Source organism: Actinomycetota bacterium, from assembly GCA_009923495.1.
Classification (GTDB): domain Bacteria; phylum Actinomycetota; class Actinomycetes; order S36-B12; family UBA5976; genus UBA5976.
In genome coordinates, this window is the sequence record RFTJ01000009.1 from 1 (window position 1) to 43,840 (window position 43,840).

At 48.6% G+C, this 43,840-nt stretch carries 41 protein-coding genes; 14 read left to right on the forward strand and 27 right to left on the reverse strand.

The window, feature by feature from the left end:
- The 4 genes from EBS36_04440 to EBS36_04455 form a co-directional block, all read right to left on the reverse strand.
- Positions 1-160: cysteine--tRNA ligase (locus EBS36_04440; GenBank protein ID NBU32400.1), on the reverse strand; the 160-nt coding region annotated here is incomplete at its 3' end.
- Entirely contained in the window at positions 157-633 is a 477-nt protein-coding gene (locus EBS36_04445) for a 2-C-methyl-D-erythritol 2,4-cyclodiphosphate synthase (GenBank protein ID NBU32401.1), read from the reverse strand. The genes EBS36_04440 and EBS36_04445, both read right to left, overlap by 4 nt.
- A gap of 8 nt (positions 634-641) precedes the next feature.
- Positions 642-1,325 (reverse strand): 2-C-methyl-D-erythritol 4-phosphate cytidylyltransferase, encoded by a 684-nt coding sequence (ispD, locus tag EBS36_04450; GenBank protein NBU32402.1) that lies wholly within the window; start codon positions 1,323-1,325, stop codon positions 642-644.
- The gene (locus tag EBS36_04455) at positions 1,325-1,807 is read right to left on the reverse strand and encodes a CarD family transcriptional regulator (GenBank protein ID NBU32403.1); all 483 of its coding nucleotides are present in this window, start codon (positions 1,805-1,807) and stop codon (positions 1,325-1,327) included. The genes ispD and EBS36_04455 overlap by 1 nt, the downstream gene beginning before the upstream one ends.
- A 160-nt stretch (positions 1,808-1,967) precedes the next feature.
- Between EBS36_04455 and EBS36_04460 the strand changes: the two genes are divergently transcribed.
- On the forward strand, positions 1,968-2,480 hold the full coding sequence (locus EBS36_04460) for a hypothetical protein (protein ID NBU32404.1): 513 nt from the start codon (positions 1,968-1,970) through the stop codon (positions 2,478-2,480).
- A gap of 22 nt (positions 2,481-2,502) precedes the next feature.
- Here the strand turns inward: EBS36_04460 and EBS36_04465 are convergent, their stop codons facing one another.
- Positions 2,503-3,186: a DNA-binding response regulator gene (locus tag EBS36_04465; protein NBU32405.1), complete on the reverse strand. Its 684-nt coding sequence runs from the start codon at positions 3,184-3,186 to the stop codon at positions 2,503-2,505.
- Positions 3,183-4,331, reverse strand: a complete 1,149-nt coding sequence (locus EBS36_04470; GenBank protein NBU32406.1) for a two-component sensor histidine kinase — start codon at positions 4,329-4,331, stop codon at positions 3,183-3,185. The genes EBS36_04465 and EBS36_04470 overlap by 4 nt, the downstream gene beginning before the upstream one ends.
- Positions 4,332-4,489: 158 nt before the next feature.
- Here EBS36_04470 and phoU point away from each other — a divergent pair, with 158 nt between their 5' ends.
- The gene (gene phoU / locus EBS36_04475) at positions 4,490-5,137 is read left to right on the forward strand and encodes a phosphate transport system regulatory protein PhoU (protein NBU32407.1); all 648 of its coding nucleotides are present in this window, start codon (positions 4,490-4,492) and stop codon (positions 5,135-5,137) included.
- Between the two features lie 76 nt (positions 5,138-5,213).
- The gene (mshA, locus tag EBS36_04480; GenBank protein ID NBU32408.1) at positions 5,214-6,461 is read left to right on the forward strand and encodes a D-inositol-3-phosphate glycosyltransferase; all 1,248 of its coding nucleotides are present in this window, start codon (positions 5,214-5,216) and stop codon (positions 6,459-6,461) included.
- Between the two features lie 100 nt (positions 6,462-6,561).
- On the opposite strand, the gene EBS36_04485 is transcribed toward mshA, so the two are convergent.
- The 3 genes from EBS36_04485 to EBS36_04495 all read right to left on the reverse strand — a co-directional run bounded on the left by EBS36_04485 (position 6,562) and on the right by EBS36_04495 (position 12,215).
- Entirely contained in the window at positions 6,562-9,120 is a 2,559-nt protein-coding gene (locus EBS36_04485; GenBank protein NBU32409.1) for a hypothetical protein, read from the reverse strand.
- A gap of 148 nt (positions 9,121-9,268) precedes the next feature.
- Positions 9,269-10,102 carry a class E sortase gene (locus EBS36_04490; GenBank protein ID NBU32410.1) on the reverse strand — a complete coding sequence of 278 codons (834 nt, stop codon included), beginning with the start codon at positions 10,100-10,102 and terminating at the stop codon, positions 9,269-9,271.
- A gap of 1 nt (position 10,103) precedes the next feature.
- A complete protein-coding gene (locus EBS36_04495) occupies positions 10,104-12,215 on the reverse strand; it encodes a hypothetical protein (GenBank protein ID NBU32411.1) in 2,112 nt (703 codons plus the stop codon).
- A 229-nt stretch (positions 12,216-12,444) separates the two neighbouring features.
- Here EBS36_04495 and pstC point away from each other — a divergent pair, with 229 nt between their 5' ends.
- Genes pstC through EBS36_04515 form a run of 4 tightly spaced genes read left to right on the forward strand, consistent with a single transcriptional unit; the run spans position 12,445 to position 16,900 of the window.
- On the forward strand, positions 12,445-13,479 hold the full coding sequence (pstC, locus tag EBS36_04500) for a phosphate ABC transporter permease subunit PstC (GenBank protein ID NBU32412.1): 1,035 nt from the start codon (positions 12,445-12,447) through the stop codon (positions 13,477-13,479).
- Positions 13,479-14,552 carry a phosphate ABC transporter permease PstA gene (pstA, locus tag EBS36_04505; protein NBU32413.1) on the forward strand — a complete coding sequence of 358 codons (1,074 nt, stop codon included), beginning with the start codon at positions 13,479-13,481 and terminating at the stop codon, positions 14,550-14,552. Before pstC ends, pstA begins: the two co-directional genes overlap by 1 nt.
- A 2-nt stretch (positions 14,553-14,554) precedes the next feature.
- Positions 14,555-15,376, forward strand: a complete 822-nt coding sequence (gene pstB, locus EBS36_04510; GenBank protein ID NBU32414.1) for a phosphate ABC transporter ATP-binding protein — start codon at positions 14,555-14,557, stop codon at positions 15,374-15,376.
- Between the two features lie 3 nt (positions 15,377-15,379).
- Positions 15,380-16,900 (forward strand): phosphate ABC transporter substrate-binding protein PstS, encoded by a 1,521-nt coding sequence (locus EBS36_04515; GenBank protein NBU32415.1) that lies wholly within the window; start codon positions 15,380-15,382, stop codon positions 16,898-16,900.
- A 52-nt stretch (positions 16,901-16,952) separates the two neighbouring features.
- On the opposite strand, the gene EBS36_04520 is transcribed toward EBS36_04515, so the two are convergent.
- The 6 genes from EBS36_04520 to EBS36_04545 all read right to left on the reverse strand — a co-directional run bounded on the left by EBS36_04520 (position 16,953) and on the right by EBS36_04545 (position 23,536).
- The gene (locus EBS36_04520) at positions 16,953-17,702 is read right to left on the reverse strand and encodes a phosphoglyceromutase (protein NBU32416.1); all 750 of its coding nucleotides are present in this window, start codon (positions 17,700-17,702) and stop codon (positions 16,953-16,955) included.
- 119 nt (positions 17,703-17,821) lie between these two features.
- Positions 17,822-20,326 (reverse strand): ATP-dependent Clp protease ATP-binding subunit, encoded by a 2,505-nt coding sequence (locus tag EBS36_04525; protein ID NBU32417.1) that lies wholly within the window; start codon positions 20,324-20,326, stop codon positions 17,822-17,824.
- Positions 20,327-20,535: 209 nt separating this feature from the next.
- Complete coding sequence (locus tag EBS36_04530; GenBank protein ID NBU32418.1) at positions 20,536-21,822, reverse strand: adenylosuccinate synthase; 1,287 nt, start codon at positions 21,820-21,822, stop codon at positions 20,536-20,538.
- A 116-nt stretch (positions 21,823-21,938) separates the two neighbouring features.
- Positions 21,939-22,238 (reverse strand): DUF1416 domain-containing protein, encoded by a 300-nt coding sequence (locus EBS36_04535; GenBank protein NBU32419.1) that lies wholly within the window; start codon positions 22,236-22,238, stop codon positions 21,939-21,941.
- Entirely contained in the window at positions 22,235-23,083 is an 849-nt protein-coding gene (locus EBS36_04540) for a sulfurtransferase (protein NBU32420.1), read from the reverse strand. The genes EBS36_04535 and EBS36_04540 overlap by 4 nt, the downstream gene beginning before the upstream one ends.
- A 24-nt stretch (positions 23,084-23,107) precedes the next feature.
- Positions 23,108-23,536 (reverse strand): DUF4395 domain-containing protein, encoded by a 429-nt coding sequence (locus tag EBS36_04545; protein ID NBU32421.1) that lies wholly within the window; start codon positions 23,534-23,536, stop codon positions 23,108-23,110.
- 262 nt (positions 23,537-23,798) lie between these two features.
- On the opposite strand from EBS36_04545, the gene EBS36_04550 reads away from it, so the two are divergent.
- From EBS36_04550 to mshD, 3 genes are all read left to right on the forward strand, one after another.
- A complete protein-coding gene (locus tag EBS36_04550; protein NBU32422.1) occupies positions 23,799-24,215 on the forward strand; it encodes a thioredoxin in 417 nt (138 codons plus the stop codon).
- Positions 24,216-24,288: 73 nt separating this feature from the next.
- Positions 24,289-24,990 (forward strand): DNA-binding response regulator, encoded by a 702-nt coding sequence (locus EBS36_04555; GenBank protein NBU32423.1) that lies wholly within the window; start codon positions 24,289-24,291, stop codon positions 24,988-24,990.
- A gap of 14 nt (positions 24,991-25,004) precedes the next feature.
- Complete coding sequence (gene mshD, locus EBS36_04560; GenBank protein NBU32424.1) at positions 25,005-25,928, forward strand: mycothiol synthase; 924 nt, start codon at positions 25,005-25,007, stop codon at positions 25,926-25,928.
- 8 nt (positions 25,929-25,936) lie between these two features.
- Here mshD and EBS36_04565 read toward each other — a convergent pair whose 3' ends face one another.
- Positions 25,937-26,635, reverse strand: a complete 699-nt coding sequence (locus tag EBS36_04565) for a peptidase (protein ID NBU32425.1) — start codon at positions 26,633-26,635, stop codon at positions 25,937-25,939.
- Entirely contained in the window at positions 26,635-27,774 is a 1,140-nt protein-coding gene (locus EBS36_04570; GenBank protein ID NBU32426.1) for a hypothetical protein, read from the reverse strand. Before EBS36_04570 ends, EBS36_04565 begins: the two co-directional genes overlap by 1 nt.
- 111 nt (positions 27,775-27,885) lie before the next feature.
- Here EBS36_04570 and EBS36_04575 point away from each other — a divergent pair, with 111 nt between their 5' ends.
- Both EBS36_04575 and EBS36_04580 read left to right on the forward strand, forming a co-directional pair.
- On the forward strand, positions 27,886-30,063 hold the full coding sequence (locus EBS36_04575; protein NBU32427.1) for an RNA degradosome polyphosphate kinase: 2,178 nt from the start codon (positions 27,886-27,888) through the stop codon (positions 30,061-30,063).
- Complete coding sequence (locus EBS36_04580; protein NBU32428.1) at positions 30,041-30,976, forward strand: NUDIX hydrolase; 936 nt, start codon at positions 30,041-30,043, stop codon at positions 30,974-30,976. Before EBS36_04575 ends, EBS36_04580 begins: the two co-directional genes overlap by 23 nt.
- A gap of 1 nt (position 30,977) precedes the next feature.
- Here EBS36_04580 and glgC read toward each other — a convergent pair whose 3' ends face one another.
- Positions 30,978-32,198: a glucose-1-phosphate adenylyltransferase gene (glgC, locus tag EBS36_04585; protein ID NBU32429.1), complete on the reverse strand. Its 1,221-nt coding sequence runs from the start codon at positions 32,196-32,198 to the stop codon at positions 30,978-30,980.
- Between the two features lie 34 nt (positions 32,199-32,232).
- On the opposite strand from glgC, the gene glgA reads away from it, so the two are divergent.
- Positions 32,233-33,387: a glycogen synthase gene (gene glgA, locus EBS36_04590; protein NBU32430.1), complete on the forward strand. Its 1,155-nt coding sequence runs from the start codon at positions 32,233-32,235 to the stop codon at positions 33,385-33,387.
- Positions 33,388-33,434: 47 nt separating this feature from the next.
- Here glgA and EBS36_04595 read toward each other — a convergent pair whose 3' ends face one another.
- The 8 genes from EBS36_04595 to EBS36_04630 form a co-directional block, all read right to left on the reverse strand.
- Positions 33,435-34,331 carry a phosphoribosylaminoimidazolesuccinocarboxamide synthase gene (locus EBS36_04595; protein NBU32431.1) on the reverse strand — a complete coding sequence of 299 codons (897 nt, stop codon included), beginning with the start codon at positions 34,329-34,331 and terminating at the stop codon, positions 33,435-33,437.
- Positions 34,328-35,761, reverse strand: coding sequence for an adenylosuccinate lyase (locus EBS36_04600; GenBank protein NBU32432.1), 1,434 nt, complete (start codon positions 35,759-35,761; stop codon positions 34,328-34,330). The genes EBS36_04595 and EBS36_04600 overlap by 4 nt, the downstream gene beginning before the upstream one ends.
- Positions 35,758-37,029, reverse strand: coding sequence for a phosphoribosylamine--glycine ligase (purD, locus tag EBS36_04605; protein ID NBU32433.1), 1,272 nt, complete (start codon positions 37,027-37,029; stop codon positions 35,758-35,760). Before purD ends, EBS36_04600 begins: the two co-directional genes overlap by 4 nt.
- Before the next feature lie 41 nt (positions 37,030-37,070).
- Complete coding sequence (locus tag EBS36_04610) at positions 37,071-37,568, reverse strand: amino-acid N-acetyltransferase (protein ID NBU32434.1); 498 nt, start codon at positions 37,566-37,568, stop codon at positions 37,071-37,073.
- Between the two features lie 2 nt (positions 37,569-37,570).
- The gene (gene lysS, locus EBS36_04615) at positions 37,571-39,070 is read right to left on the reverse strand and encodes a lysine--tRNA ligase (GenBank protein NBU32435.1); all 1,500 of its coding nucleotides are present in this window, start codon (positions 39,068-39,070) and stop codon (positions 37,571-37,573) included.
- 74 nt (positions 39,071-39,144) lie between these two features.
- Positions 39,145-39,900, reverse strand: a complete 756-nt coding sequence (locus EBS36_04620) for a type III pantothenate kinase (protein ID NBU32436.1) — start codon at positions 39,898-39,900, stop codon at positions 39,145-39,147.
- On the reverse strand, positions 39,884-40,774 hold the full coding sequence (panC, locus tag EBS36_04625; GenBank protein ID NBU32437.1) for a pantoate--beta-alanine ligase: 891 nt from the start codon (positions 40,772-40,774) through the stop codon (positions 39,884-39,886). Before panC ends, EBS36_04620 begins: the two co-directional genes overlap by 17 nt.
- Positions 40,767-41,678, reverse strand: a complete 912-nt coding sequence (locus EBS36_04630) for a DUF2520 domain-containing protein (GenBank protein ID NBU32438.1) — start codon at positions 41,676-41,678, stop codon at positions 40,767-40,769. Before EBS36_04630 ends, panC begins: the two co-directional genes overlap by 8 nt.
- 51 nt (positions 41,679-41,729) lie before the next feature.
- Between EBS36_04630 and EBS36_04635 the strand changes: the two genes are divergently transcribed.
- Positions 41,730-42,860 carry an NADH-quinone oxidoreductase subunit D gene (locus tag EBS36_04635; protein ID NBU32439.1) on the forward strand — a complete coding sequence of 377 codons (1,131 nt, stop codon included), beginning with the start codon at positions 41,730-41,732 and terminating at the stop codon, positions 42,858-42,860.
- A 3-nt stretch (positions 42,861-42,863) separates the two neighbouring features.
- Here the strand turns inward: EBS36_04635 and EBS36_04640 are convergent, their stop codons facing one another.
- Positions 42,864-43,715 (reverse strand): hypothetical protein, encoded by an 852-nt coding sequence (locus EBS36_04640; GenBank protein ID NBU32440.1) that lies wholly within the window; start codon positions 43,713-43,715, stop codon positions 42,864-42,866.
- Positions 43,716-43,840 lie beyond the last annotated feature (125 nt).

A 43,840-nucleotide genomic window follows, 5' to 3' on the forward strand; every position in this document is an offset into this window, starting at 1 on the left:
CGTCGAAGGCGACCCCTGATCTAATATGTCCAACATGTGGAGCGGCTTGAACTGTCGCACCACAGACATACATCGAAACCTGACCAGGATTCAGCGGTACGAATTCTCTTAGGGACCGGCTAGCGGTGTCATATAAGCGCACAGGTTCAAGATTACTCAAGAATTTGTTCGTTCTAATAATGCTGTGGCCAGCGCAGCAATACCTTCGCCTCGCCCAGTTAGTCCAAGTCCGTCAGTTGTTGTACCCGAGGCGGATACCGCGGCACCACCAAGTGCTGCTGATAGCGCATGCTCTATCTCAGCTCGGCGAGAGCCAATTTTTGGGGAGTTTGCTATCGCCTGCACACTTACGTTCACCACTACCCAACCCGAGTCAGTCACTAAGCGAAAAACCTCCTGCAGTAACGCAGTTCCCGAGGCGTTGCTCCAGGTCGGATCTGCCGTGCCAAATACTGAACCAAGATCACCGAGACCGGCCGCTGATAAGAGTGCGTCACAAATTGCGTGGGCCAGCACGTCGCCATCTGAATGCCCCGCACATCCACTGGTTTCATTTGGCCAATGCAGGCCGCCCAGAAACATAGGACGGCCAAGTTCTAGTGGGTGTACATCAACCCCAGAGCCAACACGCAACTGTGTCATCATGCCTCCTGTAGCAAGAATAGTCCGTAGGAAACATCTTCAGGAGTGGTGATTTTGAATGCGAGCTCACTTCCAGCAACAGTGTGCACACTAACGCCAAAGTGTTCTACTAACCCGGCTTCGTCCGTTGCAACATGTATTGCCTCAGAAAGTGCATCCACTAAGACTGAGCGGACAAATCCTTGTGGTGTTTGCACTCTACGTAGCGAGTCTCGATCTACGGTTTCTAAAACGATGCCATTGTTAGCTACCCGTTTAATGGTGTCAGAAACTGGCAAAACGGGAATAACAGCTTGAGCGCCTGACCGAAGTTCCGTCAAGACGTTGCCGATTACTGACTGTGGAACTAGCGGTCGAGCCGCATCGTGAATTAATACCAGATCAATGTCAGTTGGCAATATGCGCAAAGCTGCGGCAACAGAATCTTGTCTGGTTGCTCCACCAACTACGATGTGGACTTCAGCATCTACGCTTTCCAATTCACGCGCAGCAGCAGCTACGAAATTTTCTGGAACTGCTGCGACTATGATTTCAGCAAATGTTGATAGCGCGAGTGCACTTCGAGCAAGCAGTGACAAACCAGCGAATTCAAAAAAGGCTTTTGGTAATTCCCCGCCAAATCGCACGCCTTGTCCGGCAGCGGGGATAAGGGCCGCTACTCGGCTGGCAGCGACGCTGGTCATCAGGAGGCCAAAACCTCGTCAAGTGTTACTTCAGCCGCGGTTTCATCTGTGCGCTGTGCCAGGGCAATCTCGCTGATTAGCTGCGAACGAGCACGGGCAAGCATACTTTTTTCACCGGTCGAAAGCGGTTTTTTCTGAGACCGACGCCACAGATCACGAACCACTTCGGCGACTTTGATGACATCGCCGGACGAGAGCTTCTCAGTGTTCGCCTTGAACCGACGAGACCAGTTTGACTGATCTTCAACATAAGGTTGACGCAATACCCCAAATACTCTTTCTAAACCTTCGGGACTTGTTACATCACGGACTCCAACTAAATCAAGATTGTCCGAAGGCACTCGCACAGTCAGTTCACTCTGATGTACTTGGAGAACTAAATATTCGCGCTCCTCGCCTTGAATGATGCGCTTTTCTTTTGCGATGATGTCTGCAGCGCCGTGGTGCGGATACACTACGGTTTCACCAACTTTGTATGGCATGAATGTCCTTTTGTATACGAATTAGTTAAATTCTACCACGAATGAGTGGCAATCAGATGAGCCTGAAAGGCTTTGAGAATAAGGGCATATCCCTTGGCAAAGACGAACTGGTTGGTTAAGTAGACTTATTAATAAATCACCGCAGTGGAAGAGGATTAACGTGTCTGGTAAGGGTTTCAAATTGGCAGCACTTTTAATCGTCATTGGACTTCTAACCTCAGCTTGTGCAGCTGGATTCAATGCGGCCACCAATAAACAAAGAGTTTCTGGAAATGGCCGGTCTGCTGATGTAGATGCTATTCAGGTGCGAAATGCAATCATCGTTAAGGACGCCAAGACTTCTGGAAAGGCAGTATTAGTGGCCACAATTATTAATACCGCTGAAGATGCGGATAGCTTGACTGGCCTGGAAATTGAAACCGATGCCGGCAAGTCGGTTCCTTACGAGATAGCGCTAGGCCCACAAGAGCCCGTGCAGTTTGGGCTACCCAAGCAAAACATCTTGCCCATCGAACTTAACGATGAAGTCGCTGCTGGAACATTTGTCCGAGTGCAACTAGATTTCCAAAACAATGCGCCAGTGCCCATGAGTTTGCTAGTTGAGAACAATGACGGAATGTATTCAGACATTATTTTCAGTGATCTTGGCGGGGAGCACATCCCGTTCCGTTAGGGTTTGCGCAGAGGTGCTTGAACTAAGATTCGAAGCGATAGCCTAAGCCACGAACTGTAGTCAGATAAACCGGATTAGCTGGATCTGGTTCTATCTTTGATCGGATCCGCTTGATGTGAACATCCAAAGTTTTGCCATCACCGTAGTAATCAGAACCCCAGACCCGATCCATTAATTGTCCCCGAGTTAACACTCGGCCAGAATTACGCATGAGATATTCGAGTAACTCAAATTCCTTGAGCGGCATCGAGACTTTCTCGCCATTTACTGAGATTGTGTGTCGGTCGACATCGATACGAATCGGGCCACTTTCCAGAATGGATGAGTTAGGCACATCAACTTCACCACCGCGACGCAATACAGCACGGATTCGAGCAAGAAGCTCAGGCGTTGAGAATGGCTTAGTCACATAGTCATCTGCGCCTAATTCAAGTCCTACAACTTTATCTACTTCGGTATCTTTCGCCGTCAACATAATCACTGGAACGCTAAGTGACTTCGAACGAATGTATTTACAAACTTCAATTCCTGATGCGCCTGGCAACATCCAGTCCAGTAGAACTAAATCTGGATTAGATTTGTCGAATTCGGCGATACCTGCTGTGCCATCGCTAGCGATGGCAACGTCAAATCCCTCACGCGTAAGCATGAACTCTAAACCCTCGCGGAAGGACTCTTCATCTTCAACGATTAACACCAGGGTCATGATGCCTTCACTTCTGGGCTTTGTGAGCCCCCGTTTAGGTATGCCGGAAATCGAAGGGTAAATGTGGATCCTTCGCCCTCGCGGGACCAGACGAAGCAATCGCCACCATGATTTGCGCAAACATGCTTCACAATCGCTAAACCTAAGCCAGTTCCACCTGTTTCGCGACTACGAGCTGGATCAACTCGGTAAAACCGTTCAAAAATCCGCAGCTGATTTTCTTCGGAAATTCCGGGACCTTGATCGGTAACTGAGATCTCAATCGAGTCATTCGTGCGACGCGCACCAATACCAACTCGAGTGCCGGTAGGTGAATATTTGATTGCATTCGAAATCAGATTACGCAAGGCGGCGACCAATTGGGACTCATCGCCAAGAATTTTTCCGACCGCAACATCTTCGGAAACAACAACCTGGATCTTTCGTTGATCTGCCGTTATCTTCATGCCATCAACCGCTTCGTTAATAATGGTTTCTACCAAGACAGGATTTGAGTGCTGCAGTGGAGCATCATCTTGTACCCGAGAAAGTTCGACCAAGTCTGAGAGCATCGCAGTTAGGCGCCGCACTTCAATTTGCATACGGGCCGCGAAATTTCGTGCCCGCTCAGTATCGCCGTCAGCAGCCTGAACCGCTTCGGCAAGTAAAGATAATGCGCCAACTGGAGTCTTCAGTTCGTGACTTACGTTGGCAACAAAATCTCTGCGTACTTCGTTCAGCCGACGCTCTTCGCTGAGATCCTGAGCGATAACCAATGCTTTACTGAAGTCGAGAGGGCTAACTTGAAGACGAGCTTCCCATTCCCCAAGGCCAGTCAGATTGCGCTTGATAACTACATCTCTACCCATTGTTTTTTGCAGCCGATGCGCTTCTTGATTCAACGCACGAAGTTCTATTGGTGCTAGCCGGTCGCTGACAATCAACCCCATGGCTACGCAATTGGTACTCGCTGCCAATACATTTCCGTCGCGATCGACTACCGCGGCAGCATCTGGAATAACATCTAAAATGTTTCCGAGAGCGGAAACTTGGTCGACTGATTCAACTGGCTGTACCTCAGCCGACTTTGGTCGAAAGAACTGACCAAGTCCAAGTCCGATGGCCAAAGAAGCGATTACCGCTAATGACCACAATGTTGTTGACACACTCTAAGGATAGATTGATTTTCCCGTTACTTGAAATTCTCAACACCACAGTTTTCTATCTATTAACCCAAAAGGTTGAGAAAATTTCCCTTTAGTTTTATTCGTGTTCACGAGTGTAAATCGGCGGGTGACCCAATAAGTCTGGCTACACTGTCACTATGTCGGAAATGAGTGCAGTTGACCTAGTTGATGTAAATGCAGATTTGGTAAAAATGACCGAACTGGTTGGCCGAGCCATCTCTGATGCCACTTCCGCGCTACTAAATGGCGACCTCGCATTAGCTCAACAGGTAATTAGTGGTGATGAGCCACTTAATGAGCTAAATGCCGGCATTGAAGACAAATGCTTCCTCATAACTTCCACCCAAGCTCCTGTGGCTCGTAAATTGCGTACTGTCATGAGTGCCGTTCGAATGGCCACTTCCCTTGAGCGCATGGGCGATCTTGCGGTACACATTGCCAAGCAGGTGAGGCTTCGATACCCGAATCCAGCTATTCCAGCTGAACTGGTTGCCACATTTAGCAAAATGGGCACATCTGCTTTGAAGATTGTGCAGGAAACGGGCAAGGTTATTCAAGACAACGACGCAAGTATGGCCGAGCAAATCGCAATCTACGATGACGAATTGGACAAACTACATCGTGAACTATTCATGACAGTACTATCCGATAGTTGGGAACATGGTGTTGAAGCCGCCATTGATGTGACCCTGCTGTCTCGCTTTTACGAAAGATTTGGCGATCACGCCGTGACAGTTGCTCGTCGATTAGTACATATTGTTACGGGCGAACCTTACGGCCACTAAGTGCTTCTAGATCCTGCGCTTTCTAGGTTTAACTGACACCATCAAGCGATTTTGGTTAGATTTGACCTGATACTTCATGAGCAAAAAACTTGACCGAATTGCAATTTTGTCAATTCATACCTCACCGCTACATCAGCCTGGGTTTGGCGATGCCGGTGGCATGAATGTTTATGTAGCCGAAACGGCCAAGCGAATTGCGGGCCGAGGGGTTGAAGTTGAGATTTTTACTCGAGCAACCACCGCCGCGGACCCCGAAGTTGTTCAGTTGGCGCCAGGAGTTCAGGTAAGGCACATTCCCGCTGGCCCATTTGAAGGGCTCAGTAAAGAGGATCTGCCCGCGCAATTGTGCGCAATCACGGCAGGGTTGCTCAGGGCCGAAGCTAGTAAGGATTTGGGATTTTACGATTTGATTCACAGCCATTACTGGTTATCTGGACAGGTCGGATGGCTGGCCAAGGAGCGCTGGAATGTGCCTCTAGTCCACACGATGCACACTATGGCTCGAGTTAAGAATTCTTCACTAGCTGGCGGCGATTCCCCTGAACCTGCCGTCCGAGAAATTGGCGAAGAGCAAGTTGTCGCAATCGCAGATTATTTAGTTGCCAATACAGACCAAGAGGCTAAGGAACTCATTGACCTCTACCATGCCGATCCAAAGCGGGTCGCAGTAATAAATCCTGGAGTTGACTTAACTGAATTTGTCCCAGGCGATAAATCATTGGCTCGAACTAAGTTGGGGATTGCCCAATCTGCGAAGCTCATACTGTTCGTTGGTCGTATTCAACCTCTTAAGGGTCCGGATGTGCTGTTGCGCTCAATTGCAGAATTAGTGCAACATAACTCCGATTTCGCATCAGATTTGGTAGTGGCTATTTGTGGTGGGCCATCAGGCACTGGCTTGGATCAACCAAATTCATTACGGGAGCTCGCCGACGAGTTGAACATTGCGAGCTTAGTTAAGTTTGTGCCACCGCTTAATCGCCAAGAATTGGTGACTTGGTTCCAAGCCTGCGACATATGTGCCGTGCCCTCCTACAGCGAATCTTTTGGACTAGTAGCTCTCGAGGCACAAGCCTGTGGAGCTCCAGTTATTGCTACCAAAGTTGGCGGTTTACTCACAACGGTTGCTGACGAGGTGAGCGGCATCTTGGTTTCCGGTCACGCGCCCAGTGATTGGGCAAGTGCAATCTTGCGAATTTTGTCGAACCCCTATTTAGCTGCGAATTTAAGCCAGGGGGCGATTGGCCATGCAGCCAAATTTGACTGGGATCAAACTACGGACAACTTGCTAAACGTTTATCACCGCGCAGTTGCTGGCTACTGACCCTAGGTTTTTTGACCAAGAATTCCGAACTTGAACCTGAGCCCAATACAAAATGAAGAGGGGGCCCTGGTTGCCCAGGACCCCCTCAACTTTATGGCTATTAGCTAATTGACTTTACAGTCACCTTGGTGAAGGTGTTCTGTTCTGAAGTTGTGCCAGTAGCAGTTGGTGACTTACCAAGGTTCTTGACAACAACAGTGTGGTAACCATTCGCTAGGCCAGTTACTGCAACAGTTGCAGTTCCTGATCCATTTAGGTCCCAACTAATCTTGTTCCCTGTTACCAAGGTTGGATCTACGGCATACTGAACGCCATCGATTAGCACGCTAACCTTTCCGCCCTTGACATCCTTGCCCAGAACAACGGTCACCGAGGTGCCGAAGATGTACTGGGTACGTGACGCATTGGCTGATGTTGATACGAAGTCACTACCACTTGCGGTCCAAGTGCCTGAAGCAGCTGAATCCGTAGCATTAATGTTCTTCTTGATGATGCGTGCAGCACTTGCATTGCCTGCGGCATCTTTAAATGCACCTGCATCAATTGCTAATGATGCATTGGTTATTGCAGAGGCCTTGACCCGAACAGTCATTGCAGTTACTGCGAATAATCCATTCGGATTGTCTACCTGATTGTTCGCCCAGAAGTTACATGGACCCCATACAGTTGGCTCTTTGACCGTGGTGCATGAGTAATTCGTCCATGAAGTGACAGCTAATGGAGCTTGGTTCAGGATTTCAACCGGTGCCACGTTTGCTACGTTCTTAATGACATGGAACTTGCTCAAGTCAACTTCGCGAACTGGTTCGCTGAAGTTGAGGATGAAAGATCCGATGCCAGTGGCAAGAGTGGTTGCATATTTCGATGCGGCATCTACGGTGATAACCGGAGCAGTTGTGTCAGCAGCTGGGGTGTTGCTTAGCACGCTCGCTGAGAAGGCAGCAGTTGAATTACCTGCACGGTCAGCAGCTGCACCAGCAGCAAGCGACAGGCTTACTGGCTTGCTTCCGTCGCCATCGTAAGCGATTCCAGTTACCTTAACAGCGATGTTTGAAACAACCTTATTTGCATAAGGATCCAAATCATTGGTGTTACCGGCATCAAATGCACTTACTGCCACACCCTTGCTATTTGTAGCAGTGGTAGATACAACTAGAGAACTATTGCCAGTCTGAGTAACAGTCAACTTGCTTGCGTCAGTCATGCGAACTGGCTCGCTGAAGTTGATTGTGAAGGTGGCCTCACCGGCAGTGTTAGCGCTCGGCGATGGTGAAGCCAAGGTTACTGTAGGTGCAGTTGCATCATTTGGCGTGACTGCTGTGTTCGGGTTACGCACGCGGCAGTATGAGCCAGCGGATACTGGCAGTGGTGCGAAGCCTTCAGACTTAATTGCACTTTCAATCAGTGACCGGTACCCAACCTGCTTGATGCGGTCCTTTGTGGTGTCAGTGATTGTGCACAGGAATCCACTTGGACCAACATATGCATTGGTTGCAGCAGAGGCGTAACGGGTGACGTTGTAAACATCGCGTGAGAATGGGAAGTAACCACTGGTCTTGTCCGCACCCTTTGCAATGTTTGCAATGGTAGGAGCAATTCCGTTGATCTTGCCAAGCGCATCTTCATAGCCACCAGCATTCTTGCTGCCAGTTGCAGTACGTGAAGAGTAAGCATTTTCCTGGTCCGTGATACCAGCAGTCTGCTTGTAACGACCAACTGACATGAAGTAAATCGCGTTGTTGGTGTTGCCATCGTACTTGATCGCTGCAGGGAAGTTTTCCTGAACGGTTGAGTAGATAGCTGGGGCAGTCTGGGAAGGAACTGGAGATGCAGCAGGCGCACTCATCTTTGTTGCTGAGTTAGTGCGGGCTGAGTTGGTCCAGTAGCTGTAAGTACCCGAGTTTGACTGGGTTGTGTACAGAACGATACCGGTAGCTGGCAACGGATTAGCCTCATTTGAAGCTGCTGGTGAAGCAGTGGCGAAAGGCTTTCCATCAACATCAAGCACGCCAGCATTTCCGTTTAGCTGTGACCAGAGGGTTACTTCGCCACGGAAGATTGCCTTCAAGGTGTCGGTGTCGATTGAGTCAATGCGACTCGAGGCAGTGTCTGAACCATCTGGGTTCTTGGTGAAGTGGTACCAAGTTACCGCATCTTCTGCATAAGCAATGTACTTAAGATCAGAACATTTTTCTGCAGTTGTGCTTGTGGCTGGACCACTTGATGAACGTGCGAAGTCAACTTGACGAGTGTTCGTCTCAGCTTGCTTACACAATTCAGTCTGACCTGCGCCAGAACCAACTGGGTACAACTCTTTGATTACAGCGTGGCTGTCATTGACCCAAGGGAAGCTTGATTTGTCAGAGCCATTGCCTGAAGCCTGGTCGGAAGTATCGCACTGACCATTGCGAGGCTGGCTTGAAGATGATGCCCAAATGGTGGCGCAACCGTTGGCTGCGTTGTACACCTTGTCCAGGGCCATCATTAAGTCATAGGTGGTATCTGAACCGGAACCAACGATGGTCTTATCCATTGTTGATAGGTCAGGGGCGGTGGTAATCGCACTAGCAGGAATTGCTGTTGCAAGAAGACCACCAACGAGACTAATTCCAGCAATAGCAACTTTGATGCTCTTGCTGAACCTTTCGATTGATCGCATGTGTTTCCTCTTTCAGAGAATGCCAGGAACCTCTCCTAGCACTCCTTATCTAAGTGAGGCTAGGCAACCATTTGGTAATTGTTATCTAGCAAGTTGCTGAAATGTAGGTAAACAAATGGAAACAGGAAAAACCCTTGAAAATTAAGGATTATATGCCGGCTGGCAGCAGGGTGTCTAGTGCCAAAGTCAGGGCAACCAAGGATCCTGCGACCAACGGGGCAATCAGAATCCAGCCGACCATGGCGCCGAATCTTTGGTAAATCCCGCGACTGGCAATCAGTGCTAAAACTAGCACTTGGAGCAGGAGCAACATCAGGGCGAATTGATTGGTGTTGGGTGCCGTTCTGGCATTTTTTGGTGTATCCGGGTATGGCTTAGCCTGCAATACAGCCGTCACTGTTTCAGATTTAAAAGCTAAAATCGGTGGGCTTGAAGTTACTAATTTCAAGATATTTGAACCGGAGCCAGCCTCTGCCTCTTTCGGGCCTATCACCTTATAAAGGGACGGACCTTCGACGGTCGTTACTCGAATCTCAGTACCTGGCTTAAGTCCAGGCACCTTAAAGAAAGGAGCGCCAAACGTGGTTCGTCGGCCGACAATAACCGCTTCTCCAGCCTGACCCGGCAAAACTGTTCCCGGCACATGACCAGGACCCAATTGAGTGAAATTACTTGTTACACCTTCAACAACAACTTGGGTAAGGCCGATTGCCGGAATTTGTAACAGCGCCACAGGCGATCCGTATGCTGGCGCGGTATCTGGAAGCGGACTGACATCCGATTGCCCGATTGCAGAAGCAGCTGTAGCAACAACCGATTTGAACTCAGAGGTTAATTGTTGTTGAGATCTTTGTTGCAAAAGTACAGCTAACAGAAATTCAACAACTAACACTCCGACGGTCACGAGGGTTATGTACGAGAGTAATTGAGATGAGCCACGTCGTCGCTTACTAGTGGCTACTTCACCTTCAACTAAATCCATTTTATCCAGAACTCTCACTCGGCTTGCGAACCAAACTCGTTACAGAAGCTGCCGCCCCAATCAAGACTAGTGCCGGAATAACTCCTGCGGCTAAACCATTGTGCGGAACAAATGGAGCAGCAAAAATTGAGGGCAACTTTTTGAGTACAGTAGCGCCTCCGCCGACATTTGTTATCCCGCTGTCTATCGAAATGATTCCAGTTCCGTCTCCGCCATCAGTATCCACCGGGTCAATGACTGGAATCTCTGAATTATTTGGTTCTGGCGTGGCCGAACTGCTCGGGGTAGCAGATGGGGATGGCTCAGGGCCCGCGATCTTCGCGATTGCACCAGATATTTGCTGCTTTTGCGCATCAGTTAATGCGACAAATCCACTTGGCACATCACTGCTTTTACTGTTGTCGCGGATGTGGGCCAACATCGCCTTTAGCGCATCTGCGGCTTTTTGTGTTTCAGTTTCCGTTGGAACCATTGCATAAACGGTAAATACTAAGGGGTAGGCATTTGGATTCACAGGGTTAAGGTTTGCTGACGCTACACCAGTTTTTTCATCGGTAATCATTTCTGAAATACCCAGTCCAATAGATTCCGTCGTGGGAGCGATGAATTTACTACCGTCACTATTTGCAATTGATACTGAAGGAAAGCCGCTAAATTTTGCGATTGCCGCATCCATTGGCGCGATGAATCCCACACCGCCAGTTGGATCATCAGATCCTCGCATTGCAGCAACAACTGCATCCGAATTTGACCTGAATGCACCGGGGTCTAAAGAGTTTGCAAGTGGCATGTAGAGGGACGGAGCAGGAAAACCTTCTTCACTGAATTGACCCCCCGGGGCATGGAATGCCTCAGCTGCCTTCTCTAGAAAATACCTCGTCATCAAAAAGTTCAAGCCAGACGCATCCGCTCGACCATAAACCGAAATACTGCCTGGCAACTGGTTAGTTGGATTTACCAAGCCGCCACTGACATACGCACGTTTGTAACTGCCATCAACGGTAAATGAAGTTTGACCTTTTGTCGGATCCGAATCGTCGGCATTTGTGACACTGGTGATTTCATATTCGCTGTTATACCCAGATGGATTTACATCCTCGACTATCACTGAATCGCCGACATTGAATATTCCATTTGCTGCAAAGGTGATTTTAGTACCATCCCCGCTAGCGTTAGTTACCCGTGGTGACCGAGAGTTGTTCAATGCATAAATCGCAACATTTTTAGTCGAAGTGGCTGCATGGCTACCCCAACTAAGCGCCTGACCGGTCATAGTGTGAGCGAGCATGTCTGCTGTCAAATTGATTTCGGGAAGTCGTTGTTGATCTAGTCGATTACGCATTGAGTAGGCAAAAACCAATGCCGAATTTGCAATTGGGACATAAACCGCCGAACGCACCTTGTCGGTCATTAGACATTTACCGCCGTGCTCGTCCGCGACCTCAGTAACGGCAAAATCAATCAGCCCACAATTGAAGTCCTGCATACCGCCTTCATCACCACGGGTAGCAAGGTAATCTACGGTCACGCGATTTGAGCTTTTACAGAGAGCTATCTGCCAATTGGGCATAATCGCGCTAAGCGCCCCGCTACCGCCGCCTGTGATGTTATTCATATTCTCGGTTGGGCAGCTGGTTGCCTCGGGCTTAAATGTAATCGGGAAAACGAACCCTAGATTTGGTTTACCTAGATCCTCGAGATTGGTTAGGACCACATCACACGGTGAGCTTGGACCACATGAAGTTCCATTGGCGCCAGGCAAACTCGTATTAATCGTTCCTTCGGTAGACACCACTTGAAAATAAGCCAATCCTGAGCCGCTGGCGCTGCTCATCTCTTGGACTAAACCACCGGCACCACTTGAGCATTGGCTTGACTCCGTTGCGTTATTTACGCACTGTCGGATGGCAATCAATTGGTAGGGGGCAAACCCTGACCAGGTAACAGTGACCACCTGACCCTCACGGAGGCCGGTTTGTGGACTGAGGTTTACTTGCGGCGATTCAGCAGATGCAGATGGAACGACTGCCAAGGAGGCAGAGAAAAAAGCAAATACCACCGAGCAGAAAGTGGCAATAAATTTCCGCTGAGTAAAACGCCTAAAATCAGGCATTTTTATCTCACTTTCCACTCGTAGCTGCGCATTTGTGTCTAAGCAGAATGCAGTAATTAAAATCTAGCATCACGCATATTCCGGGGTTAAATCAAGTCAAAAAGGCCTTGTACACCAAGAGTTCACCTAGGGTCAAGGCAGCCTTAACTTTGTCGGGATAAAACTACTAATAGCTAACCTGTAAGGTGAGATTCAGACAATAAATCAACTAAGAAAACGAGAGTAGAAAATGAGCGATGGCCCTAACCAGCCGGGTCCGCATAAAGGTCCAGCTCTTGTTGATTGGGATCAACCTACGGACGTAACCGCACCGCAAGAACCCCGCACTGTAGCTGCCTCGCGCACTCGAGCTGATCGGATTTACCGAGGAGTAGCAAAAAGTGCTGGTGCATTAACTCTCGTTCTACTGGTTCTTATCGGTGCATTTCTCCTAATCAGGTCCAGCGATGCTCTGCGCTATATGGGCTCTGGCTTTTTCACAAAAACTTTATGGCAACCTCAAGGTAGCCCAGCATCTTTTGGTATCGCTGCAGTTATTTATTGGACTGTGGTTATTGCAGTAATCGCTCTGATAATTGCCATTCCCCTGGCCATTGCAATTGGCCTATTTTTGACCGACTTTGCTCCGCGAAAGTTGCGTAAGCCACTAACTGCACTCGTAGACTTGCTCGCTGCAATTCCAAGTTTGATTTATGGACTGTGGGGCCTATTCGTTTTACAACCTGTTCTGGTTCCCTTTGCCGAATTCCTGAGCACAAACTTGAGTTGGATTCCCATCTTTAAAGTTGATTCGCCGACTTTTACCAGCTCTGCCTTTGTGGCTGGATTCGTGGTCTCATTGATGGTATTACCGATCACGGCTTCGGTGGTTCGTGAAGTTTTTAGCCAAGCACCGCCCGGTGAGCGTGAGGCTGCCCTAGCACTTGGGTCAACGCGCTGGGACATGATAAGAACAGTTGTCTTGCCGTTTGGTCGTGGCGGCATAATCGGTGGATCAATGCTCGGCCTGGGCCGCGCTCTAGGCGAAACAATCGCTGTGGCCTTAATTATCAGCCCCTCATTTACTATTTCTTCTGAAATCTTAAAGACCGGAACCAACTCAGTAGCTGCCCTTATCGCCCTAAAGTTCGGGGAAGCATCGGGCATTTCACTATCCGCGCTCATGGCTGCCGGTCTTGCCTTATTCGTAGTCACCTTGATTGTGAATTTCTTGGCATCAATAGTTGTCGCCAAATCTCGTTCTGGTGCGGGAGTTGAAATCTAATGACTGTAGTAACTGGCGAACGCCCTGAGGTCGGCTTTGAACCGCGGCGAACTGGACGCGGTTGGCACCGTGATGACATAACACTCATGGTAGGTGCCATTATCTCCTCTGGCGTCCTGACTTGGCTGGCGATTTACCAACTCACCCCGGTTAGAAATAAACCCGCTTTGGGCTTTATTTGGTACGTACTTTTTCTAGTCATTTACCGAATTGTGGTCGGACAGAACGAAGGCAAACTAGCGGCCAAAGACAAGATGTTCACCGTAATTGTTGCCACCGGAGCAGCAATCGTACTCGCCCCACTGCTGTTTATCGTTACTTACATTGTGGCAAAAGGCCTGCCAGGACTGAATCGGGATTTCTTTGTTAAAGACCTTTCGGCCACCGGCACGCTAGATCTCGGTGGTGGCGCAGCGCATGCGATTGTCGGAACTATCCAGCAAGTAGGGATCGCGATTCTCATTTCAGTTCCACTTGGTGTACTTACTGCTGTATTTCTGAATGAAGTTCGTGGACCGATGCGCAGGCCCGTTCGAACCTTTGTCGATGCAATGTCTGGTGTCCCCTCAATTGTGGCAGGACTATTCATTTACTCAGTGTGGATCATTCAGTTTGGCAACGACTTCTCCGGTTTTGCCGCATCACTCTCGCTGTCAGTTTTGATGTTGCCATCAATCACTCGAACTTCCGAGGAAGTACTGCGCTTAGTTCCCGACGGTTTACGTGAGGCTTCGCTAGCTCTGGGCTCCACCGAATGGCGCACTACCTGGTCGGTAGTTTTACCTACTGCTCGCGCTGGGCTAGTGACTTCGGTAGTCCTCGGTGTTGCCCGAGCAGTAGGGGAAACGGCGCCGCTAATTATGACCTCGTTCGGCAATTCGGCAATGAACGCAAATCCTCTGGCTGGTCCGCAGTCTTCGTTGCCTCTTTTTGTTTACACGCTGATTCGAAATCCATTTGCCGAACAACAAACCCGCGCCTGGGCTGGCGCACTTGTCCTAATTGTTTTAGTCCTAGTGCTCTTTACTGCAGCACGCATTATCGGTTCCCGACAACTTAAGTCTCGGAGGTAGACATGTCGACAACATCCACTAATTCACAAGAAGCCCTCAGCTTTGATGATTCAATTCGTGGCGGTTTGGTCGCTCAAGACGTAAGTTGCTGGTTTGGTGAACGCAAAGTGCTCGACCGAGTTTCACTAGTTATGCGGCCAAAGGAAGTAACCGCATTAATTGGGCCTTCTGGCTGTGGCAAGTCAACCTTTTTGCGCACACTAAACCGCATGCACGAGCTAGTGCCAGGTGCCTCACTAGCTGGCCGAGTACTCCTCGATGGCCATGACATTTATGACCCAACTTTGCGAGCTACCGATACTCGGCGCCGTGTTGGAATGGTTTTCCAGAAGCCAAATCCATTCCCAGCCATGAGCATTTACGACAACGTACTTTCGGGGCTGAAATTAGCTGGCATGAAAATGGATAACAAAGACGAAATAGTTGAGACGGCACTGCGTCGCGCTGGACTTTGGAATGAAGTTGCTAATCGACTCAAGGATGCTGGCGGGGGACTTTCGGGTGGACAGCAGCAGCGCTTGTGTATCGCACGTTCACTTGCCGTTGAGCCAGAGGTGCTCCTGATGGATGAACCATGTAGCGCACTTGACCCAACATCAACTAGGCGTATTGAAGAGACAATCGCGGAGATTTCACCGAACGTAACAATCGTTATCGTTACCCACAATATGCAACAGGCACAGCGTGTTTCACAACAATGTGCCTTCTTCCTGGCTGCTGAAAATAAGCCTGGGCACATTGTTGAAGCGGGTCCAACTGATCGGATGTTTAGCAACCCAACAGATCCACGAACTGAAGACTACGTAAACGGAAGATTCGGATAAATAATGAAGAAGGTATTTGGCAAATTTGCGACAGTTTCAGTCGCAGCATTATTGGCTACTGGAACTGCAACCGCAGCGCTAGCCGACAATCCGACCATTCAAGGCGCCGGTTCCACTTGGAGCCAGATTGCCGTCGATCAGTGGCGAGCTGATGTAAAAAGCAAACTTGGCTTAAAAGTTAACTTCACTGGCTCGGGCTCCTCTGCCGGTCGCTCGCTATACATTGCCGGGAAAGTTGATTTTGCCGTTACCGAGATCCCATTCTCGAAAGAAGGGGATCCGGGCGTCGTTGCCGGTCAGGCGGAAGTAACTTCACTTGAGGCGCAGAAGAAGACTTATCAGTATTTCCCAATCGTCGCTGGTGGAACCGCGCTCATGTATAACCTGCTTGATGCGACGGGAAAACGCATTACCAGCCTGCAGTTATCGCCAGAAACTATCGCCCAGATTTTTACTGGCAAAATCAAGAACTGGTCGGATCCGAAAATTGCTGCAGACAACGGGGGCAAAGCTCTTCCCTCTCGAGCCATCACGCCAGTAGTTCGCTCAGACGGATCTGGCACTTCGGCTCAGTTCTCTGCTTTCCTGGCAAAGCAAGAATCTGCCTACTGGAGCCCATTTGCTGATGACAACGGTATTCCAACAACAGCAGGCACCTCGAACTATCCAGTTGCAACGGGTTTTGTTGGCCAGACGGGATCTGATGGCGTCGCTAACTACGTAGCTAACCGATCAACAGGTATTGGAGCTATTGGCTACGTAGAAACTGGTTATGCATTGCAGCGAGGTTTCCCAGTTGCAGCAGTTAAAAATAAATCAGGCAAGTATGTGTTACCGACTCCAGAAAATGTTTCAGTCGCACTTCAGGCTGCCCGTCTTAATCCAGATAACACCCAGATTTTGACTGGTGTTTACAACAACACCAATGCAAATGCCTACCCAATTTCGTCATACTCATACATGGTCACTAACAAGGACACTGGGCTACCTAACGATAAGGGTGCGGTGCTGTCTTCTTACGTTCGTTACTTCGCTTGTGAAGGTCAGCAAAAGGCTGCGGTACTTGGTTATGCTCCGCTGCCACCTGTGCTTGTTCAGGTTGTCTTTGATGCGATAACTCATATTCCTGGACACATAAAAATTCCAGCTAAGCCAACTGCGCAAAACTGTGCAAACCCAACCTTTACTGGAAAGCTGGGTGAGGGTGCGAATAGTGCTGGCAATAGTGGAACAGGTGGATTCACTGGCTCTGGAACGGGAACCGATGGTACTGGCACGACAACAGGAACTGGAACCGATGGTACTGGCACGACAACAGGAACTGGAACCGATGGTACTGGCACGACAACAGGAACTGGAACTGTCCTAGACAACAATCAATCACCAGTGAAAGCAGTACAAATAAATGTTGCACCGCAAGGTAGCAAAGTTGTTTGGCCAGCCCTTGCGGTTATCTTGGTCATCATTGGCCCGTCTTTGGCCGTAACTGCCTACCGAAAAGTTACTTCAAGGAGTGCTAGGTAAAGGTCAATAAAAAGAACGGGTAGCCATCATGCTACCCGTTCTTTTTTAGGCCCTACTTCTTGCCCTGATTGGCCACTGCCGCTGCGGCCACTGCCGCTGCTTCGGGATCTAGGTATGTGCCGCCAGCAGTAATCGGCTTCAGGTTTTCATCGAGTTCATAAACTAATGGGATTCCAGTTGGAATATTTAAGCCGGCTATATCTTCATCACTAATGTCATCAAGATGTTTAACTAACGCCCGCAATGAATTTCCATGAGCTGCTACCATCACAGTTTTCCCTTGCTTCAAATCTGGAACAATGTTTGATTCCCAGTAAGGCAACATCCTGCGGACAACGTCTGCCAAACATTCTGTTGCAGGACGTTGATCGGCCGGGATGTCTGAATATCGTGGATCATGAGTTTGGGAATATTCGTCATCTTGAGCAATAGCTGGTGGTGGCACATCATACGAGCGTCGCCACAACATAAACTGTTCTTCGCCGTATTCGGCCAAAGTTTGTGCCTTATCTTTACCTTGCAATGCACCATAATGCCGCTCATTCAATCGCCAAGAGCGGCTCACTGGAATCCAATGGCGACTAGCAACATCAAGAGCAATGTTTGCGGTCTTTATGGCTCGACGCAGAAGTGAAGTGTGCAGGACATCTGGCAAGATGCCACTTTCCGAGATTAATTCACCAGCCCGATTGGCCTCGGTTAGGCCCTTTTCATTTAGATCTACATCTACCCAGCCAGTGAATAAATTCTTTTCATTCCATTGGCTTTCCCCATGGCGAACCAAAATAAGTTTGTAAGTCATAGGTCAATTCTGCCCGACTCCAGTTTTGTTTCACTAATCGCCCTTGGACAATGCAAATTGCCCTACCGAAAACTAACCCCCAAGGAGTTTGCCTCGGGGGTTAGTTAAATTTTGGTAATTTAGGCTTCAGCCACCGGAGCAACATCAATAACTACGTCGCTGAGTTCGCCCTTGAATTCACCGCGGATAGTAAATGCTTCTTCAGCTCCGGACCCGGTAACATCTACGATGACGATTTCGCCTGGCTTTAAGTCACCAAACAGCATCTTCTCAGATAGCGGATCTTCGATTTCGCGTTGAATTGTCCGACGCAGCGGCCTTGCGCCGAGAACTGGGTCATAGCCTCGCTTAGCTAACAACTGCTTGGCTGCCGGAGTCAACTCAATTGCCATGTCCTTATCGCGCAGACGGTTGTCCAAACGATCAATCATGAGGTCAACGATTTCGATGATTTCATCCTGGCTCAACTGATGGAAGACCACAATATCATCAATGCGGTTCAAGAACTCTGGACGGAAATGGGTCTTGAGTTCATCGTTGACCTTGGCTTTCATTCGATCGTACGAAGACTGTGAGTCAGCGCTATCGGCAAAGCCCAGGCTGACTCCCTTGGCGATGTCACGCGTACCCAAGTTAGTAGTCATGATGATTACGGTGTTCTTGAAATCAACAACCCGTCCTTGGGCGTCAGTCAATCGACCATCTTCAAGAATTTGAAGTAGCGAGTTGAAGATGTCTGGGTGAGCTTTCTCGATTTCATCAAAAAGCACGACACTAAATGGCTTGCGGCGAACCTTTTCGGTTAACTGGCCACCTTCCTCGTATCCCACATAGCCTGGAGGCGATCCGAATAGACGCGAAACTGTATGCTTCTCGGCGTACTCAGACATGTCCAACTGAATCAGTGAATCTTCATCACCAAATAGGAACTCAGCGAGTGTTTTGGAAAGTTCAGTCTTACCAACACCGGATGGACCAGCGAAGATAAATGAGCCACCAGGACGCTTTGGATCCTTTAGTCCAGCTCGGGTGCGACGGATCGCTTGTGACAATGCCTTGATTGCCTGCTCTTGTCCGATAACTCGCTTATGCAGCTCATCTTCCATGTGAATCAAGCGTTGAGATTCTTCTTCAGTTAACTTGAATACTGGAATTCCTGTTGAAGCTGCTAGCACCTCGGCAATGAGGTCTTCGTCAACCTCAGCAACCACATCAAGGTCGCCCTCTTTCCATTCCTTTTCTCGAACAGCTTTGGCTGCGATTAGATTTTTTTCATCATCGCGTAGCGAAGCAGCGCGCTCGAAGTCCTGGGCGTCAATTGCCGACTCCTTTTGCAATCGAGCATTAGCAATCTTTTCATCAAATTCGCGAAGCTCTGGTGGCGCAGTCATCCTTCGAATTCGAAGGCGCGCACCTGCTTCGTCAACTAAGTCGATAGCCTTGTCAGGCAAGAAACGATCGCTGATGTATCGATCGGCAAGCGTTGCTGCTGCCACAAGTGCTGCATCGGTAATTGTTACTCGGTGATGATTCTCGTACCGATCGCGCAATCCCTTGAGAATTTCAATAGTGTGTGCCAAGTTCGGTTCGTTTACCTGAATCGGCTGGAACCTACGCTCTAGTGCGGCATCCTTTTCAATGTATTTGCGATACTCATCCAAAGTGGTTGCGCCGATGGTCTGAAGTTCGCCACGGGCAAGCATCGGCTTGAGAATGCTGGCTGCATCAATAGCGCCTTCAGCAGCTCCGGCACCGACCAAAGTGTGCATTTCATCAATAAAAATAATGATGTCACCGCGAGTGCGAATTTCTTTCAAGACTTTCTTTAAACGTTCTTCAAAGTCGCCACGGTAACGTGATCCGGCAACAAGCGCACCAAGGTCAAGCGAGTACAACTGCTTATCTTTTAAGGTTTCGGGAACATCTCCCTTAACGATGTTTTGCGCAAGTCCCTCAACAACAGCAGTCTTGCCAACACCAGGCTCACCAATTAGCACTGGATTATTTTTTGTTCGACGCGAGAGCACTTGCATCACGCGTTCAATTTCTTGGGCGCGACCGATCACTGGATCTAATTGTCCATCGCGTGCAGCCTGAGTTAAGTTGCGACCAAATTGATCGAGAACCAAAGACGTAGAAGGAGTACCTTCGCCTTGACCAGAGCCCGCACCTTGATTCTTCTCACCTTGGTATCCAGATAGTAGCTGAATCACCTGCTGGCGCACTCGATTTAAATCCGCTCCAAGCTTTACCAGCACCTGCGCCGCAACTCCTTCGCCTTCGCGAATCAAGCCAAGCAAGATGTGCTCGGTGCCAATATAGTTGTGGCCAAGTTGCAGTGCCTCACGCAAAGAGAGCTCTAGAACTTTCTTTGCACGTGGAGTAAAGGGAATGTGTCCGCTGGGGGCTTGCTGGCCCTGACCAATAATCTCCTCAACCTGAGCTCGGACTGCTTCAAGTGAGATGTCCATACCCTCAAGGGCTTTAGCAGCGACGCCTTCACCTTCGTGGATAAGACCCAGAAGGATGTGTTCGGTGCCAATGTAATTGTGGTTGAGCATCCGCGCTTCTTCTTGCGCTAATACAACTACACGGCGGGCTCTATCGGTAAACCGCTCAAACATGTGCAACTCCTCCTGCAATAACTCTTGACTTAATGTTAGACCGCAAGCGTGACTCATACCTGCGGACTTGGGCATCTTGCGAATGCTTAGCAATAGTGTTCCCACATTTTTAGGGTTTTATCGGAAAGTTGTCCGCTAGAGGCGAACAGTATTAGCGGCGAAAAAGCGAATCATCCCTGTGCAAATTCAGGGAACTCAGATCTATATGATTAACGAATCAAATCGCGCAGTGCAATGGTGGCATTACGATCTTGACCAACTCCGATAGCGCTTATTTGTGTTCCGCTGATCTCTTCAAGAAATTTCACATAACTTCGAGCATTAGCTGGTAGATCTTCAAGCGACTGAGCACCACTGATATCTTCGGTCCACCCTGGCAGCATTTCATAAATAGGTTTAGCGTGATGGAACTCTGTCTGCGTCATTGGGAGCTCGTCACTTCGCGTGCCATCAATGTCGTAGGCCACACAGACCGGAATCTGATCAAAGCCTGTGAGCACATCAAGTTTGGTTAAAAAGATATCGGTTAGTCCATTAATCCGAGTTGCGTAGCGAGCGATGGGCGCATCAAACCAGCCACAACGACGTGCCCGGCCAGTTGTAACTCCGCGCTCGCCACCAATTGTGCGCAAGCGCTCACCGTCTTCATCTAGAAGTTCTGTTGGGAACGGACCTGAACCAACTCGAGTTGTGTACGCCTTCAAAATTCCGATGACGCCCGTTATTTTGGTTGGACCAATTCCTGATCCTGCGCATGCACCTCCTGAGGTCGGATTACTCGAAGTGACGAACGGATAGGTACCATGGTCCACATCAAGTAGGGTTCCTTGTCCGCCCTCGAGTAGCACAACTTTGTCTTGGTCGAGAGCATTATTCAGTAGCAGCGCAGTGTCTGCGATGTAAGGACGAAGTCGCTCTGCGTATCCCAGTAATTCCTCAGCAACTTCATCAACTGCAATGGCACGCCGATTAAACACTTTCACCAGAACTTGGTTTTTGCTCATAAGAGAGCCTTCAATTTTTTCGCGCAAGATTTTTTCATCGAATAGGTCCTGTACCCGAAGACCTAGACGTGCAATTTTGTCTGAATAAGTTGGACCTATCCCTCGACCAGTAGTACCGATTTTGGACTTTCCGAGGAAGCGTTCTGTTACCTTATCTAGGGTCACATGATATGAAGTAATTAAGTGTGCATTCGCACTAATAACTAAGCGTGAAGTATCCACACCTTGCGATTCAAGTCCTTCAATTTCCTGAAATAGAACACCGGCATCAATAACTACACCGTTACCAATTACTGGAATAACTTCTGGTGTGAGGATCCCGCTAGGGAGTAAATGTAAGGCAAATTTCTTGTCGCCAATGACAACGGTGTGGCCAGCATTGTTGCCGCCTTGGTAGCGCACTACATAGTCAACACGACCGCCTAGTAAGTCAGTTGCTTTACCCTTGCCTTCATCGCCCCACTGGGCACCCACAAGCACTATGGCTGGCATGGATTCTCCTTGACCTTAAATAATTTTGCGTATCAGCTGCAACTACTCAAGATTAGTGGACAACAAACGATGCGCCCACAACGCATTGGTTGTGGGCGCATCTGGCTACTTAATGGTTAAATCGTGATGTCTAAATCGGCAATCTGACCTAGTTCAGCTTTTACTTCTGTTCTAGATGTACCGCCTGGCACGAGTGCAACTACTGTCCAAAGACCAGGAGCGGCGAAAAATCTGAATTCGCCCCGCGCTGAAAGGGGAACTTCAGCAACAAAATCTCCATTACGATCATTTAGCCGTGCATAGCCAGTGGCAACCGGTCCAGTCGTTGTACTGATTACTCCTTGAATAACCGCTTGCTTTGTCACATCTACATGGTCGAGAGAAACGCCGCCGACTACGGCGCCACAGGAGCTCATGCTTTTCCTGGTGCGTCGCCAAGCGCTACTGGGACGCCAACAAGTGAACCGTATTCGGTCCATGAACCGTCATAGTTTGTCACATTCTCAATACCAAGTAATTCGCGCAGTACAAACCAGGTATGTGAAGAGCGCTCACCAATTCGGCAATAGGCAATGGTGTCCTTATTTAGGTCAACGCCAGCACCTTCGTATAGCGCCTTCAACTCATCATCGGACTTGAAGGTGCCATCTTCGTTCGCAGCCTTACTCCATGGGATGTTTACCGCCGTAGGAACGTGTCCTGCTACCTGAGAGGTCTCTTGTGGTAGGTGTGCTGGGGCTAAAAGGCGACCCGCATACTCATCTGGTGAGCGAACATCGACCAAATTCTTGGTGCCAATCGCATTTAGCACGTCATCGCGGAACGAGCGCAATGAACGATCCTGATCTGTAGCTACATAATTAGTTACCGGACGAACGGTTGCTTCACTAACTAATTCGCGACCTTCAAGTTCCCACTTCTTGCGACCTCCGTCAAGCAAACGCACGTCCTGATGTCCATAAAGCTTCAGGTACCAGTAGGCATAAGCGGCAAACCAATTGTTATTACCGCCATAGAGCACTATGGTGTCATCGTTTGAAATACCTTTTGCTGATAGCAGAGCTTCAAGCGATTCCTTGCCAATGATGTCGCGACGCAAACCATCTTGCAATTCGGTCCGCCAATTTAGGCCGACTGCGCCACGGATGTGATTCGCTTCATATGCAGCGGTGTCTTCATCAACCTCGACGAAAACAATTTTTGGGTCGTCAATGTGGGCAACAGCCCATTCGGTATCAACGAGAACTTCGTTGCGTGCCATTATTTTCTCCTTGTATCTTGTTACTTAGTTTGAAAAGACTCGTTTGCCAATTAAATACATTTGGCATCCGAGGCAGAAATTGAATGCTCCATTTAAAAATGAGGCTGCAAGATGTAGCACCACAATCACTTGCGCTAGGACTTGCTGGTCTAGCGCTATCGCGACAAGAGCTGCTAATGCAAAGGTAAATCCAACTAACTGGGCAAACTTTGGCGGTGCCTCGTCTTCGAGCTCAGTTGGTTTTGCTAAGCGTGGCTGGACGAACTTGCGATAAATAACACCGTAAGGCTGAGCCGACAATCCGACAAAAGCTCCGAGCCCATGTGCCACCAGCTGAACGCCGAGTAAAACTACCGAAGTTGTGGTGGGCAGAGTAATAAGTGCCATCGCAACAACTGCAGTTGTGATGACTGCCCCGAACCTTGGGCCACGTGGATCGATTTGCTTGCTCATTTAATTCCTTTGCTAGATTTTCGGCTGGAAGCAGCCAAAACCGGCTGCGAATTAAGAGCAACTACACATAGCGGAACTCAAAAGACCAAAGTCAACGACGCGACGTTTGGTTAGCAATGGGCTATGTGGCACCCTTTTACTCTAAGCGAGGTTTCGATCTCTGCGAAATCAAATTTGTGCTATTGCAAACCATTTGCAGAAAAACATGTGTGCTTCTTCCATTAACCTAGTCGTCTGAGACTTTCTTCCCTAGGGGTACCAAATGGATACTGGCCTGAAGCTAGCAGTAATCACGCTTGCAGTATCAACAGTCATTGGAATAGTTATGCACTTTAGATCTGGACACATTAGGAAAACCATTCGAGATCTGCAAATTTCCGAGTCTGATTTGGGCAAACCACTAGGACAGCGGGCAACATTCATTCAATTCTCGAGCGCTTTCTGTCAACCATGTCGGGCCACCAAACTTTTACTTGGCAGCCTGATACAGAATGCCGAAGGTATTGGCCACATTGAAATTGATGCCGAGTCACATCTCGATTTGGTGCGGCGGCTTCATGTCACGCGCACGCCAACGACACTCGTAGTTGATGGCAAAGGGCGAATTGTAGGAAAAGCGGTTGGAGTACCCAAGAAGCAGGAAGTTCTAGCAACTATTGAGGCTCTTTCTGGAAACTGAATTACCCGAAATGCAGCCCACTCATGCCTACAGTTACACTCATTGTTAACCGAAAAAGTCAGGCAGGCAAGACATGGCAACCATTTTGTTATTGACCCGTGTTGTTACGCCATCCGTCTCGGTTCTGCCGGGTCTTGAGTTGCTCAGCCATCATGTCAAGACCATGACCCCTGAGCCAACAGCACTGCTATCCGCGCCTCCATGCGATCTGATTTTGGTTGACGCTAGAACTGATCTCCCAGCAGCTAGAAGTCTTTGTCGTTTGATGGAGGCGACTGGAAACGCATCACCAGTTATGGTGATTTCCACCGAGGGTGGCCTAGCAGCAATCGCTTCAGACTGGGGAATATCAGATGTCATTCTTGATACTGCTGGTCCAGCAGAAATTGAGACTCGAATCCGATTAGCAGTGGGACGAGTTGCTATTGAGAACCCGCAAGCAACGCAGGCTGAAATTCACGCTGGCGAGCTAGTGATTGACGAAACTGCATACTCTGCCAAACTTCGTGGCCGGATTTTGGACCTAACCTACAAAGAATTTGAATTATTGAAGTATTTGGCGCAGCATCCAGGTCGGGTATTTTCCCGATCGCAGCTGCTTCAGGAAGTTTGGGGCTACGACTACTTCGGAGGCACTCGTACTGTTGATGTTCACATCAGACGGCTACGCGCAAAGCTCGGAGTGGAAAACGAATCATTGATTGGCACAGTACGAAATGTTGGCTATCGATTTGTTGCAGGAAATTCTGAAGCAACCGAAGACTCGCTAGTTTGAAATTGACGCGTGCTATGGACTTCGTCATCACGCAACACAGCGCTCTAACTCATAATGAAGTTGCTGAAGTAAAAACATTGATAGCCGCTGTGGCAATTGAAGATGGTATGTCGCCTTTAGGAGAACATGTCCTTATTCACTTACATCACGGTGGAGATGACGATGCAATCCAGTTACTGGCAAGAGATCGGAACGGAAATTTAGTCGGTTACTTACACCTTGATGTAACCGACACCGTTTCTGGACCTGCTGTTGAGGTTGCCGTGGAACCAAATGCTCGAGGCAAGGGATTAGGCACTGCGTTAGTTAAGGCAGCCGAAGAACTAACAGACGGCCAACCAATCCGCCTATGGGCACATGGCATAAACACAACTGCTCATCTACTCGCGCGCACGTTGGGATACCGAAAAATTCGCGAACTATGGCAAATGCGACGCTCACTCTTTGCAGACATCCCCGATGTATCTTCACCGACAAATTTCATAATTCGAACTTTCATCGTGGGCCAAGATGAAGCACAGTGGCTTGTGGCTAACCAGGCAGCTTTCCGCAATCACCCAGATCAAGGAAATTGGACTGCAGAAGACCTGGCCATTCGGATGCGAGAAGCCTGGTTCGATCCAGCTGGATTTTTCATCGCAACTAACTCTGCTGATGAAATCGTTGGCTTTAATTGGACCAAGATTCATGGTGGTCACAAACATGGCGACCATCACCATCCGGAAATGGGTGAACTTTATGTTTTGGGTGTGCTGCCTAGCTTTCAGAACCTGGGTCTGGGTAAAGCGCTAACCGCCCGCGGATTGGCATATTTACGCGATCAAGGACTTCCGGCGGCCATGCTCTATGTTGAGTCTTCAAATCAGCAAGCAATTGGCCTTTACGAATCCGTAGGATTCACGCATTGGGATACTGACATTATGTTTCGTGAAAGCTAGCAAGTAATTTACTCGGTAATCAATTTGGTTCCCGAAGGGAACTCAACTCGGTGGCCTTCGACAAATAACCAAGCAGATTGTCTGCCTTGAACTTCCCATTCAAATGGTCCACCAACAATCGCTGTGTCTTCATCAATTCCCACCACGGTGACACCATCTGGAACATTCATAAATCGGGCAAAAAAGTCTGGCACGTGTGCAAACATTCGATCAAAATGTGGCAGCACTCGAATATGTGGCAAAGTACCTAAACCTTTTGTAGGAGCATGCGCAGTTAAGCGTAGGCCAGGTATGTGATCGGCAAGCGCCATGGCACCAGCACTGCAACCAGCGAGGGCGGCGCCAGATTTCCAAGCAGACTCGATTGCGCGCCAAACTAATGTGTCGCGCAATGTGTTAGCCAAAAAAGACGGGTTGCCACCAGATAGATAAATCAGCCCCGCATCATCGATTTTTCTGGCTAATTCAACCGAGTCAGCATCAAGTCTGGATTGCACTATGACTGGCACAGCTTCTACCCCGATTCGCTGAGCCTGCTCAATTCCCAAGTTCACCCAGTACTGCACAGACTTTTCACCCTCAGGCGCTGCGGCGGTAGGAATTTGAACATACTTTGGGCTGCGACCAATTAAAAGTGAAGCTTCAACTGATTGCATTACGGGCAAATATTCTCCAGAGCCAACCAGTGCAATAGGGCCAGCACTCATCAATCTGTCAACTCCCAGATTGTGGTCTCCGGGGAATCCTTCAAGGAGATACCTTGACTCACGAGTGCGTCCCTAATCAAGTCGGCTTGATCCCAGCGGCCATCGACACGCGCCTGCTTTCGTAACTCAAGGAGAAGTTCTACGGATGGCGCTAGTAAGGCATGCAAGTCTATTTTTGGAGTTGCCGCCAATTCACCAAGTTTCACAATTAACGAGTGCACCTCTGTTCGTAATGAAGTGTCACGGTCCATTCGGTCAGCCTGCAGAATTTGGGTTACCGCCAAGTCGATAGCTCCATTAGCTAAAGATTCACGGGCCTGCAAAATATCTGCATCAGAATTTTGTTCAATTTTGATGCTCTTTCGCTCCACAGCTACTGCCCTAGCGATATCATCAAATGCAACTCTTGTGCCAGATGGATAGGTAGTTACCGAGGTACCTTTTCGTAATGTAAGCGTTCCTCGACCAAATACGGATGCAACCTTTTCATCCAAATCAAAACTAATAGCGGTGTGTTCATCAACTCCGATTATGAATACATCCGCTGGTAATTGTGCTTCCAACGCACGCAGACGATTTTCACCAAGGTAGCAATAGCGGGTGTCGTGATTTCCACCTTCAGCATTATCAAAGTGCGGGATAACTGCAGCCTTGAATCCAGTGTGCTGCTCCAAGATATTAAGACCTGTTAGCCAATGTGGTTGTTCTCCCACTTTGTAAATTTCATAAACTGGAACAGTATGAGAACCCAAGGTCAGTGCCGCAGCGGAAGCAAAAATCGCCGCTCCTCGATTAAGAACTGCACTTACATGTTCAGCTAATCCAGAATCTTGCCAAGTTCGCAAAGCATAAGTTGGACTGCCTGGGCCAGCGAATAGCCACTCGGCTTCTCGCAGTGCACTTACCGCGCGGGCATTCTTGTCGGCAGACTCTGTAACTGATCGATAAGAAACAACCGCAATCTCACGGCCCACTGAAGTGCTGAAGTAATCAAGAATCTTGGCGGTTAAATCATCAGCATTTTCTTGGAAGCCAAATGGGGTGTCCAAGACAACTGCTGAATTAGGCGAATTTGCAACTGACTGCAGAATTTTCTGGTGCGCAGTAACCATAGTCGGGCTGGTCTCGCCACTTCCCATGATCACTAATTGCCTCGTCACGATTAAATCTTGGCAGTTAATTAGCCCTTTCGTCACATATTGCAGGGAAAATTCGCTATGAGCGTTACCAATTAGACCTTGTTAACCTTCATGTGCCAACCTTTACCTATGCCGACTGCCGACTCCAATCAGGGCTTGCCTGATGACCTTCCCGCGGACCGGTTTTTGGATCGCGAATTATCCTGGCTCGCTTTCAATAAGCGCGTACTAGAACTTGCGCAAGATCAGAATTTGCCACTTCTAGAGCGAGTCAAGTACTTATCCATTTTTGCAAGTAACCTCGATGAATTTTTCATGGTCAGAGTAGCGGGATTAAAACGTCGTATTGCTACCGGAATTGCGGTTAAGTCGGCCAGTGGAAAAATGCCGAGTGAAGTTCATGAATCGGTACTGACTCGTAGTCATGAATTAATGACTGAGCAGTCCCACGTTTTCAAGCACGATGTCTTGCCCGCATTGGTTTCGAACGGGATTTACATACTGCGCTGGGAGCAGTTAGCTGATGAAGAACAAGCTACTCTGACAAAACTGTTTAACGATCAAGTTTTCCCAGTGTTAACTCCATTAGCTGTCGATCCATCTCACCCATTCCCTTACATATCTGGTTTGTCGCTTAACCTGGCAATCTTGGTTCGCAATCCTGAAACGCGAAATGAACTTTTTGCCCGCGTGAAAGTTCCACCTTCGTTACCCAGATTTTTGCAAGTGGGTAAGCAGCGGTTCGTCCCGCTTGAAGATGTAATTGGCGCCCATGCTCACATGCTTTTTCCTGGAATGGAGATTGTGCAACAGCACACATTCCGTGTTACCCGAAATGAAGAACTTGAAGTTGAAGAAGACGATGCCGAGAATCTCCTACAGGCTCTAGAACGCGAATTGATGCGTCGTAGATTCGGACCCCCAGTCAGACTGGAGGTAGAAAATTCAGTGGACGATCACGTGCTTGATTTGCTTATCAGCGAACTTGGTGTGACCGAAGATGAAGTATTCAGACTTGAGGGTCCACTTGACCTAAAGTCATTGATGGAACTTGTATCGCTAGATCGCGGTGACCTTAAATTACCACCTTTTGTTCCTCATACCAGCACTGCTTTGTCAGCCGTTGAATCGGCTAGCGCACCAAATGTTCTTGAAGTGATGCGAAGCCGAGATGTCTTACTGCATCATCCGTATGACTCGTTTTCAACGAGCATGCAACTATTCCTTGAGCAGGCATCTGAAGATCCGCATGTACTGGCCATCAAGCAGACTTTGTACCGAACCTCCGGTGACTCGCCGATTGTTGATGCGCTTATCAATGCCGCAGAAATGGGAAAGCAAGTCCTAGCAGTTGTTGAAATCAAAGCTCGCTTTGATGAGCAAAATAACATTGACTGGGCCCGCAAACTTGAAGAAGCCGGTGTGCATGTTGTCTATGGATTAGTCGGCCTGAAAACTCATGCCAAACTTTGTATGGTTGTGCGAAGCGATGCAGGAAAATTGCGGCGTTACATTCATATCGGAACCGGAAATTACAATCCAAAGACAGCGCGCCTGTACGAAGACTTCGGCCTACTAACCACTGATCCCGAAATTGGCGAAGATGTTGCCAGTCTGTTCAATCACTTATCTGGCTACGCAGTTCAGGGAGATTATCACCGACTCTTGGTCGCACCTGGCGCGCTTCGCGAAGGTCTGATTGAGCGAATAAATCGTGAAGCTGAGTTCGGCAAGTCTGGGCGAGAAGCCCGAATTCGAATTAAATGTAATGCGATTGTTGACGAGTCAATCATCGACGCCTTATATCGAGCATCAGGGGCTGGCGTACAAGTTGAAATCCTGGTGCGTGGTACCTGTGCCTTAAAGCCTGGGGTAATTGGACTGTCTGAAAATATCCAAGTTCGTTCTGTGCTTGGTCGGTTTCTAGAACATAGCCGTGCATTTGAATTCAACAATGGCGGCGAGCTCGAGACTTGGATTGGTTCGGCCGACATGATGCATCGCAATCTAGATCGTCGAGTTGAATGTTTGGTTCGACTAAGTGCTCAGGATGCTCAAACGGTAAAACATGTTTTGGATTTAGGGCTCTCTGCCGAAAGTGCATCTTGGCACCTTGGCGCTGATGGTGCTTGGCAACGACACAATCTATCTCCTGCGGGTGAGCGAATTCCTGATTACCAAGAGCAGCTGATTTTAAAACATCCAGCCAGTCGGACACCGACCGCAGTTAATGCGCCACGCAAGATTGAAAACATACTAAACAAAGTTGGGCTGCGCAGTGTTCGATGATGCAGTGATCGCTTCAGGAGCAGCAGTCAGTCGCCCAGGTAAGTCCCAAACTGAATATTTGCTTATCCATCGGGCTCATCGCTCAGATTGGACGCTACCCAAAGGCAAAGTAGAACCTGGCGAGGATCTAATTTCGGCAGCAATCAGAGAAGTACGGGAAGAAACTGGCTTAGCTGTTGTACTAGGTGCACCTTTGCCCACGCAACAATACCTGGTTAAGGGGGCGCCGAAAGCCGTTTTCTACTGGCATGCCTCAATTGTTGGTGGCTCATTTACTCCGAACGATGAAGTTGATGAAATTGTTTGGCTACCACTAAGTAAAGCGGTGAAGAAACTCTCTTACGAGCACGATGCAGAAGTGTTACGTGCGGCCGCCGAATTAATTCCAACTAGGCCTCTGTTGGTACTCCGGCACACGCAAGCAATGAAACGGGCTGAGTGGAAACTATCAAACGATGCCCTGGCAGCCAACGATGCAAGTCGCCCGCTAACAGCTATCGGGCGAGGACACGCACATGGCTTAACCACAGTGCTGGCCGCCTTCGGAATAAATGCAATTCATTCCTCGGACTCGCGCAGATGCCGCGATACGGTCGGCCCATTTGCCAGCGCGCGCAGTTTACCAATCGCTCTCGAAGCATCACTTAGCGAAGAGCGGCATATGTTAAATCCGGAAAATGCGCACGAGCGTGTGCGCTACTTAGCATCGGTCAACGATGCAATAGTTTTGTGCACTCATCGGCCTGTTATGCCCACGGTTATGCAAACTCTTGCTGAAGAGTTCGAATTGGCTCATGAAATTGCTGATGCTTTTGATCCAGCGCTCGCGCCAGGAGCTTATACGGTATTCCACCGGGATGCCAAAGATTTGAAGAGAATTGTTGCGGTCGAGAGGCATAGACTTACTGACTAGCTCAAAGCACCTGCTGGCCTTTGCCCAAAACTACAATTCCATTTTCGCTGACTGTGTATCGTGACCTATCTAATTCCAAATCAACGCCAATTTGGGCACCGTCAGGCACGATGATGTTCTTATCCAAAATTGCGTTACGAATAACAGCTCCACGCCCTACCCGAACTCCAGGCATGAGTACTGCCCCATCGACGTATGCACCCTCATCTACGCGTACGGCATTTGCAACTACTGAGTTGCGCACGTGAGCGCCAGCCAAAATAGATCCAGCTCCAACGATGGATTCGTGGGCCGTTCCACCTTGCACAAACTTTGCGGGCGCTAGTGCCGGCATGTTAGTAAGAATTGGCCAGTGGTCATTGTACAAATTGAAAATCGGATGTACCGAAACCAAGTCCATATGCGCCTCATGATAGGCATCCAAAGTTCCAACATCTCGCCAATACCCTCGATCGCGAGCAGTTGCTCCAGGCACTTCGTTTAACGCAAAATCATAAACTGCAGCTTCGCCAGCTGCTGTCATCATCGGAATGATGTTCGTTCCCATGTCATGAATTGAATTGTCGTCTGCTGCATCCTTTTGCAGGGCAGCGATCAAAGCATCAGTATTAAAAATGTAGTTTCCCATTGATGCATATGACTCTTCTGGCGAGCCCGGAATAGTTGGTGGGTTAGCCGGCTTCTCATGGAATTTTGTGATTCGGGTTCCAGATTCATCGGTTTCAATTACCCCAAATTCAGTTGCAGATTCTTTCGGCACCCGGATTCCGGCAACTGTCACACTTGCCCCTGATTCAATGTGTTTCTCTAGCATTTGAGACGCATCCATGCGATAGACGTGATCCGCGCCAAAAACCAAAATGTAATCAGGAAGTGAATCGTAAACCAAGTTCAAACTTTGGAAAATTGCATCGGCTGATCCTGTGTACCAGCGCGGTCCAAGTCGTTGCTGCGCTGGAACAGATGTAACAAAGTCCCCCAGTAGCGCACCCACTTGCCAAGATGTAGTTATGTGTCGATCTAGTGAATGGGACTTGTACTGTGTAAGTACACAAATTCTCAAGAAGCCGGCATTTACCAGATTTGAGAGTACAAAATCGATTAGCCGATATGAGCCGCCAAATGGAACTGCAGGCTTCGCTCGATCTGCTGTTAGTGGCATCAGGCGCTTGCCCTCGCCACCGGCGAGAACCATACAGAGGACATTATTGCGTCTGCGCACAGCCCTAGCCTATCCATAGGTCTAGGCTTACAGTGTGCGGATATCCATAGTTACGCGAGAATGGCCACCAGACATTTACGGTGGGGCTGGGGTGCATGTTGAGCACCTTGTTCATGAACTACGCAAACTTATTGAGGTAGCAGTTCATTGTTTCGGCGATCCAAAGCCAGGTGCCACTGCTTATTCGCTTCCGGTTAATTTGACCCAAGCCAACCCGGCAATCCAAACCTTAGGAATAAACCTTGAAATGCTTGGAGATTTTGCGGATTCACAGGTAATTCACACCCACACCTGGTACGCAAATATGGCCGGACACCTCGGCGGTCTGCTGCATGGACGGCCGCACATTATTACGGCGCACTCGCTAGAGCCAAGGCGGCCATGGAAAGCGGAGCAACTGGGCGGCGGTTACCAGATTTCATCTTGGGTCGAGCGAACATCTTATAACTCTGCGGATGTGGTCATCGCAGTTAGCAACGGAATGCGCAAGGACATCCTGGCTTGCTACCCCGAACTGGATCCAGCCAAGGTAAAAGTGGTTTACAACGGCATTGATACCCAAGCAATCAAAAAAGTGACGGATTCAACCGCATTAGCCAAGTACGGGATTGATTACCAGCGTCCATATGTACTATTTGTCGGACGCATCACGCGACAAAAGGGAATTATGCACTTGCTGCGAGCAGCCGAACAATTGCCTAACGAGGTAGCACTAGTTATTTGTGCCTCTTCACCTGATACCCCAGAACTTGGTGCAGAAGTATCGGCGCAAATAAGCAAACTTGCAGAAACTAGAACGGGTGTACATTGGCTAAAAGAGCAGCTACCCCGACCAGAACTTATTGAAGTACTTTCACATGCTTCGGTTTTTGCTTGTCCCTCTATTTATGAACCGCTGGGAATTGTCAATCTTGAGGCTATGGCTTGTGAGGTTCCGGTTGTTGCCAGCGATGTCGGTGGCATCCCTGAAGTTGTAATTGATGGAACTACAGGTCTATTAGTTCACTATGACGAGTCTGACATAGAAAAATTTGAGAATGATTTTGCTAGCGCTCTAATAAAAGTGATTTCGGATAGCAGTCTTGCAACACAGATGGGAACAGCTGGTCGGCTGCGTGCTGTAACTGATTTTGGTTGGGACAAAATTGCTAGGCAAACGATTGAAATTTATCAAAGCGTCCAACATTAAATAATGTTAATAACCGCCTCGAATAGGCCTGGCTAGTAAATTCCGAATTACTGAAAACGCTTTCCAGTAAGCGTCTCATAGGCTTGAACATATCGATTACGAGTTTTCTCAACCACATCTGCTGGTAATGCTGGTGGGACTTCGCCAGAGTTCTTGTCCCAGCCTGAATCCGCAGATAGCAACCAGTCACGGACGAACTGTTTATCGTAAGACGGTTGCGAGTTTCCGGGCGCCCATTGATCAGCAGGCCAGAACCTTGATGAGTCCGGAGTTAGCACCTCATCGGCCAGTACGATTCGATTTTTGTTTGATCCTTTCATGCCGAGCCCAAACTCGAATTTCGTATCCGCCAAAATGATGCCCCGCTTAACGGCAATCTCGGAGGCCGATTGATAAACGTTCATTGTTATCCGTCGGAGCTGTTGCGCCTCTTCTTGGCCGATGGCAGTCATCACTTCGTCGAAAGTCACATTCTCGTCATGATCTCCTACTGCTGCTTTTGTGGCAGGTGTAAAGATGGGCTTGGGCAGTCGAGAACCATCTACAAGCCCGGGTGGCAATCCGACACCGCAAATTGACCCTGAGTTTTTGTAGTCTAGGAGCCCAGATCCAGTTAAATAACCTCGAGCAACACATTCAATCGGGAACATCTCGAGGGGTTCGCAAATTGTTGCCCGGCCATTGACTGAAAAGGGCACGTTGGTCGAAATTATGTGATTGGGCACGATGTCTTCAAGTCGATCGAACCACCAAAGCGACATCGCTGTCAGAATTCGTCCTTTATCCGGAATGGTCGTTGGTAGTACGTAATCAAAAGCTGAAATTCGATCTGATGCGACAAATAATAATTTGCCATCAGGAGTTTCATATAGATCGCGAACTTTTCCGGAGTAAATATGTTGATACTCCGCGGGTAGCTCATAATCTTGAGCGATGTTGGTCACAGAATTGGCTCCGGTCGATAGTTTGCTGCCTCAGAATCAGTAATTATGACCATCGTCGAGCTGCGAACTAATGAAGAAATTTGTTCGCGGGCAGCACCAGTGAATTCAAGTGGATTATTTAGTAATGACTCCAACTCCAACACATCTAGACCTAGTCGGCCATCTTGGGCTAGCCGGGCTAATAAATCGTTGCCATCACCGCCCGCAGGGCCTCGCATTTCTAGGGCTACTTGTACTGCATGTTCTTTAATTACTTCGTGCGCGGTTTCGCGCCCGACACCTTTGCGAACGGCAGCCATCAAAATTTTTGTTGTCGCTAGGAATGGCAGGTAACGTTGCAGTTCACGTTCAATAACTGCCGGGAAAGCGCCAAACTCCTGCAGGACGGTAAGCATGGTTTCCAATAAACCATCAAGGGCAAAGAATGCATCAGGCAAAGCCACGCGTCTGACTACTGAGCAGGAGACATCGCCTTCATTCCACTGCGACCCCGCAAGCTCTCCGGTCATACTCGCATAGCCGCGCAAAATTACCGCAAAACCGTTCACTCGCTCGCAGGAGCGCGTGTTCATCTTGTGTGGCATCGCACTAGAACCTACTTGACCCTCCTTGAACCCCTCTGTCACTAACTCATGGCCAGCCATCAATCTAATGGTCAGCGCCAAACTGCTCGGGCCAGCGGCTAGTTGAACTAACGCTGAGATGGTGTCATAGTCCAGTGAGCGTGGATAAATCTGACCAACGCTGGTCAGAACATTTGCAAAACCGAGGTGCTTTGCAACATTGACTTCCAGCTCATCTAGTTTGCGAACGTCGCCATCTAGTAGATCAAGCATGTCTTGTGCCGTACCGACCGGACCTTTAATGCCACGAAGTGGATAGCGCTTAATCAACTCATCCAGTCGAGCAATTGCAATAAGTAGTTCATCGGCTGCCGATGCAAAACGTTTTCCCAAAGTTGTAGTTTGTGCAGCCACATTATGACTACGGCCGGTAAGCGCTACATCGCAGTATCGAACTGAAAGCTCGGTAAGAACCGCAAGCGTCGCAACGGCCTTAAATCTTATTAACTTTAACGATTGCATAATTTGTAACTGCTCGACATTTTCAGTCAGGTCTCGACTGGTCATTCCTTTATGAATGTGTTCGTGACCAGCAAGAGCACAGAACTCTTCAATGCGCGCTTTCACATCGTGACGCGAAACTTTTTCACGTAGAGCAATGGAGTCAAGGTCAACTTGTGAAATAACTTTTTGGTAGTCCCCAATCACACCATTGGGAACCTCTATGCCTAAAGATTTTTGCGCTTGAAGGACAGCAATCCATAATTGGCGTTCGGCAATTATCTTGTTGGTCGGAGACCAAATAGTTGCCATCTGGGTAGATGCATACCGGTTGGCTAATACATTTGGAATTTTCGGTTTTGTCATGGCACTTTAATCTCTCCCTGTTGCGCTTTCAATGCGATATCACTGCGGTGGTGACTGCCAAAGTAGTCAATTTCTGCTACTGCTGCATAAGCCTTTTCTCGCGCACTTTGCAAATTCTCGCCAGTACTTGTAACACAAAGAACCCGACCACCACTGACCTGAATTTTCGAATCAATTAATTTCGTTCCCGCATGGAATACAACAGCATCATGCTTTGCCACGCTTTCAAGGCCAGAAATTTCCGCTCCTGTTTGTGGATTGTCTGGATAACCTTGTGCTGCTAGCACAACCGTGATAGCTGACTCATCTGACCATTCAAGTGATTCAATTTGGTCCAGTGTTCCGGTTGCTGCAGCAAATAGTAACTCGCTCAGTGATGACTTTAATCTTGCTAGTACGACTTGGGTCTCTGGATCTCCGAATCGCGCATTGAACTCGATTACTTTAATTCCTTTTGGCGTTAGAACTAAGCCCGCATAAAGCAGTCCAGAAAATGGGATTCCGCGTTTTGCCATTTCAGTGATTGTTGGTTGAAGTACTTTTTCCAAAGTTTGTTCTACTAAATCTGCTGGGGCCCAATCAAGTGGTGAGTATGCTCCCATGCCACCAGTATTCGGGCCCTCGTCATTATCTAACGCTCGCTTGAAGTCTTGTGCTGGCGACAAGGCCCGTACCGTATTGCCATCGGTTATGCCAAACAAACTTACTTCGGGTCCAGCGAGATATTCCTCAATTACAACGGCACCGGATTGGCGACCTTCGATGCAGGACATCGCATGGAGCAGGGCAATTGCATAATCATCAGTTACTACAACGCCTTTGCCCGCTGCCAAGCCATCTTCCTTCACGACAAACGGAGCGCCAAATTCTGTTAGAGCAGCCTCAACTTGCTCTGCATTAGTACAAACAAATGAATGAGCAGTTGGTACTCCCGCAGCAAACATTACTTCTTTGGCAAATGCTTTGCTTCCCTCAAGTTGGGCTGCTGCTTTATCTGGTCCAAAAACTGCAAATCCTGCTTTTCGCAATTCATCCGCGATGCCTGCAACTAGTGGGGCTTCGGGACCAATTACCACTAGGTCTGCGGATAACTTAGTTGCCAATGCGCGGACTTGGTCTGAATCAAGCACATCAAGTGGGAAAGTTAGGACTTCAAGAGCAATGCCGGCGTTTCCTGGCGCACAAAATACTTCAGTTTCCTCATCCTTATTTAGCGAATGTACGAGTGCATGTTCTCTCGCTCCGCTGCCAATAACGAGGATTTTCACTTTCCCATTTTAGTCGGCAAATAGCCTGCACTCCAATGCAGTTAAAGCTGCAGCAGCATTCGAGTATTGCCAAGAGTATTTGGTTTTACTCGCTCTAGATCAAGGAATTCGGCTACACCTTCATCGCCCGATAGCAGCAACTCGGCGTAAACGCTGGCATCAACAGGGGCATCTTCAATTGCAACAAAACCTGCCTTACCGAAGAACTCTGTTTCAAAGGTAAGGCAAAACAATCTGCGTAAGCCTAATGATTTTGCCTGTCCAAGTAAGGCGTCAAGTATCTGAGATCCTATTCCCTTACCTTGCATTTCAGGCTTTACTGCAAGAGTGCGAACTTCGCCTAAGTCTTCCCACATCACGTGCAATGCGCCGCAACCGATAACTTGCCCGTCTATTTCAGCAACAATGAACTCTTGGACATCCTCATAAATGGTCACAGTGTGTTTTGATAGCAGCCTGCGATCTGGAGCATAAGTGTCAATCAAGCCACGAATAGTTAAAACATCACCGGTCCGAGCTGGTCGAATTACTACTGGCACGGTTACTCAGGCTTTACTAACGGAAAGAGAATAGTTTCTCGAATATTCAAGCCCGTTAAGGTCATCAGTAGTCGGTCAATTCCAACACCAATACCCCCCGTAGGTGGCATGCCATATTCAAGCGCCCGCAAGAAGTCTTCATCCAACTGCATCGCCTCTAAATCACCGCCATCTTTTAGCGAGGATTGAGCAACGAGGCGCTCCCGTTGAATGACTGGGTCTACTAATTCGGAATATCCAGTCGCCGCTTCATATCCTGCAATGTACAAATCCCATTTTTCAACTACACCTTTAGTGGCGCGGTGGTCGCGGACCAGTGGCGAAGTGTCAACCGGGTAGTCGATAACAAAAGTTGGCTTAGTGAATTTTCCAACGACATAGTGTTCGAGTAACTCCTCAACGCACTTTCCAGCAATCCATTTCGGATCTGGCGATATCCCCGCATCTTTCAACAGTGTTCGTAGGGTTTCGATTGGCGTCTCCGGTGTAACTTCTTGACCAACCGCAGCGCTCACTGCTGGATAAACCGAAACTCGATCCCACTGTCCGGATAGATCGCGGCTACCGCCTTCAACTAAGTCAAAAGTCAAAGATCCGTGCACTGCCAGAGCGGCTTCTTGAATCAGTTCTTGGGTTAGCTGTGCCATGTCGTTGTAATCGGCATAAGCCTGATAGCACTCCAACATGGCAAATTCTGGCGAATGCGTCGAGTCTGCACCTTCATTACGGAAATTTCGGTTGATTTCGAAAACTCGCTCAATGCCGCCGACTACGCACCGCTTTAGAAATAGTTCGGGTGCTATTCGTAGAAATAGTTCCATGTCGAATGCATTTGATTCGGTAACAAAGGGGCGAGCTGCAGCACCACCATGCATGGTCTGCAGCATTGGTGTCTCAACTTCAATGAATCCCCGTGATGCAAAGCTATTTCGCAAGCTTGTCATTACTGCGGGTCGCAACCGAGCTACCGTTCGGGCTGTGTCTCGCATAATTAAATCTGCATACCGTTGTCTGACGCGAGTTTCCTCATTAAGGGGTTTGTGGGGGTTGGGAAGCGGGCGCAGTGCCTTAGCGGCCATCATCCAAGTATCGGCAAGGACTGAAAGTTCACCACGCTTACTGCTAATAATTTCTCCTGAGAAGGCGACTTGATCACCAATGTCAACCAGTGCTTTCCAAGCTTCGAGCCCTTCCTCCCCTATTCGATCAAGTGACAACATTGCTTGCAATACTGTTCCATCTCCAGCTTGAATTTGAGCAAAGCATAGTTTGCCGGTATTTCGCAGGAACATGACTCGGCCAGCTACGCCGACCACATCCCCAGTGACATCTTCGGCCACTAGATGTTCGTACTTCGCACGTATTTCACCAATAGTTGTAGTAACTGGGACAGTTACCGGATATGCCTCAAGGCCAGCTGCCAAAATGTTGGCACGTTTGTCCCGACGCACCTGCATTTGCTCTGGCAGGTCATCTAGTTCTTCTAATGGTTCGTTTGACATTGGTTTTACATTATCGGGTTAAGTCTGTGAAGTTGCCCAGCAGTATGGGTTTGGGCATTTCATGGCTTGGATGATTATTGATTCTTGGCGAAGATCAAACGAAGTCCAATCAAAGTTAGATCGGGCTCATGACAGGTTATCGTTTCAGACTCGGCAACTACAATGCTCGCCAAACCTCCAGTTGCAATGACCGCTTTTACTTCTGAATCCAACTCCTCAACAATACGATCCACCAGGCCATCAACCTGCCCAGCAAAGCCAAAGATCATTCCAGATTGCAATGCTTCTACCGTGTTTTTACCAATTACGCTTCGCGGCGTAGCTAATTCAACTTTGCGCAACTGGGCTGCTCGTGTCGCTAGCGCATCTAGAGAAATCTCGATGCCAGGCGCGAGAGCACCGCCCATGAACTCACCTTTTTCTGAAATCACATCCAGATTTGTCGAAGTACCAAAATCTACAACGATGCACGGCCCACCAAATAACGTGAATGCGGCCAGTGAATTAACGATCCGATCTGCGCCCACTTCTTTCGGATTGTCCGTCGTTATCGGCACTCCTGTTTTGATGCCCGGCTCGACAATTACGGTAGGAACCTCTGCGTAATATCGGCTGAGCATAATTCTCATCTCACTTAGTACTGATGGCACCGTTGAACATAATGCGATTCCGGTTACTGGGTAGTCCGTCAACAATCCGCGAAAAGTTAATTCAATCTCATCGGCGGTTTCTCGGGGGTTGGTGTTAATCCGCCAAGATTGGACCAAATTTTCTTCATCAAATAGTCCAAGAACGGTATTTGTATTTCCAACATCAATCGCTAATAACATTTTCTTTCCTTATCTCCACGGGAAGGTTGTCTATCAGTCGAACACTATTTACTGATACGGCAAGAAGCATTCGTGCTCTACCAGGTTCGATAACCTGTAGTAATTCATCGGTCAGGATTTCGAAGTACTCAAATGAGATGCCCGGCTGGTTTGCTAGATAATCAGCTACCGCATTTCTTGTTTCAGCTATTGAATGTCCTTCGCTCAGCAGATGTTCAGCCAGTGCAAATGCTGCCGGGATTTGTTTGGCTAAACCTTGACCTGTGATTGATAGGCGCTCATTCCGGCTCGAGAGTGCAATGCCTGACGAATCCCTAACCGTGGGTACGGAAATTATTTTCAGTTGCGCGCTTTTGCTGGAAAAGTAATCGGTAACAACGGCTAATTGCTGGAAATCCTTTTCGCCGAAGAAAGCGGCGTTTGGCATGACAATGTTAAATAGTCGATCAAGTACAGTGATAACACCGGCAAAGTGCCCAGGTCTACCAATGCTTTCAAGGCCTTGCGCTTTTGTGCCTGGATCAAGTGATACAACCTGATTTAGTCCCTCGGGGTATATATCACTCTCGCGGGGAAGGAACAACACATCAACAGCATTATGGTCGCATAACCTGATGTCGTCATCAAGGGTGTTTGGATAATTCTCAAAGTCTGAGATTTCGGTGAACTGAGTTGGATTTACATAGATTGATACGACAATCTTGCCGCTTGAATTGTGGTGCGACTTCAAATAGCTACGAGCAGTTGCTATCAAAGCTAAATGTCCATGGTGCAGTGCGCCCATCGTGGGGATAAACATTATCGGCTCTTCAAAGATGCTTGCTCGCCATTGGCTGAAGCTTTCATGTGACGCAAGGACTGCTAGATCACTCATCCGATAGCACCACCAACAGTTGTTCGGCGGAATTAACCGTGAGCCGGTCGGCGTCTAAGGCGCGAGCAGCTGTGAGTCTGGCAAGTGCCAGATAACTAGGTAAGACTTCAGGTTGATTTTCTCGCAAGGAATCTATGTGCACTTTGACTGTGGCTACATCTCCACGAACCACAGGTCCCGTAACTGCACTTTCGCCAGCACGTAATGCGTTATCTAGCGAGGCAGTAAAAAGTGGTGCAACCAATTCCGAAGGACTCTCAATTCCAGCTTTCACCAACAAGTCAATAGTCTGGTTTACCAATGTCATCAGATTATTCGCACCAAAAGTTAATGCTGCGTGATACAGCCCGCGACTTTGCCGCGGAACCCAAACGGGGTCACCACCCATTTCAACTACGAGGGCTTGCGCTACGGGTTGCAACTGCGCGGGAGTAGTCACAGCAAATGGGCAACCAGATAAGCGATTCAGATCAACACTCGTTCCAGTGAATGTCATAACCGGATGGATTGCTAACGGCAAGCAACCTTGCGCTGTTAGCGGTTCGAGAACTTCGTCTCCAAATCTGCCGGCGGTATGCAATACGAATGTGCCCGGACTTACCGAACCTGTTTGAGCTAAGCCACTTACTAAGTCGATTAGAACATCGTCGGGGACAGTGAGTAGTAGTAAGTCGCAAGCCTGTACCGCCTCCGATATTTGTTTTATGGGCACTCCAGGCAGAAGTGACTCAGCTCGGAGTTTGCTCAATTCACTGACAGCAGTGCAGGCAACAACCTTGTGTCCCACCCGTCTTAGGGCAGCACCGAGTACGGAACCGACTCGTCCGGTTCCGATTACCGCAACATTAAGTCGCGCAGGTGTTTGGGTCCAGGGCGATTCGCTCCCGGCCGATGGATTGACCACAAGACAAGCCTATCTGTCAGTGGCAACCATTGTTGTGGCACGATTAACCACATGGAAATTAGGCAGCGAATTGGATTTTCGCCAGCAGATGCAGTTCGAAGTGACTCAGTCCTAAATCTTCCTAGTTATTCGCCAGTTACTCACGGAATGTGCCAGCTAGATCTCATACACAGCAACGGCAGGATTATCTCTGCAGATCCAGTCCTGGGATCCATGCACCGGGGAGCGGAGAAGTTATTCGAGTCACGAGATTATCGCCAAGTATTGGGGCTGGCTAATCGACATGAGTGGCTGAGTGCATTTTCTGGCGAAGTAGGAATAGCCCAACTAATCGAACGTGAACTAGGAATAGATGTGCCAATCCATGCCCGATGGTTACGCACACTGATTTTGGAAGTCAGCCGAATAACTTCCCATGCCGCCTTCCTGGCTGGCTTTCCTTGGTTGGAAGAAGAATTGACCTTAAACATCAGGCTGATGCGTGAACGATTCGTGAATCACATTCGGTTGTTTACCGGAAGTCGAATGCATCCCATGCTCACCCAGATCGGTGGCATAACTCACGCTCCCACTGCAAAGTGGCTAATGGAACTGGATGGTTTGGTTCGAGATTCGATAGTTGTGACTGAATCATTTGAAGAAGGAATCGCATCTAAGCTTAGGCAATACCAATCTGTCGGTGTCCTTAGCCAACCTGCGGTAGTTGATTGTGCCGTAAGTGGTCCAGCGGCGCGAGCCAGCGGACTGGCAATAGATCAACGAAATTTGGCAACGGATTTGCTCTACCCTAAGTTGCAAACTTTTAGATCTACAACCAGAAGTTCGGGCGACATTTCAGCTCGATTACTTCAATTACTTGATGAGGTAAAAATTGCTTGTGAAGTCGTTAGTGAATGTGTTGGTGAATGCTTGAGTCACATTGGCTATGAAGTCAATGTATTGATTCCAAAAGTGCTAAGAGTTCCTGAAGGCGAGTACGAGCACAGTATTGAGACTCCACTGGGCATTGCTTCCTGGTTTCTAGTTTCTCGTGGCGACAAATACCCCTACCGGCTTAAATTGCGACCAGCTAGTTTGCATACAGTTCTAGCTCTGCCAGAGGTTTTGCGCGGACAATCAATAGACATGTTAGAACCAATTGTTGCTTCCATGCCCTTTATTGCCGGAGATGTGGACCGATAAGTTCTATCGTTTCAAGGCCAGTTCGGCCAGATTAGCTAACCGATGCATTAGCTCTTCAATTAGTTTTTGCGAGGCATCCAACCGATCGCGCAAATCCTTAATTTCATCTCGCATAATCATTAATTCGAGTGAATGATCTGGCGGTGAGTTTTGCACCGAGGCTTCAGGCTGCGGCTCGGTGTCAGTTGGTGTAAAAACTCGTGCTTGTTCAAATTGGATAAATGGCTGTTCGCTAGGTGCAACACTTTCAGATGCGGGCGGTTCATTCTCGAGATCGACAATGGGTTGCTGAACAACTTTTGGAACTACTGGTGGAGTGCTTTGCGCCAGTTGCGGTGTAAAAATCGGATGAGAAAAACTTTCTGCAACCTGATTTAAATTAAGTTGCAGACTTGCTCGCATGGCTGCAATTCGCTTGCGCGCTTGATCTAGTGCCTGTGCCGGTGAAGTTACCGTGTCAGGGTCAGCAACAATTTCTGATACCGAGACCTGTATGTCTTCGGTTTCTTCTATGACGACTTCTGCCTGAATTACAGCTGGCTGTGCTGCTTCTGGCTCTGGCAGTGATGTGCCTGCTGTTTGATTTGCTGGATGTTCGGCAGCGCGCCTTTCTGCTTCAGCCAATGATTCGCCTGCGCGGATTATTGGCACCCAACCGGTGTAGCCACCAGTAATGATGTCATCAATCTTGGGAGGCGGAGCTATTGGAGCAGGTTTTTTTGCAACTCTTAGGTCCAAAAAGAATTCCTCAAGCGGTGGCGCGAGCAGAATGTCATCATCATCGTCAAGCATCCAATTGGAAGCTGTTAAGGGATCGAGGGGTTGGTTTTCCGCAGGGTCATTTTCGGTGGCCATATCTGGCACCTCCTTACCCATGCTTACTATTGCTCTAGCCTACGACTGAATTTTGGTGCAGTGAAATTACCTACTTCATGCCATGCTTTAGTTATGAATGCTTTGGCACAGACCATTGCCGGCGC

Bases quoted from the DNA above. Each gene is read 5' to 3' on its own strand.
- EBS36_04530 (NBU32418.1), bottom strand. From the start codon at position 21,822: ATGCCAGCCATAGTGCTTGTGGGTGCCCAGTGGGGCGATGAAGGCAAG.
- EBS36_04600 (NBU32432.1), bottom strand. From the start codon at position 35,761: ATGACAAAACCGAAAATTCCAAATGTATTAGCCAACCGGTATGCATCT.
- EBS36_04635 (NBU32439.1), top strand. From the start codon at position 41,730: ATGGAAATTAGGCAGCGAATTGGATTTTCGCCAGCAGATGCAGTTCGA.
- EBS36_04540 (NBU32420.1), bottom strand. From the start codon at position 23,083: ATGGCACGCAACGAAGTTCTCGTTGATACCGAATGGGCTGTTGCCCAC.
- EBS36_04520 (NBU32416.1), bottom strand. From the start codon at position 17,702: ATGACTTACAAACTTATTTTGGTTCGCCATGGGGAAAGCCAATGGAAT.
- EBS36_04515 (NBU32415.1), top strand. From the start codon at position 15,380: ATGAAGAAGGTATTTGGCAAATTTGCGACAGTTTCAGTCGCAGCATTA.
- EBS36_04455 (NBU32403.1), bottom strand. From the start codon at position 1,807: ATGCCATACAAAGTTGGTGAAACCGTAGTGTATCCGCACCACGGCGCT.
- EBS36_04640 (NBU32440.1), bottom strand. From the start codon at position 43,715: ATGGCCACCGAAAATGACCCTGCGGAAAACCAACCCCTCGATCCCTTA.
- panC (NBU32437.1), bottom strand. From the start codon at position 40,774: ATGAGTGATCTAGCAGTCCTTGCGTCACATGAAAGCTTCAGCCAATGG.
- EBS36_04570 (NBU32426.1), bottom strand. From the start codon at position 27,774: ATGGGAAGTGGCGAGACCAGCCCGACTATGGTTACTGCGCACCAGAAA.
- EBS36_04575 (NBU32427.1), top strand. From the start codon at position 27,886: ATGTGCCAACCTTTACCTATGCCGACTGCCGACTCCAATCAGGGCTTG.
- EBS36_04495 (NBU32411.1), bottom strand. From the start codon at position 12,215: ATGCCTGATTTTAGGCGTTTTACTCAGCGGAAATTTATTGCCACTTTC.
- EBS36_04555 (NBU32423.1), top strand. From the start codon at position 24,289: ATGGCAACCATTTTGTTATTGACCCGTGTTGTTACGCCATCCGTCTCG.
- pstB (NBU32414.1), top strand. From the start codon at position 14,555: ATGTCGACAACATCCACTAATTCACAAGAAGCCCTCAGCTTTGATGAT.
- ispD (NBU32402.1), bottom strand. From the start codon at position 1,325: ATGACCAGCGTCGCTGCCAGCCGAGTAGCGGCCCTTATCCCCGCTGCC.
- EBS36_04550 (NBU32422.1), top strand. From the start codon at position 23,799: ATGGATACTGGCCTGAAGCTAGCAGTAATCACGCTTGCAGTATCAACA.
- EBS36_04565 (NBU32425.1), bottom strand. From the start codon at position 26,635: ATGAGTGCTGGCCCTATTGCACTGGTTGGCTCTGGAGAATATTTGCCC.
- phoU (NBU32407.1), top strand. From the start codon at position 4,490: ATGTCGGAAATGAGTGCAGTTGACCTAGTTGATGTAAATGCAGATTTG.
- lysS (NBU32435.1), bottom strand. From the start codon at position 39,070: ATGTCAAACGAACCATTAGAAGAACTAGATGACCTGCCAGAGCAAATG.
- EBS36_04465 (NBU32405.1), bottom strand. From the start codon at position 3,186: ATGACCCTGGTGTTAATCGTTGAAGATGAAGAGTCCTTCCGCGAGGGT.
- EBS36_04620 (NBU32436.1), bottom strand. From the start codon at position 39,900: ATGTTATTAGCGATTGATGTTGGAAATACAAATACCGTTCTTGGACTA.
- EBS36_04535 (NBU32419.1), bottom strand. From the start codon at position 22,238: ATGAGCTCCTGTGGCGCCGTAGTCGGCGGCGTTTCTCTCGACCATGTA.
- mshD (NBU32424.1), top strand. From the start codon at position 25,005: ATGGACTTCGTCATCACGCAACACAGCGCTCTAACTCATAATGAAGTT.
- EBS36_04545 (NBU32421.1), bottom strand. From the start codon at position 23,536: ATGAGCAAGCAAATCGATCCACGTGGCCCAAGGTTCGGGGCAGTCATC.
- EBS36_04490 (NBU32410.1), bottom strand. From the start codon at position 10,102: ATGGATTTAGTTGAAGGTGAAGTAGCCACTAGTAAGCGACGACGTGGC.
- pstC (NBU32412.1), top strand. From the start codon at position 12,445: ATGAGCGATGGCCCTAACCAGCCGGGTCCGCATAAAGGTCCAGCTCTT.
- mshA (NBU32408.1), top strand. From the start codon at position 5,214: ATGAGCAAAAAACTTGACCGAATTGCAATTTTGTCAATTCATACCTCA.
- EBS36_04485 (NBU32409.1), bottom strand. From the start codon at position 9,120: ATGCGATCAATCGAAAGGTTCAGCAAGAGCATCAAAGTTGCTATTGCT.
- EBS36_04525 (NBU32417.1), bottom strand. From the start codon at position 20,326: ATGTTTGAGCGGTTTACCGATAGAGCCCGCCGTGTAGTTGTATTAGCG.
- pstA (NBU32413.1), top strand. From the start codon at position 13,479: ATGACTGTAGTAACTGGCGAACGCCCTGAGGTCGGCTTTGAACCGCGG.